Annotated in this window: 48 protein-coding genes and 2 pseudogenes (1 of these 50 running past the window's edge); 21 read left to right on the forward strand and 29 right to left on the reverse strand. The window is 74.6% G+C overall.

Annotated features, from left to right (window positions below; genetic code table 11):
* The first annotated feature begins 719 nt into the window (after window positions 1-719).
* Entirely contained in the window at window positions 720-4094 is a 3375-nt protein-coding gene (locus ABZ261_RS17585) for a pyruvate carboxylase (protein ID WP_356860023.1), read from the forward strand.
* A gap of 106 nt (window positions 4095-4200) precedes the next feature.
* Here ABZ261_RS17585 and ABZ261_RS17590 read toward each other — a convergent pair whose 3' ends face one another.
* Both ABZ261_RS17590 and ABZ261_RS17595 read right to left on the reverse strand, forming a co-directional pair.
* Window positions 4201-5175 (reverse strand): hypothetical protein, encoded by a 975-nt coding sequence (locus ABZ261_RS17590; protein ID WP_356860025.1) that lies wholly within the window; start codon window positions 5173-5175, stop codon window positions 4201-4203.
* A gap of 157 nt (window positions 5176-5332) precedes the next feature.
* Window positions 5333-5785 carry a hypothetical protein gene (locus ABZ261_RS17595; protein WP_356860027.1) on the reverse strand — a complete coding sequence of 151 codons (453 nt, stop codon included), beginning with the start codon at window positions 5783-5785 and terminating at the stop codon, window positions 5333-5335.
* 400 nt (window positions 5786-6185) lie between these two features.
* Here ABZ261_RS17595 and ABZ261_RS17600 point away from each other — a divergent pair, with 400 nt between their 5' ends.
* Complete coding sequence (locus tag ABZ261_RS17600; RefSeq protein ID WP_356860029.1) at window positions 6186-7310, forward strand: GNAT family N-acetyltransferase; 1125 nt, start codon at window positions 6186-6188, stop codon at window positions 7308-7310.
* Window positions 7311-7609: 299 nt separating this feature from the next.
* Here the strand turns inward: ABZ261_RS17600 and ABZ261_RS17605 are convergent, their stop codons facing one another.
* The 3 genes from ABZ261_RS17605 to ABZ261_RS17615 all read right to left on the reverse strand — a co-directional run bounded on the left by ABZ261_RS17605 (window position 7610) and on the right by ABZ261_RS17615 (window position 10709).
* Entirely contained in the window at window positions 7610-8593 is a 984-nt protein-coding gene (locus ABZ261_RS17605; protein WP_356860031.1) for a zinc-binding dehydrogenase, read from the reverse strand.
* 44 nt (window positions 8594-8637) lie between these two features.
* Window positions 8638-9504, reverse strand: a complete 867-nt coding sequence (locus tag ABZ261_RS17610) for a helix-turn-helix transcriptional regulator (protein ID WP_356860033.1) — start codon at window positions 9502-9504, stop codon at window positions 8638-8640.
* A 188-nt stretch (window positions 9505-9692) separates the two neighbouring features.
* Window positions 9693-10709, reverse strand: coding sequence for a Ppx/GppA family phosphatase (locus ABZ261_RS17615; protein WP_356860035.1), 1017 nt, complete (start codon window positions 10707-10709; stop codon window positions 9693-9695).
* Between the two features lie 328 nt (window positions 10710-11037).
* Between ABZ261_RS17615 and ABZ261_RS17620 the strand changes: the two genes are divergently transcribed.
* Window positions 11038-12255 carry an NAD(P)/FAD-dependent oxidoreductase gene (locus tag ABZ261_RS17620; RefSeq protein ID WP_356860037.1) on the forward strand — a complete coding sequence of 406 codons (1218 nt, stop codon included), beginning with the start codon at window positions 11038-11040 and terminating at the stop codon, window positions 12253-12255.
* Between the two features lie 569 nt (window positions 12256-12824).
* Complete coding sequence (locus ABZ261_RS17625; protein WP_356860039.1) at window positions 12825-15368, forward strand: discoidin domain-containing protein; 2544 nt, start codon at window positions 12825-12827, stop codon at window positions 15366-15368.
* Window positions 15369-15470: 102 nt separating this feature from the next.
* On the opposite strand, the gene ABZ261_RS17630 is transcribed toward ABZ261_RS17625, so the two are convergent.
* Window positions 15471-16637: an amidohydrolase gene (locus tag ABZ261_RS17630; protein WP_356860041.1), complete on the reverse strand. Its 1167-nt coding sequence runs from the start codon at window positions 16635-16637 to the stop codon at window positions 15471-15473.
* A 144-nt stretch (window positions 16638-16781) separates the two neighbouring features.
* Here ABZ261_RS17630 and ABZ261_RS17635 point away from each other — a divergent pair, with 144 nt between their 5' ends.
* Entirely contained in the window at window positions 16782-18245 is a 1464-nt protein-coding gene (locus tag ABZ261_RS17635; protein ID WP_356860043.1) for an ornithine decarboxylase, read from the forward strand.
* Window positions 18246-18691: 446 nt separating this feature from the next.
* Here the strand turns inward: ABZ261_RS17635 and ABZ261_RS17640 are convergent, their stop codons facing one another.
* From ABZ261_RS17640 to ABZ261_RS17670, 7 genes are all read right to left on the reverse strand, one after another.
* Window positions 18692-20359: a GAF domain-containing SpoIIE family protein phosphatase gene (locus ABZ261_RS17640; protein ID WP_356860045.1), complete on the reverse strand. Its 1668-nt coding sequence runs from the start codon at window positions 20357-20359 to the stop codon at window positions 18692-18694.
* Window positions 20343-21404 (reverse strand): ATP-binding SpoIIE family protein phosphatase, encoded by a 1062-nt coding sequence (locus ABZ261_RS17645; RefSeq protein WP_356860047.1) that lies wholly within the window; start codon window positions 21402-21404, stop codon window positions 20343-20345. Before ABZ261_RS17645 ends, ABZ261_RS17640 begins: the two co-directional genes overlap by 17 nt.
* Window positions 21401-21847 carry an anti-sigma regulatory factor gene (locus tag ABZ261_RS17650; protein ID WP_356860049.1) on the reverse strand — a complete coding sequence of 149 codons (447 nt, stop codon included), beginning with the start codon at window positions 21845-21847 and terminating at the stop codon, window positions 21401-21403. Before ABZ261_RS17650 ends, ABZ261_RS17645 begins: the two co-directional genes overlap by 4 nt.
* Entirely contained in the window at window positions 21847-22227 is a 381-nt protein-coding gene (locus ABZ261_RS17655) for an STAS domain-containing protein (protein ID WP_356860051.1), read from the reverse strand. The genes ABZ261_RS17650 and ABZ261_RS17655 overlap by 1 nt, the downstream gene beginning before the upstream one ends.
* Entirely contained in the window at window positions 22224-23117 is an 894-nt protein-coding gene (locus ABZ261_RS17660) for an STAS domain-containing protein (RefSeq protein WP_356860053.1), read from the reverse strand. Before ABZ261_RS17660 ends, ABZ261_RS17655 begins: the two co-directional genes overlap by 4 nt.
* Before the next feature lie 667 nt (window positions 23118-23784).
* Window positions 23785-24990 (reverse strand): acyltransferase, encoded by a 1206-nt coding sequence (locus ABZ261_RS17665; RefSeq protein ID WP_356860055.1) that lies wholly within the window; start codon window positions 24988-24990, stop codon window positions 23785-23787.
* 238 nt (window positions 24991-25228) lie between these two features.
* Window positions 25229-26131, reverse strand: a complete 903-nt coding sequence (locus ABZ261_RS17670; RefSeq protein WP_356860057.1) for a hypothetical protein — start codon at window positions 26129-26131, stop codon at window positions 25229-25231.
* Window positions 26132-26381: 250 nt separating this feature from the next.
* Between ABZ261_RS17670 and ABZ261_RS17675 the strand changes: the two genes are divergently transcribed.
* Window positions 26382-26819 carry a Fur family transcriptional regulator gene (locus ABZ261_RS17675; protein ID WP_356860059.1) on the forward strand — a complete coding sequence of 146 codons (438 nt, stop codon included), beginning with the start codon at window positions 26382-26384 and terminating at the stop codon, window positions 26817-26819.
* Window positions 26820-26852: 33 nt separating this feature from the next.
* Window positions 26853-29078 (forward strand): catalase/peroxidase HPI, encoded by a 2226-nt coding sequence (katG, locus tag ABZ261_RS17680; RefSeq protein WP_356860061.1) that lies wholly within the window; start codon window positions 26853-26855, stop codon window positions 29076-29078.
* Between the two features lie 157 nt (window positions 29079-29235).
* Here katG and ABZ261_RS17685 read toward each other — a convergent pair whose 3' ends face one another.
* Complete coding sequence (locus ABZ261_RS17685; RefSeq protein ID WP_356860063.1) at window positions 29236-30171, reverse strand: serine hydrolase; 936 nt, start codon at window positions 30169-30171, stop codon at window positions 29236-29238.
* Window positions 30168-31139: a LysR family transcriptional regulator gene (locus ABZ261_RS17690; protein WP_356860065.1), complete on the reverse strand. Its 972-nt coding sequence runs from the start codon at window positions 31137-31139 to the stop codon at window positions 30168-30170. The genes ABZ261_RS17685 and ABZ261_RS17690 overlap by 4 nt, the downstream gene beginning before the upstream one ends.
* Window positions 31140-31267: 128 nt before the next feature.
* Here ABZ261_RS17690 and bla point away from each other — a divergent pair, with 128 nt between their 5' ends.
* Complete coding sequence (gene bla / locus ABZ261_RS17695; RefSeq protein ID WP_356860067.1) at window positions 31268-32203, forward strand: class A beta-lactamase; 936 nt, start codon at window positions 31268-31270, stop codon at window positions 32201-32203.
* A gap of 128 nt (window positions 32204-32331) precedes the next feature.
* Here the strand turns inward: bla and ABZ261_RS17700 are convergent, their stop codons facing one another.
* The gene (locus ABZ261_RS17700; protein ID WP_356860069.1) at window positions 32332-33060 is read right to left on the reverse strand and encodes a hypothetical protein; all 729 of its coding nucleotides are present in this window, start codon (window positions 33058-33060) and stop codon (window positions 32332-32334) included.
* A gap of 325 nt (window positions 33061-33385) precedes the next feature.
* On the opposite strand from ABZ261_RS17700, the gene ABZ261_RS17705 reads away from it, so the two are divergent.
* The 3 genes from ABZ261_RS17705 to ABZ261_RS17715 all read left to right on the forward strand — a co-directional run bounded on the left by ABZ261_RS17705 (window position 33386) and on the right by ABZ261_RS17715 (window position 35336).
* Window positions 33386-33919 (forward strand): hypothetical protein, encoded by a 534-nt coding sequence (locus ABZ261_RS17705; RefSeq protein ID WP_356860071.1) that lies wholly within the window; start codon window positions 33386-33388, stop codon window positions 33917-33919.
* Between the two features lie 218 nt (window positions 33920-34137).
* A complete protein-coding gene (locus tag ABZ261_RS17710; protein WP_356860073.1) occupies window positions 34138-34320 on the forward strand; it encodes a hypothetical protein in 183 nt (60 codons plus the stop codon).
* Between the two features lie 125 nt (window positions 34321-34445).
* On the forward strand, window positions 34446-35336 hold the full coding sequence (locus ABZ261_RS17715) for an SDR family oxidoreductase (protein ID WP_356860075.1): 891 nt from the start codon (window positions 34446-34448) through the stop codon (window positions 35334-35336).
* A 28-nt stretch (window positions 35337-35364) separates the two neighbouring features.
* On the opposite strand, the pseudogene ABZ261_RS17720 reads toward ABZ261_RS17715, so the two are convergent.
* The 4 genes and pseudogenes from ABZ261_RS17720 to ABZ261_RS17735 all read right to left on the reverse strand — a co-directional run.
* Window positions 35365-35637: pseudogene (locus ABZ261_RS17720) on the reverse strand (aminoglycoside phosphotransferase family protein); the annotation flags it as partial.
* A gap of 95 nt (window positions 35638-35732) precedes the next feature.
* Window positions 35733-36506, reverse strand: coding sequence for a polysaccharide deacetylase family protein (locus ABZ261_RS17725; protein WP_356860076.1), 774 nt, complete (start codon window positions 36504-36506; stop codon window positions 35733-35735).
* A 331-nt stretch (window positions 36507-36837) separates the two neighbouring features.
* A complete protein-coding gene (locus tag ABZ261_RS17730; protein WP_356860078.1) occupies window positions 36838-36993 on the reverse strand; it encodes a DUF6131 family protein in 156 nt (51 codons plus the stop codon).
* 92 nt (window positions 36994-37085) lie between these two features.
* Window positions 37086-37475, reverse strand: a complete 390-nt coding sequence (locus tag ABZ261_RS17735) for an alpha-amylase (RefSeq protein ID WP_356860080.1) — start codon at window positions 37473-37475, stop codon at window positions 37086-37088.
* 481 nt (window positions 37476-37956) lie between these two features.
* On the opposite strand from ABZ261_RS17735, the gene ABZ261_RS17740 reads away from it, so the two are divergent.
* The 5 genes from ABZ261_RS17740 to ABZ261_RS17760 all read left to right on the forward strand — a co-directional run bounded on the left by ABZ261_RS17740 (window position 37957) and on the right by ABZ261_RS17760 (window position 46053).
* Window positions 37957-38385 carry an ATP-binding protein gene (locus ABZ261_RS17740; RefSeq protein WP_356860082.1) on the forward strand — a complete coding sequence of 143 codons (429 nt, stop codon included), beginning with the start codon at window positions 37957-37959 and terminating at the stop codon, window positions 38383-38385.
* A 647-nt stretch (window positions 38386-39032) separates the two neighbouring features.
* A complete protein-coding gene (locus tag ABZ261_RS17745; RefSeq protein ID WP_356860084.1) occupies window positions 39033-40958 on the forward strand; it encodes an NAD-binding lipoprotein in 1926 nt (641 codons plus the stop codon).
* 273 nt (window positions 40959-41231) lie between these two features.
* Entirely contained in the window at window positions 41232-43376 is a 2145-nt protein-coding gene (locus tag ABZ261_RS17750; protein ID WP_356860086.1) for a SpoIIE family protein phosphatase, read from the forward strand.
* 224 nt (window positions 43377-43600) lie between these two features.
* A complete protein-coding gene (locus ABZ261_RS17755; protein WP_356860088.1) occupies window positions 43601-45022 on the forward strand; it encodes a glutamate decarboxylase in 1422 nt (473 codons plus the stop codon).
* A gap of 161 nt (window positions 45023-45183) precedes the next feature.
* Entirely contained in the window at window positions 45184-46053 is an 870-nt protein-coding gene (locus ABZ261_RS17760; RefSeq protein WP_356860090.1) for a class II glutamine amidotransferase, read from the forward strand.
* Between the two features lie 38 nt (window positions 46054-46091).
* On the opposite strand, the gene ABZ261_RS17765 is transcribed toward ABZ261_RS17760, so the two are convergent.
* On the reverse strand, window positions 46092-46625 hold the full coding sequence (locus ABZ261_RS17765) for an STAS domain-containing protein (protein WP_356860092.1): 534 nt from the start codon (window positions 46623-46625) through the stop codon (window positions 46092-46094).
* 128 nt (window positions 46626-46753) lie between these two features.
* Between ABZ261_RS17765 and ABZ261_RS17770 the strand changes: the two genes are divergently transcribed.
* Entirely contained in the window at window positions 46754-47110 is a 357-nt protein-coding gene (locus ABZ261_RS17770; protein WP_356860094.1) for a helix-turn-helix domain-containing protein, read from the forward strand.
* Window positions 47111-47113: 3 nt separating this feature from the next.
* Window positions 47114-47443, forward strand: a pseudogene (locus tag ABZ261_RS17775) (Rid family hydrolase).
* 614 nt (window positions 47444-48057) lie between these two features.
* Here the strand turns inward: ABZ261_RS17775 and ABZ261_RS17780 are convergent.
* The 7 genes from ABZ261_RS17780 to ABZ261_RS17810 all read right to left on the reverse strand — a co-directional run bounded on the left by ABZ261_RS17780 (window position 48058) and on the right by ABZ261_RS17810 (window position 54025).
* The gene (locus ABZ261_RS17780) at window positions 48058-48768 is read right to left on the reverse strand and encodes a DUF2071 domain-containing protein (protein ID WP_356860144.1); all 711 of its coding nucleotides are present in this window, start codon (window positions 48766-48768) and stop codon (window positions 48058-48060) included.
* Between the two features lie 98 nt (window positions 48769-48866).
* Window positions 48867-49148, reverse strand: a complete 282-nt coding sequence (locus ABZ261_RS17785) for a hypothetical protein (RefSeq protein WP_356860096.1) — start codon at window positions 49146-49148, stop codon at window positions 48867-48869.
* A 105-nt stretch (window positions 49149-49253) separates the two neighbouring features.
* Entirely contained in the window at window positions 49254-49934 is a 681-nt protein-coding gene (locus tag ABZ261_RS17790; RefSeq protein WP_356860098.1) for a maleylpyruvate isomerase N-terminal domain-containing protein, read from the reverse strand.
* Window positions 49935-50016: 82 nt separating this feature from the next.
* Window positions 50017-50832 carry an ABC transporter permease gene (locus ABZ261_RS17795; protein ID WP_356860100.1) on the reverse strand — a complete coding sequence of 272 codons (816 nt, stop codon included), beginning with the start codon at window positions 50830-50832 and terminating at the stop codon, window positions 50017-50019.
* Window positions 50833-50873: 41 nt separating this feature from the next.
* Entirely contained in the window at window positions 50874-51767 is an 894-nt protein-coding gene (locus tag ABZ261_RS17800; RefSeq protein WP_356860102.1) for an ABC transporter permease, read from the reverse strand.
* Window positions 51768-51770: 3 nt separating this feature from the next.
* Window positions 51771-52979 (reverse strand): ABC transporter substrate-binding protein, encoded by a 1209-nt coding sequence (locus ABZ261_RS17805; RefSeq protein ID WP_356860104.1) that lies wholly within the window; start codon window positions 52977-52979, stop codon window positions 51771-51773.
* Between the two features lie 14 nt (window positions 52980-52993).
* A complete protein-coding gene (locus ABZ261_RS17810) occupies window positions 52994-54025 on the reverse strand; it encodes an ABC transporter ATP-binding protein (RefSeq protein ID WP_356860106.1) in 1032 nt (343 codons plus the stop codon).
* Window positions 54026-54135: 110 nt separating this feature from the next.
* Here ABZ261_RS17810 and ABZ261_RS17815 point away from each other — a divergent pair, with 110 nt between their 5' ends.
* Together ABZ261_RS17815 and ABZ261_RS17820 are read left to right on the forward strand one after the other, a co-directional pair.
* A complete protein-coding gene (locus ABZ261_RS17815) occupies window positions 54136-54876 on the forward strand; it encodes a GntR family transcriptional regulator (protein ID WP_356860108.1) in 741 nt (246 codons plus the stop codon).
* A 37-nt stretch (window positions 54877-54913) separates the two neighbouring features.
* A complete protein-coding gene (locus tag ABZ261_RS17820) occupies window positions 54914-55675 on the forward strand; it encodes a hypothetical protein (RefSeq protein ID WP_356860110.1) in 762 nt (253 codons plus the stop codon).
* A gap of 158 nt (window positions 55676-55833) precedes the next feature.
* Here ABZ261_RS17820 and ABZ261_RS17825 read toward each other — a convergent pair whose 3' ends face one another.
* Window positions 55834-56484: an NAD(P)H-dependent oxidoreductase gene (locus ABZ261_RS17825; protein WP_356860112.1), complete on the reverse strand. Its 651-nt coding sequence runs from the start codon at window positions 56482-56484 to the stop codon at window positions 55834-55836.
* A gap of 130 nt (window positions 56485-56614) precedes the next feature.
* Here ABZ261_RS17825 and ABZ261_RS17830 point away from each other — a divergent pair, with 130 nt between their 5' ends.
* A protein-coding gene (locus tag ABZ261_RS17830; RefSeq protein WP_356860114.1) for a helix-turn-helix domain-containing protein crosses the window boundary here: on the forward strand, window positions 56615-56929 show its 5' portion. The gene runs 78 nt beyond the window's last position; the window shows 315 of its 393 coding nt (coding positions 1-315); the start codon lies at window positions 56615-56617; the stop codon falls past the right edge of the window.

Consider the following 56929-nt stretch of genomic DNA (forward strand, 5'->3'; position numbering starts at 1 on the left):
CGCCCCTCCCCGCCCCGGCTGCCTCCGCCCCGGCATCGGCCCCGGACGGCTCCGCGTCGGCCCCTGATCCGGAGAACCCCACCCCGGCGGATCGCGCGCCCCTCCCCGCCCCGGCTGCCTCCGCCCCGGCATCGGCCCCGGACGGCTCCGCGTCGGCCCCTGATCCGGAGAACCCCACCCCGGCGGATCGCGTACCGGCTTCCGCCTCCACGGCCCCCGGCCCCGCTGCCACCCCCTCACCCGCGCCTCCGGGCGCCGCCCCGGCCGACGCGCCGCCGGCGGCCGCCGGACGCGACGGCGGCGACCCGCTGACCGCGTCGGTGCCGCCTCCGCCCGACCGCGACACCGACCCCGACCGCGACCGCCGGTCCGGTCCGGCGGGGCCGGCCGCCGAGCCCGGGGCCGACGGTGTCGCCGTCCTCCGCGACCGCGCCCCGCGCTGACTCGCCGCCGCGCCCCGCCCCGGCGCCGTACCGTCCGGGCACGCTCGCGCCCGGGCGCCGGCATCCGGTCCGCCCCGCCGCGAGCCGTACCGCCGCGAGCGCCGCCCCGCCGTACCGCCGCGAGCCGCAGCGCCGTGCCCGAGGCAGCGGACCGGCGCGCCCGTGTGGCGCCGGACACCCCGACGGTGTGATGGTTTTCGCACGTCCACCCGTCGGGGCGCCCCCTAGGGTGGCCGCGGGTACGGCTCGACGCCGGGCAGCTGAAGGGAATCCAGGATGTTCCGCAAGGTGCTGGTCGCCAACCGTGGGGAAATCGCGATCCGCGCGTTCCGGGCGGGCTACGAACTCGGCGCGCGCACCGTCGCCGTGTTCCCGCACGAGGACCGCAACTCGCTGCACCGGCTGAAGGCCGACGAGGCGTACGAGATCGGGGAGCCGGGGCACCCGGTGCGGGCCTACCTCTCCGTCGAGGAGATCGTGGCCGCCGCCCGCCGGGCGGGCGCCGACGCCGTCTACCCGGGTTACGGCTTCCTCTCCGAGAACCCGGAGCTGGCCCGCGCCTGCGAGGAGGCGGGCATCACCTTCGTCGGCCCGAGCGCCGCCACGCTGGAGCTGACCGGCAACAAGGCCCGTGCGGTGGCCGCGGCCCGCGCGGCCGGGGTGCCCGTGCTCGGCTCCTCCCAGCCGTCCACCGACGTGGACGAACTGGTGCGTGCCGCCGACGAGATCGGCTTCCCGGTCTTCGTCAAGGCCGTCGCGGGCGGCGGCGGGCGCGGCATGCGCCGCGTGATGGACCCGGCCCAGCTGCGCGAGTCCGTCGAGGCCGCCTCCCGCGAGGCCGCGTCCGCGTTCGGCGACCCGACCGTGTTCCTGGAGAAGGCCGTCGTGGACCCGCGCCACATCGAGGTGCAGATCCTCGCCGACGGCGAGGGGCACGTCATCCACCTCTTCGAGCGCGACTGCTCGCTCCAGCGCCGCCACCAGAAGGTCATCGAGCTGGCCCCCGCCCCCGACCTGGACCCACAGCTGCGCGACCGGATCTGCGGCGACGCCGTCCGCTTCGCCCGCGAGATCGGCTACCGCAACGCCGGCACCGTGGAGTTCCTGCTGGACCGGGACGGCAACCACGTGTTCATCGAGATGAACCCGCGCATCCAGGTCGAGCACACCGTCACCGAGGAGGTCACGGACGTCGACCTGGTCCAGGCCCAGCTCCGGATCGCCGCCGGCGAGACCCTCGCCGACCTCGGCCTGTCCCAGGACACCGTCACCCTGCGCGGCGCCGCCCTGCAGTGCCGGATCACCACCGAGGACCCCGCCAACGGCTTCCGCCCGGACACCGGCCGGATCAGCGCCTACCGCTCGCCGGGCGGCTCCGGCATCCGGCTGGACGGCGGCACCACCCACGCCGGTACGGAGATCAGCGCGCACTTCGACTCGATGCTGGTCAAGCTGACCTGCCGGGGCCGCGACTTCGAGGCCGCCATCGGCCGGGCCCGCCGGGCGGTCGCCGAGTTCCGCATCCGCGGCGTGGCCACCAACATCCCCTTCCTGCAGGCGGTCCTGGACGACCCGGACTTCCAGGCGGGCCGGGTCACCACGTCCTTCATCGAGCAGCGCCCCCACCTGCTCACCGCCCGCCACTCCGCCGACCGCGGCACCAAGCTGCTCACCTACCTCGCCGACGTCACCGTCAACAAGCCGCACGGCGAGCGGCCCGACCTGCCCGACCCGCTGACGAAGCTGCCGCCGCTGCCCGCCGGCGAGCCGCCCGCCGGATCGCGTCAGCGGCTGTCGGAACTCGGCCCGGAGGGCTTCGCCCGCCGGCTGCGCGAGTCGCCGGCGACCGGCGTCACCGACACCACGTTCCGCGACGCCCACCAGTCCCTGCTCGCCACCCGGGTGCGCACCAAGGACCTCCTGGCCGTCGCCCCGGTCGTCGCCCGCACCCTGCCGCAGCTGCTGTCCCTGGAGTGCTGGGGCGGCGCCACCTACGACGTCGCGCTCCGCTTCCTCGCCGAGGACCCCTGGGAGCGGCTGGCCGCCCTGCGCGAGGCCGTGCCCAACATCTGCCTGCAGATGCTGCTGCGCGGCCGCAACACCGTCGGCTACACCCCGTACCCCACCGAGGTGACCGACGCCTTCGTGCAGGAGGCCGCCGCCACCGGCATCGACGTCTTCCGCATCTTCGACGCCCTCAACGACGTCGGCCAGATGCGGCCCGCCATCGACGCCGTCCGCGGGACGGGCACGGCGGTCGCCGAGGTCGCCCTGTGCTACACCGCCGACCTCAGCGACCCCGCCGAGCGGCTCTACACCCTCGACTACTACCTGCGGCTGGCCGAGCAGATCGTCGAGGCCGGCGCCCACATCCTCGCGATCAAGGACATGGCCGGCCTGCTGCGCGCCCCGGCCGCCGCCAGGCTGGTCTCGGCGCTGCGCCGCGAGTTCGACCTGCCCGTGCACCTGCACACGCACGACACGGCGGGCGGCCAGCTCGCCACCTACCTCGCCGCGATCCAGGCCGGCGTCGACGCGGTGGACGGCGCGGTGGCCTCCATGGCCGGTACGACCTCGCAGCCGTCGCTGTCCGCGATCGTCGCCGCCACCGACCACTCCGACCGGCCCACCGGCCTGGACCTGCAGGCGGTCGGCGATCTGGAGCCGTACTGGGAGAGCGTGCGGAGGGTCTACGCCCCGTTCGAGGCGGGCCTCGCCTCGCCGACCGGCCGGGTCTACCACCACGAGATCCCCGGCGGCCAGCTGTCCAACCTGCGCACCCAGGCCGTCGCGCTGGGACTCGGCGACCGCTTCGAGGACATCGAGGCGATGTACGCAGCGGCCGACCGCATCCTCGGCCGCCTGGTCAAGGTCACCCCGTCCTCCAAGGTGGTCGGCGACCTCGCCCTGCACCTGGTCGGCGCCGGGGTCTCCCCGGACGCCTTCGAGGCCACCCCCGACCGGTTCGACATCCCGGACTCGGTGATCGGCTTCCTGCGCGGCGAGCTGGGCACCCCGCCCGGCGGCTGGCCGGAGCCGTTCCGCACCAAGGCGCTCCAGGGGCGGGCCGCGCCCAGGCCGGCGCCCGAGCTGTCCGCCGAGGACCGGGCGGGGCTGGCGAAGGACCGCAGGAGCACCCTCAACCGGCTGCTGTTCCCCGGCCCGGCGCGCGAGTTCGAGGCGCACCGGCGGGCCTTCGGCGACACCGGCGTGCTGGACAGCAAGGCGTTCTTCTACGGGCTGCGCCCGGGCAAGGAGTACGCCGTCGACCTGGAGCCCGGCGTGCGGCTGCTGATCGAGCTGCAGGCCGTCGGCGAGGCCGACGAGCGCGGTATGCGCACCGTGATGTCCACCCTCAACGGCCAGCTGCGGCCCATCCAGGTCCGCGACCGGTCCGCCGCCTCCGACGTCCCGGTGACCGAGAAGGCCGACCGCGCCGACCCCGGCCATGTCGCGGCGCCGTTCGCCGGTGTGGTCACCCTTTCCGTCGCCGAGGGCGACGAGGTGGCGGCGGGCGCCACGATCGCCACCATCGAGGCGATGAAGATGGAGGCCGCGATCACCGCTCCGAAGGCGGGCCGGGTGTCCCGCCTGGCCGTCAACCGCATCCAGCAGGTGGAAGGCGGCGATCTGCTCGCCGAACTGGCCTGACGCCACGGCCCGCCCGGCCCCCGAGCCGACACGGCTGCGGGGCCGGCGGCGCGCGCCGCACGGCGTCTCGCCGCCCCTGCCGGACCGCCTGCCCGCCCCGCGCCGCCTACCGGTGGTCGACGAGCTGACGCAGGCGGGCCAGCAGCAGGTTCGGGTCCCGGCCGGTGGAGTAGGCGGCGCTCGGCACGTACACGGTCCGGCCGCGCACCGCCACGGACGTCGGGTTCGACAGCCCGTCCCGCGCGGTCAGCACGGTGACGACGGCGCCGTCCGGGCGCACGAGGACGACCCTGCTGCCGGAGTTCAGCGCGGCCAGCACGCTGCGCCCCTGCCCGGGGAAGGCGAAGTCGTCGATGCCTTCCAGCCCGGTGGCGCGGGTCTCGACGGGTCCGGCGGCGCCGTCGGCGCCGACGGGGATGCGCAGCAGCGCGCCCCGGCCGGTGTGGGACACCCACACGGCGTCCCGGTGCACCTTGATCCCGTTGGCGCCGAAGCCGGAGGCGGACGGCGCCCGCAGCGGTTCGAGGGCCTCGCCGACCGCCCACGCGGTGGCCGTGCCACCCGCCCGGGGGACGCGCCAGACGGTGCCGCGGACCGAGTCGGCCGCGTACAGCACGCCCCGGCGCTCGTCGAGGGCCAGTCCGTTGGGCAGCCCGTCGGCGGGCAGCGCGGCGATCCGCTCCGGCGCGCCGCCGGTGGGGGAGAGGCGCCAGATGCCGGTCGCGGCGGTGCCGGTGGCGTAGTTGACGTACAGCGTGCCGTCCTGGGCGCGGGCGATGCCGGTGACGACGGCGCTGCCGACCAGCGGGGTGGCCGGGTCCGCGACGGCGGGCAGGGTCGCCAGGACGCGGGTGCGGCCGTCGGGGGCCACGCGCGCGACCTGCCGGGCGGAGGCGAACGTCAGGTCGGCGGAGCCGTCGCGTTCGAGCGCGATGTTCTCGGGGGTCCGCCCGGCGGCGAGGTCGAAGTGCGCGACGACGCGCGCGTCGGTGACGACCGGCTCGGAGCCGGGCGCGGGCGCGGCCGCGACCAGGCCGAACGCGAGCACGGCGGTGGCGGCCGCACGGGGGGATCGGGGCATGTGACCTCGTCTCGGTCGGCGCACGGGGCGTCGGCATGCTGGGTCACACCACCATGAGGGGGACGCGGCCGCCGGTGACGGGAGCCGGGCCGGGGAGTCGCCCGCGCGGCCCACCTGTCGGCGCCCGGACGGGGCGCCCGGGTGACGGCCGGCCGGGTCAGTCCCAGAGCGGGTAGGTCACGACCTGCTGGAAGCCCTCCGGGCGGGCGCCGGTGTAGGTGAGGCTCATCCGGGTGAAGTGCTGCACGCCGGGGTCCTTCTTCCACGGCTGCGGGCCGTCGAGCCGCACGGTGACCGGGTAGCTGCGGAAGGTGCCGGCCGCGCAGTACGGCTTGCAGTCGTTGACCATGTTCACGCCCACGGCGGTCGCGCTCGTCCCGCTCCACTGCGACCAGTGCAGTCCGGTGAGCCGGCTGTTGCCGTCGCCGCAGGCCAGGATGAAGTCGGTGGGCTGGACGGTGCGGTGCCACAGGCAGTCGACGAGGACGGGCCGCGGTGGAGCGGCCCGGTGGACCGCGGGCGGCGGACTCGCGGACGCCGTCGTCATGGCCGCTGTCAGCAGGGTGCCTGCCGCAAGGGTGATTGCCGTTCCCGTCACTGATCCACGCATGGCCGCTCCCACCCGTCGTGCCGTGTCCGAGCGCGTGCACTCGACGCTACGACCGTCCCGCCGTTTCCACCAGTCCCGCAGGTCGCGGCGGTGTCCGCTGTTCCCTGTTTCCGCGGTGCCGACCCGGACACGCCGAGCGGCCGGCAGGCGTTCCCGCCCCGCCGGGGCCGGGCGGCCGTCTGTCCGACTCGTCACCGATGTCCCCGAACCCGTGGCGGACCGTCCGTCGCCTGGGGCACCCTTGCGGGAGGGATCCGGGAATCACCGGCAGGACGCGCCCGGCGCGTCATTGGGGGGAGCGGTCGCATGCGGTCCACGAGCCACGATCCACACGACCCGCCGGCCCGTGCCGCCTCCGGCACGCCGCTCGGGGAGCCGGCCGAGGGGCGGTCGAGCTGACGTGGAGATCACCGTCCACAGACCCGGCGAGCTGACGTCCGAACTGCGCACGGCCTGGCACCGCGCGATGGACGAGTCACCCGAGTACGCCAACCCCTTCCTCGCCCCGGAGTTCGCGGAGGGCGTCGGCCGGTTCCGTGCCGGGGCGCGGGTCGCGGTGCTGCGGGAGGATGGGGAGCCGGTCGGCTTCCTGCCCTACGAACGGGGGCCGTTCGGCACCGGCCGGGCCATCGGGCTCGGCCTGTCCGACTGCCAGGCCCTCGTGCACCGGCCCGGCGTCTGTTGGAACGCGCAGGAGGTGCTGCGGGCCTGCGGGCTCAGCATCTTCGAGTTCGACCACCTGGTGCGGGAGCAGCGGCCGTTCGGGCCCTACGTCACCGGCACGTTCGCGTCGCCGGTGATCGACGTGAAGCCCGGCGACGGCACCTATGCGCAATGGCTGCGCGGGACCTACCCCGGGCTCGCGAAGACGACGCTGAAGAAGGAACGCCGGCTCGGCCGGGACGTCGGCGAGGTGCGGTTCGAGTTCGACGAGCGCGACCCCGGGATGCTGCGCACCCTCATGCGGTGGAAGTCCGCCCAGTACCGCCGGACCGGCCGCGCGGACCGGTTCTCCCGGCCCTGGATCGTCGGCCTGGTCGAGCATCTGTCGGGCGTCCGCGAGGAGCACCTCACCGGAGTGCTGTCCGTGCTGTACGCGGGCGACCGCCCGGTCGCCGCCCACTTCGGACCCCGGTCGAGCACCGTGCTGGCGGCCTGGTTCACCGCCTACGACCCCGAACTGCACTACTACTCGCCGGGCTTGATGATGCATCTGCGAACCGCCGAGGCGGCCGCCCGGCACGGGGTGACCCTGGTCGACCTCGGGCGCGGCGACAAGGAGTACAAGGACTGGCTGAAGACCCGCGAACTGCGCGTCGGCGAGGGGTTCGCCGCCCGCCCGCACCCGGTGGCGCTGGCCCGGCGCCTGTGGCGGCGGCCGGTGCGCGGCCTGCGGAACACGGTGCTGGCCCACCCGCGCCTGCGCGAGCCCGCCGACCGGCTGCTGAGAACGGTGGGCGCCCTGCGCACACGACCCGGGCGGGACGCCGCCACGCCCCCTCCCCGTCCCCCGCGGCCCCTCTGACACGCCCCGGCGCCCACCGTGCCCGTCCCCGGCGGCAGCCGGGCGCCGCGACCGCACCGCGACCCCCGAGCCGGGAGAACGGTCGTCCGGCCGGCCCGGATGCCGAAGGCTGCGCCGCCGGTACGAGCGGCAGGCCGAGCACTTCCGCTGCGGTCGCCCGGTCCTCCTCTCGCCGGTGGGTCTGCGCGGCGTGGTCGGTGACGACACCTGTGCCGGGTCCGGCGTGCCGGCAGGAGGGCGCCTTCTCGAGGCTGTCCTGGCCGATCGGGCGGCCAGGCAGGGCGTGGGACGGCCGTGGGTCAGGATGCCGCGACCTGGAGCACGAGCTTGCCCGTGGTCGTGCCCGACTCGATGCGGCGGTGGGCCTCGGCGGCCTGCTCCAGCGGCAGGGTCGCGACCTGCACCCGCAGCTCCCCCTTCGCTGCGGCCGCCACCGCGCGGCGCAGTGCCCGGCCCGTCTCCTCGGGGAAGGCGGCGGAGAAGGCGGCCAGGTTGAAGCCGGAGACGGTCTTGTTGGTGAACCACAGTTCGTTGGCCGGGATGCCGACGTCCTCGGCGTCCGAGGCGTTGCCCATCACCACCAGCCGTCCCATCGGGGCCAGCAGGTCCAGGCCGGCTCGGCGGGCCGGGCCGCCGATCATGTCGACCACGATGTCGAACTCGCCGGCGTCGGCGATCCGGTCCCGCAGGATCACCTCGTCGTAGCCGAAGCCTCGGGCGGTCTCGATCTTGGCTTCGCTGCCTACCGTGCCGACCACGCGGCCCGCGCCGAGCAGGCGGGCGGCCTGGCCGAGCTGGCTTCCCACGCCGCCGGCCGCCGCGTGGACGAGAACGCTCGCTCCGGGCTCGATCCGGGCCACCCGGTCGAGCACGAGGAACGCGGTGGTGCTGTTGGACGGCAGCGCCGCGGCGACGTCCATCCCGATGCCGAGGCCGTCCAGCGGCGCGACCAGGTCCGCGGAGGTGATCACCACCTCGGCGTAGCCACCACTGTCGACGATCGTGAGCGCGGCCACCGGCTGCCCGACGGCCAGACCCTCGACGCCCTCGCCGACCGCCCGTATCCGCCCGGCCACTTCGATGCCCGGCACGAAGGGCAGCGGCACGTCGACCACGCCGCGCCGGTAGAGGACCTCGGCGAAGTTGGCGCCCGCGTACGCCACGTCGATGGCGACCTGGCCCGGCCCGGGCTCGGGAACCGCCAGGGTGGCGACGCGGAGCACCTCGGCTTCGCCGAACGCGGGGATGGTCACTGCCTTCATCTGCGTGCTGCTGTTGTTCATGTCACCGATCCTGGGGGCACGGCGGCACGGCGGGCAGTGCCCCTTCATCCTGGGTGTGGCACCACCAGGTTGTGCCGGCGCATCAGCGTCTCCAACCGCTCCCGGGTGTCGGTGCCGGGCCGCGGGTTGTGCAGGATCAGGTGGTGCCCAGGGTGCTCGGGCAGCGGCAGCAGCGTGGCATCGAAGATCATCGTCCCGGCCTCGGGATGATCGACCGCCTTCACCGCGCTGGTGTGCTCGGCCACGTCGTGGCGCGCCCACAGCTCGGCGAACTCGGGGCTGACCGCGGCCAGGCCGGCGGCGATGCGGCCGAACTCCGGATCGTCCGGGTAGCGTGCCGCGTCGGCCCGGAAGGCAGCGGCCACATCGGGAGCGGTATCGGCCCAGTGCCGGTGCAGCACCCGGTAACGGGTGTTGGTGAAGAAGGAGACCAGGCAGTTGTGGTCGCTCTCGCGGTAGCCGAACACCAGGCGCGCCGCGTCGTTGACGGCGGTGAAGTTCCAGTGGCGGTCGCGGATGTAGCCGGGCCGCGGCGACCAGGCGTCCAGCAGCCGCTGCACCTCGGGCGAGGGCGCCGCAGAAGGCGCGGAGGGAGCCTGCGGCGGATTGAGCCCGGCCAGACGGTACAGATGGGCGTGCTCGGCGGAGTCCAGCAGCAGCGCCCGGGCGATCGCGTCGAGGACCTGTTCGGACACCTTGATGTCGCGGCCCTGCTCCAGCCACGTGTACCAGGACACTCCGACGCCTGCCAGCACCGCGACCTCCTCCCGCCGCAGGCCCGGCGTGCGCCGCCGGCCGCCGTCCGGCATGCCGACGTCGGTCGGCGAGACCCGGGCCCGGCGGCTGCGCAGGAACTGCCGCAGCTCGGCGCGGCGGTCGTCGCGGGACAGGGGCGAGAGAGCACTGGCCATGAGGCCAACCCTATTAGGGGCTCCGCGAGGTCGTGGAGGCACGGCGTCGCCGGCCCCGGCCCGGAGGCGTCGGGCGCCTGGCCTCCGGCGGCAGCGGTCCGCCGTGAGCGCCGGCGGGACCGTACGGACGCCGCACGGCCGGGCGGGACCGCGCGAGAGGGTCGTCCGCGGGGCAGGCGGGCGGTCGGTCAGGCGGACGGGCCGGCGATGCGCAGGGGCGCCGCCGGGGACGGCGCCGCGGTGTCGGCGGTGATGTCGGTGCCGGCGACGTCCGTCCACCAGTCGGCGCCGTCCTCCACGTACCGCAGCAGCACCCCCTCGCGGATCGCCCAGGGGCAGACGACGGCCCGGGGCACCCCCATGAGTTTCAGCGCCGTGTGCCCGACGACCGCGCCCGCGAGGCTCTGCGCGGCCCTCGGCGCGGAGATCCCGGGCAGCTGCGCGCGCTCCGCGGCGGGCAGCGCCGCGAGCGTGCGCACCGCCTCCCGCAGGTCCTTGCAGGCGAGCTCCCGGTCCGCGAACGGCCCGAACCGCCCCGGCGCCGCCCCGCACAGCCGGGCCAGCTGCTGGAAGGTGCGGGAGCTGACGGCGGCGGTGCGCGGACGCTCCCAGCGGATCCGCGCGGCGACGTCGCGCAGTTCGTGGCGGATGCGGCGGCGCAGCTGCTTCAGCTCACCGGGTCCCGGCGGGTCCTGGACCGCCAGGTACTCACGGGTGAGCCGGCTCGCGCCGAGCGGCAGCGACGCGGCGAAATCGGGCAGCCGCCCCCGGCCGAAGGCCACCTCCAGCGAGCCGCCGCCGATGTCGAGCAGCGCGAGCGGGCCCGCCTTCCAGCCCAGCCAGCGGCGGGCCGCCAGAAAGGTCAGCTCGGCCTCCGTCTCACCGGGCAGGGTGCACATCCGGACCCCGGTCCCGGACGCCACCCGCTGCAGCACCTCGGGACGGTTCGGGGCGTTGCGGACCACCGTCGTGGCGAAGGCCAGCGGGCCCGCCGCGTGCCACTTGCGGGCCGTGGCGCCCGCCGCGGCGACCGACTCGACCAGATGCCGCACCGCCTCCTCCGCGATGGTGCCGTCCGCGCCGACCTGCTCGGACATGCGCAGCTTCCACTTGACGGTGTGCACCGGCAGCGGAACGCCACCCTCCACATCCGCGATCACCAACCGGACCGCGTTCGACCCCGCATCGACCACGCTCACCCGCATGACCTGGGAGTACCCGCTACGCCGCCGGAAACCCCTCACGCGGGGGGCGTGCCGGGGCACGACGGGACCGGCGCGTGCCCCGGAGACCGGCTCCCGCGACGCCGGGGGCGGGCCGGGAGCGCGAGGCGCACGCGCCGGGGTCGCGGGGACGTGGGGGCAGCGGCCCGTACCGGGCGCTCCGGCGTGGCGCCCGCAGCGGCGACCGTCCTGCCCGGGCTGCGCCTGTCCGGATCTCGGCCCCGCACGTCCCGGCGAGCCCGCCGCTGTCCTTAGATGTACATGACCACTGTCGGCGCGCGGAAAGCGGTAGGTGACCGGAGCGAAGGTGATGAGGGTACTGGTGATCGGCGGCGGCGTCGCGGGCACCGCCACCGCCCTGGGCCTGCACAAGGCCGGACACGACGTCACCGTGTTCGAGGCCCACCCGGACACGGCCGAGGACATCGGCGCCTTCCTGACCCTGGCGAGCAACGGCATGCGCGCCCTCGCCGAGCTGGACGCCGCGGAGGCCGTCACGGCAGTCGGTTTTCCGCTGACTTCCCTGCGGCTGCTCGACTGCCGGGGCGCCGAGGTGACGCACGGACCGCTCGGCGAGGCCGACGACCCCGCGCTGCGCTACCGCTGCCTGCGCCGCGGCGAGCTGAACGCCGCCCTGCAGGGCGAGGCGGCCCGCCGCGGCATCCCGGTGCGGCACGGCGCCCGGCTGGTGTCCCTGACGGACGGCCCGGACGGCGTCACCGCGCGCTTCGCCGACGGCGCCACCGCCACGGGCGACCTGCTCATCGGCGCCGACGGACTGCACTCGACCGTACGCCGGCTGATCACGCCCGGCGTCCGCCCCACCTACGCGGGCCAGCGGGTCTACTACGGCTACACGCACACCGCACCGGCGTCCGACCGGGCCGGCGTCATCACGATGGTGCGGGGCAGCGAGACGGCCTTCGGGTACGCGGTGTCGCCCTCGGGGGAGACGTACTGGTTCGCCCGCACGGGCGGCGACCCGCTGCCCGCCCGCGCCCCGGCCGCCCCGACCGCGGTGCTGCGCGAGCAGCTGCTGCCGCTGCTGCGCCAGGACAGCACGCCCGCCGCCGCCCTGGTCGAGGCCGCCGACGGCGTCATCATGGTCACCAACGCCACCGAACTCCCCCTGGGCACCACCTGGCACGCCGGCCGTGTCCTGCTCGTCGGCGACGCGGCCCACGCGGCCTCGCCGGCGACCGGCCAGGGCGCCTCGATGGCCCTGGAGGACGCCGTCGTCCTCGCCAAGGCGCTGCGCGACCTGCCCGACCCGCACACCGCGTTCGCCGGCTACGAGCGGCACCGCCGGGCGCGCGTGGAGCACAACATCAGCGTCAGCGGCGGTCTCTCCCGCGGCAGGCGTCCCCCGTCCCGCCCGGCCGCCCCGGCGGCCCGGCCCGCGGAGCCGCACGCCCAGCTGATCCGCCAGCTCGCCTGGAACACACAGCTGTCCGCGGCGCCGCACGAGCCTCCGCCGCTGACGGAACTGCCGTTGGCGGCCGGCCGGTCGCCGCGCCCCCTCGGGTGACGGCGCCCACCCTGCCCGGGACCCGGTCGACCGCCGGGCCCGACCACCCGAGCACCCCCCGGACCGCCGCCCGCAGCGAGCGGGTGCCCCGCCGCGGGACCGCCGGCACCCGGCGAGCCCGACGCCCGCCCGGCGGTGCCGCCCGCCCGGCCGTGACGGCGGCCCCCGCGAGCTCCGCGGTCCCCGGAAGCACGGTGGCCCCCACGGGCGCGGCGGCGGCCGCGCCCGGTCCGAGGCTCGCGGGCGCCGGCCCGGACCGCCGCATCCAGTGAGCCGCACGGTGACCTGCGCGTACGGCGTCTCCCCGCGCGCCGGTGCAGGGGGCCCGGCCCGCGCGGCAGGCGCGGGGACGCACGCCGACCTGCTGCCGTCCCGTCAGGAAGCAGGCGGTGGGGGCGCGTTGCCCCGAGGGACCGCGTCGTTCCGCAGTGCCGGCGCCGCTTCGGCGTAGCAGTTGCAGTTGTTGACTCCCGAAGGCTTGTGGCCCGGTTGGTTCAGCCCTTAAATCAAAACATGAACTAAGCCGTGGGGCCGGAAGCTCGGCCCCCGAGCCGTCTGGAGCCGCCGAAATGAGACTGAGATCCCTGGGGATCGCGCTGGCCGCCACGGCAGCGCTGATCACCTTGCCCACCGCCCATCCATCGGCCGTCGCGGCCGAAGCCCCCCTGTCACAGGGGCGGACGGCCACCGCGTCGTCCGAGGAGAACTCCGCCACCGCCGCCGCCCTGGCCGTCGACGGCGACAACGGGACCCGCTGGTCCTCGGCCGCAGGCGACGACCAGTGGTACCAGGTCGACCTGGGCGGCACCGCCACCGTCACCCAGGTGGTGCTGAACTGGGAGGCCGCCTACGGCAAGGACTACAAGGTCCAGATATCCGGGGACGGGAACGCCTGGACCGACCTGAAGTCCGTCACCGGCTCCGACGGCGGCGTCGACACGCTCGACGTCTCCGGCCAGGGCCGCTACGTACGCATGCTCGGCGTGCACCGGGCCACCTCCTGGGGCTACTCGCTGTGGGAGTTCCAGGTGTTCGGCAGCGCGGCCGGCGGCAGCCAGTCCGGCTGCGGCACCGCCAACGCCGCCCAGGGCAGGCCCGCCTCCGCCTCCTCCACCGAGAACGCCGGCACCCCCGCCTCCGCCGCCTTCGACGGCAGCACCTCGACCCGCTGGTCCAGCCAGGCCGCCGACCCGCAGTGGCTCCAGGTCGACCTGGGTTCCGTCAAGGACCTGTGCAAGGTGGACCTGAACTGGGAAGCCGCCTACGGCAAGGACTTCCGGATCCAGGCCTCCACCGACGGGCAGACCTGGAACACCCTCAAGAGCGTCGCCGGCGCGACCGGCGGCACGGCCTCCTACGACATCAGCGGCTCCGGCCGGTACGTCCGCGTCTACGGCACCGCACGCGGCACCGGCTACGGCTACTCGCTGTGGGAGGTCGCGGTGCACACCGGCGACACCGGCGTCCCGCCCGTCCAGGGCGGCGGCGACCTCGGCCCGAACGTCATCGTGGTCGACCCCTCCACCCCGAACCTCCAGCAGAAGTTCGACGAGGTCTTCGCCCGCCAGGAGTCCGCCCAGTTCGGCTCCGGCCGCTACCAGTTCCTGCTCAAGCCGGGCACCTACAACGGCATCAACGCCCAGCTCGGCTTCTACACCTCCATCTCCGGTCTCGGCCTCAACCCCGACGACACGCAGATCAACGGTGACATCACCGTCGACGCGGGCTGGTTCAACGGCAACGCCACCCAGAACTTCTGGCGTTCGGCGGAGAACCTCGCCCTCAAGCCGGTCAACGGCACCGACCGGTGGGCCGTCGCCCAGGCCGCGCCCTTCCGCCGCATCCACGTCCAGGGCGGCCTCAACCTCGCCCCGAACGGCTACGGCTGGGCCTCCGGCGGCTACATCGCGGACTCGAAGATCGACGGCACCGTCGGCCCGTACTCCCAGCAGCAGTGGTACACCCGCGACAGCTCGGTCGGCGGCTGGACCAACGGCGTGTGGAACATGACGTTCTCGGGAGTCCAGGGCGCCCCGGCGACCAACTTCGACACCGGCCCGTACACCACGCTGGACACCACCCCCGTCTCCCGCGAGAAGCCGTTCCTGTACCTGGACGGCTCCGCCTACAAGGTGTTCGTCCCGGCCAAGCGCACCGCCGCCCGGGGCGTGTCCTGGCCCGCGAACGCGGGCACCTCCATCCCGCTCGACCAGTTCTACGTCGTCAAGCCCGGCGCCACGGCCGCCACCATCAACCAGGCCCTCGCCCAGGGCCTGAACCTCCTGTTCACCCCCGGCGTCTACCACCTCGACCGGACCATCGACGTCACCCGCGCGGGCACCGTCGTCCTCGGACTCGGCCTCGCCACCCTGGTCCCGGACAACGGCGTCGACGCGATGCACGTCGCCGACGTCGACGGCGTCAGGCTCGCGGGCTTCCTGATCGACGCGGGCCCCGTGAAGTCCGCCGCCCTGCTGCGGATCGGCGCCCCCGGCTCCACCGCCGACCACTCCGCCAACCCGACCAGCATGCAGGACGTGTTCATCCGCGTCGGCGGCGCCGGCCCCGGCCTCGCCACCGACTCCGTCGTGGTCAACAGCAACAACGTCATCATCGACCACACCTGGATCTGGCGCGCCGACCACGGCAGCGGCGTCGGCTGGGAGACCAACCGGGCCGACTACGGACTGCGCGTGAACGGCAACGACGTCCTGGCCACCGGCCTGTTCGTCGAACACTTCAACAAGTACGACGTCTACTGGAACGGGGAACGCGGCCGGACGATCTTCTTCCAGAACGAGAAGGCGTACGACGTCCCGAACGCCGCCGCCGTCACCCACGACGGCATCGTCGGCTACGCGGCCTACAAGGTCGCCGACTCCGTCGCCACCCACGAGGCCTGGGGACTGGGCAGCTACTGCAACTTCACGGCCGATCCGTCGATCGTCCAGGCCCACGGCTTCCAGGTGCCCGCCACCGCCGGCATCAAGATGCACGACCTGCTGGTGATCTCGCTCGGCGGCATGGGCCAGTACGCCCACGTCGTCAACAACACCGGCGCGCCCACCTCGGGGACCAGCACGGTCCCGTCCAAGGTGACGTCCTTCCCGTAGGCCGCCCGTCAGTCCCGGACGGAGCACCGCTCCGTCCGGGACGCCCGCCGTAAGGCGGGCCGACGCACCGCGACACCGCCGGCCCGCCGGGCGGCCGGGCGGTCAGGACGCCGACCGGCGCAGGCCCTCCCAGGCGCCGGTGCGCAGCTCCGCGTCGCCCAGGACGTCCGTCGCCGTGCAGGCCAGCGCCTCCACCACCGCGAGGAGCACCCGGCGGGCGCGGTCGGAGGCCGCCGCGGCGGCGAACCGCGGGGTGTGGTCGGAGCCGTCGGCGCCCATGATGGCGACGAACGGATGGATGGCGGGTACCCGGCCGCTGACGTTGCCGATGTCGGAGGACCCCAGGTAGACGCCGGGAGCAGGCGGCGTGAGGGTGATCCCGGCCCGCTCCAGATGGCCCGCGAACCGCTCGGACAGCACCGCGCTGTCCCGGAAGTGCTCGTACCGTACGCTCGCGCGTTCCACCGCGACGGACGTGCCGGTCGCCAGCGCCACCCCCTCGGCGGCGGTGCGCAGTCGCGCCGCCAGGTCGTCCAGGGCGGCGGTGGTGAGGGCCCGGAGCCCGAAACGGCCCTCGGCGTAGTCCGGGACGATGTTCGTGGCCGTACCGCCGTGCGTGACGATCCCCTGCACGTGCGAGCCCTCCGGCAGCCGCCGGCCGAGTCCCGTGAGCACGTTGAACAACTCGATCAGCGCCGCCAGCGCGTCGACGCCCTCGGTGGGGTTGCCCGTCGGATGCGCCGCCCGGCCCCGGAAGGCGACGGTGTACTGCTCCTGCGCGGTCAGCGGCGCCCGCACCCAGTCGTACACGCCGGGATGGAACATCAGCGCGGCGTCCACACCGTCGAAGACACCGGCCTCCACCTCCAGCGCCTTCCCGCCGCCGCCCTCCTCCGCGGGCGTGCCCACCGCGAGGACCGTGCCGCCGGCGCCGTCCCGTACGGCGTCCGCGACCAGGGCGGCCCCGAGACCGGCCGCCGCGATCAGGTTGTGCCCGCAAGCGTGCCCCAGACCGGGCAGGGCGTCGTACTCCAGAGGGAACGCCACCGCCGGCCGCCCCTCGCCCGAGCGGGCCGTGAAGGCCGTCGGCAGACCCGCGACCCCCCGCCGCACCTGGAAACCGGCGTCCTCCAGTTCGCCGGTGAGCAGCGCCGCCGCCCGGTGCTCGGCGAACGCGGTCTCCGGGTCGGCGTGCAGGGCCGACGCAACCGCCCACAGTGCGTCGGCCCTTCGGGCGACCTCCTCCCGGACACGGTCGTACAGCGCCACAACTCCTCCTCGCGATGGGTCCGGACGTACTCCGTGCCGGGGACGGGTTCCACCGGACGGCCCCCCGACACGGCCCCGCGGGTTTGCCGGGCGCGGCCGGTGCAACACGGTGTGTGCGGCACCGAGCACGTCTGGAGGACAGCCATGGATCACTCGCGTGTACCCGTCCTGGAGGCTCTGCAGGAGTTCCGGCGACGAGGGGACGTGGCGTATGGGCCACCCGGGCACAAGCAGGGCCGCGGAACGGACCCCCGCGTGGCCGAGATCCTCGGCATCGACGTCTTCCGCTCGGACGTGCTCAGCCTCAACGGGCTGGACGACCGCCGCCAGTCCCAGGGCGTGCTGGAACAGGCGCAGGAGCTGATGGCGGACGCGGTCGGCGCCGAGCACGCGTTCTTCTCCACCTGCGGCAGCTCCCTGTCCGTCAAGACCGCCATGCTGTCGGTCGCCGGGCCCGGCGAGAAGCTGCTGCTGTCCCGCAACGCGCACAAGTCGGTCATCGCCGCGGTCATCATCAACGGTGTGGAACCGGTCTGGGTGCACCCGAAGTTCGACGCCGAACGGCACCTGGCCCATCCGCCCGAGCCCGACGACGTGCGCAAGGCGCTGCGCGAACACCCGGACGCCAAGGGCATGCTGCTCATCACGCCCACCGACTGGGGCACCTGCGCCGACGTCCGGGGCGTGGCGGACGCCTGCCACGCCTTCGACGTGCCGCTCATCGTGGACGAGGCGTGGGGCGCCCACCTGCCCTTCCACCCGGACCTGCCCGTCTGGGGCATGGACGCGGACGCCGACCTCGTCGTCACCAGCGTCCACAAGATGGGCGGCGCCGTCGAACAGAGCTCGGTCTTCCACCTCCAGCACGACCGGGTCTCGCCCGACGTGCTCAAGCAGCGCGAGGACCTGCTCGGCACCACCAGTGCGTCCAGCCTGGTGTACGCCTCCCTCGACGGCTGGCGGCGGCAGATGGTCGAACAGGGCCGCGACCTGCTCGACACGGCACTGCACCGCGCCGAACGCATCCGCGCGCAGCTGCGCGAGCTGCCCGGGCTGCGGGTGATGGGCGGCGAGATCGTCGAGGCGGGCCTGGCCGCCGAGTTCGACCCCATGAAAATCGTCATCGACGTGCGGGAACTCGGCATCAGCGGCATGCAGGCGTCCGAGTGGCTGCGCACCAACTGCCACATCGACGTGGGCGGTTCGGACACCTGCCGGATCAGCGCCTCCATCACCTGCGCCGACGACGACGAGACCGAGAAGCTCCTCGTGGAGTCCGTGCGCTCGCTGGTCGAGCACGCCGACTCCATCGAGCGGCAGCCCTACGTGCGTCTGCCCGAGCCCGGCACCCTCGAACTGGAGCAGGCTCTCCTGCCCCGTGACGCGTTCTTCGGCCCCGCCGAGCAGGTGCCCGCGGAGCGGGCCGTGGGCCGGATCGCCGCCGAGATGATCTGCCCGTACCCGCCGGGCGTGCCGGTCGTCGCGCCCGGCGAGGTGATCACCGCGGAGGTCCTGGACCACCTGCGCAGCGGGGTCGCCCACGGCTTCCTCATCGCGGGCGCGGCGGACCCCTCCCTGGAGATGCTGCGGGTCGTGGCGCGCCCCTGACCCGGCCGCCCCGCGCATCGGCGCCCGCGCCCACGGCACCGGCACCGCCGCGTCCGGCCCGAGCCGACCTGCGCGGGCCGCCGGCAGCGCCTAGGGTGGCGAGTGCGGGCGGCCGGCGCGGCCCGCCGCGGGTACGCGACCGGCCCTCCTGACGAGCGCCGTCTCGGCAGGAGGACACGCGCCCGCCGACGGTCCCCGGGTCCGGGCCAGCGCGTCCGGCGGGCCCACTGTCCCGGCAACGCGACATGGAGGCGGTCCGACTTCACCCCGACCGGAAGTCCCCGTGGCTCCCGGTTCCGGACGCTCCGGCCCGGGGACCCCGGCACGCACGCGCACGGCCGGGCCGCCCGGCAGCCGTCCCGGCCGTCCCGCCCCCCGCGGCGACCGCCCCGCGCCGGGCACCGGACGCGGCGACCGCCTCCGGACCGGGCACCGGACGCGACCGGTCACCGAGGGCCGGTGCGGCACAGCAGCAGGCAGATGTCGTCGTCGTGCTCGGAGTCGTGCAGCATCGGCTTCAGCAGCGAGTCGGCCGCCGTGTCCAGGTCCTCCAGGTCCGCCGCGCCGAGAGCCCCCATCGCCTGCGCGAGCCGGTCGATGCCCGCGTCGATCCCCGCCGACCGTCGCTCCACCAGCCCGTCCGTGTACAGCGCGAGGGTGGAGCCCACCGGCAGCTCGACGGTGTGCTCCTCGTACTCGTACGGCACCGGGACCCCCAGCATGATGCCCGGCTTCGCGTCCAGCACCCGCACCTCGCCGAGCGGCCCGCGCGCGACGGCCGGCGGATGCCCGGCCCCCGCCCACACCACCCCGGCCTCGCCGGGTGTGAACCGGGCGATCGCACAGGTCGCGTACAGCTCCGGCAACTGGTGGCGGAGCATCCGGTGCAGCAGCGTCAGGATCCGCGCCGGCCCGTTGCCCTCGACGGCGTAGGCGCGCAGGGCGGTGCGCAACTGGCCCATGATGACCGCCGCGCGCAGCCCGTGCCCCGTGACGTCCCCTATCACCGCCAGCACACTGCCGTCGGGCTGCGGGAAGGCGTCGTACCAGTCGCCGCCGATGTTCAGGCCGTGCGTCGCCGGGAGGTAGCGCGCGGCCAGGTCGAGCCCCGGTGTGGCGGGCAGCTCGGTGAGCTGGGCCCGCTGGAGCGCCTCGGCGACCTCCCGGTGCTGCTCGTACCGGCGCGCGTTGTCCAGGGCGATACCCGCCCGCCGGGCCAGTTCCAGCAGCATCACCGTGGTGTCCGGGTCGAAGCGGTCCCCCGGCGCGGCCAGCGTCAGCACGCCCTGCACGGTGCGCGCGCCGAGCGGCAGGCACAGCAGCGGCCGGTCCGGGGACAGCGCCGAGGCCGGCAGGTCGTCCACGCCCGGCAGCTCACCGGGGCGCGGGCCCGCGTACTGGGGGCGGCCGGTGCGGGCGGCCGCCACCGTGGCCGCCGCCCGCGTGCCCGGCGGGGTCCGCTCGTCGTCCATCAGCCAGACGTCCACGTGCCCGGCGTACTCCGGCACCAGCAGTTCGGGCAGCCGGCGCAGGATGTCCTCGTGGTCCAGGGAGGCGTGGAGGACCGCGCTCGCGTTGGCCAGGAAGGTCAGCAGCCGGCGCGCCTTCTCCGCCTCCGCGCGCGCCGCCCGCTCCGCCTCCAGCAGCTCGCGCTGCGCCAGCGCCGCGGCCTCCAGCTCGGCGTGCAGCGCCAGCACGCCCTGGTTGGTCTGGTGCAGCTCCTCCCGGTGGAACCGGACCAGCTCCTCCGTCTCGTCCAGGGCGGCCAGCAGGGCGGCGGCGTCCTCGTCGGCGTCCAGCAGCGCCTCGGCGAGCCCCGGTTCGTCCAGGGCGGGCAGCGGCCCCGCGACGGGGGAGGGGCAGGCCAGGGAGTGCTGCCAGGGCTCCGGACCGCCCAGGGCGACCCGCAGTTCGCCGTCCGCGCCGGCGGTCACGGTCAGCGCCGTGCCGCCCGCGCCGAGGCTCCCGCGCAGCCGGGCGGCGAGCGCGGTCAGGAAACGGGCGCGGTCGAGCGCGCTCACGCCGGCGGCCGCGGTGAGCCGCGCCAGCACGGCGCGGGCGCGGGCCGCGTCGGCGGCGGAGGCGATGGTCCAGGTCTCAGAGGCGGCTGTCATCGGCGCTGGTCCGGCGGTCGGGGGCCAGTACGGCCACGCTGGTGTCGTCGCGTACGGGGCGGGCGGGGCTGCCTGCGTCGCGCAGGATCGCCGCGGCCACCACCGACGGGTCGTGGGCGAGCAGCCGGAGGTCCTCCGGCGGCGTCCAGCGGCTGGGCAGTCCGTCACTGTGCACAACGAGCAGACTGTCCCGGCGCCACGGCACCCGGCGCAAGGGGACGTGCGCCGGGAAGTAGGCCCCGACGATCCCCGGATGGGACACGAGGGACGTCCAGCCGTCCCCGGTGCGCACCCGGGCCCCGACGTTGCCGACGCCGGCGAAGCTCAGCTCCGCACGCTCGGAGTCCACCTGGGCCACCATGACCGCGGCGCCCCGGGTCCGCCGCAGCACGGTGTGCAGCCGGCGCAGGATGTCCACCGGCGGCAGGTGCGCGGTGCGGCGCAGCTCCGCCACCGCCGTGGCGGACGCGTGCGCCGCCTTCGGGCCGTGCCCGAGACCGTCGGCGAGCAGCAGGGTCAGCAGGCCGTCGGAGCGCACACAGCCCCAGGCGTCACCGCACTGCTCGGCCTGCCCGAGCGAGACGGTGATCCCGCCCACGGGCAGCCGCGTCTGCGGGGCTCCCCGCCCGCCGGGCTCCGGATCGATCCGGGCCGCCGCCACCGTCCCCCGGCCCGGCAGGCTGTGCAGATCGAAGGCGTTCGCGCTGCGCAGGCAACTGCCCAGACCCGCGCCGAGCGAGCCGTCGGCGGTGGAGTGGCCGTCGCGCAGCGCGGCGGCCACGTCGGCGATGCCCGGCCCGTGGTCGAGCGAGAACACCTGCACGGAGGTGCGCGCGGCGTCGTCCGGCGGTGCCACGAGGTTCACCACCATGCGGCCCCCGCCCGCGTGTTTCAGCAGGTTGGTGGCCAGCTCGGTGGCGACCAGCTCGGCGTCCGCCGTGCGCTGCGGGACGAATCCCGCCTCCACGCACGCCTCTCGGGCCGCCATCCGGGCGTCCCGGACCCGCGTGGAGTCGTGCACCGGGATCTCCCAGACCCGGCTCATTCCACCCCCGCACGTGACGCGGGCACCGGGGTCACCCAGGCGACGGCCGTGACGGTCGTGCCCCGGCCGGGCCGGGTGTCCACGCTGAACTCCTGCACCAGCCGCTTCGCTCCGCTCAGCCCCAGCCCGAGGCCCCCGCCGGAGGTGTACCCGTCGGTCATGGCCAGTTCCAGGTCGCGGATGCCGGGACCGCTGTCGATGAAGCGCATCCGCAGCCCGCGGCGGCGGCCGTTGTCCAGCGGCGAGATCTCCACCCGTCCGCCGCCGCCGTGCACCAGTGTGTTACGGGCCAGCTCGCTGGCGGCCGTGACCAGTTTGGTCTGCTGCACCAGGCCGAAGCCGAGCTGCGCCGCGCACTGCCGCACCTGCTGCCGGACCCAGGCGAGATCCGCGTCCGAGCCGATGGGCAGGCTCGTCGCGGACGCCTGGCCGGACGCCTGCATCAGCTCCCCCTCTGGGACAGCAGTTCCATGGCGCGGTCGACGTCCAGGGCGGTGACCAGGCCGGGCAGCGTGAGCCCCAGCTCCACCAGGGTGATCGCCACCGCGGGCCGCATCCCGGCCAGGACGGTACGGGCCGCCAGCAGCCGGGCCGTGGAGGCGATCTCCGCGAGCACCCGGCCGAGGAACGAGTCCACCATGTCCACACCGGAGATGTCGATCACCACACCGGTCACCCGGCTGGTGGCGATGCGGCTGGTGATGTCGTGCTGCAGCTGCTCGGCCAGGCCGTCGTGCAGCTCGCCCTGCAGGGAGACGAGCAGGACGTCGCCCAGGGCGAGCACCGGCACCTGGGCGGGCTGACCGGGAGTGGACTGGTTCACCGGGCACTCGCACCCGCGTCCGCACGGGACACCTCGATGCCCTGCTTGCCCAGGGCGTAGGCCAGCGCGTCGGACAGCGAGGCGCGGGTGAGCACCGAGCCCAGGTCGATGCCGAGCTGCACGATGGTCTGCGCGATGGCCGGGCGGATCCCGGAGACGATGCACTCGGCGCCCATCAGCCGGGCGGCGGCCACCGTCTTCATCAGGTGCTGCGCGACGAGCGAGTCCACCGTCGGCACCCCGGTGATGTCCAGGATGGCGTACCGGGCGCGCTGGTCGACGATGGCCTCCAGCAGCGACTCCATCACGACCTGGCTGCGCGCGCTGTCCAGGGTTCCGATCAGCGGTACGGCGACCGTGCCCTCCCACAGCTTGATGACCGGGGTGGCCACCTCGAGCAGCTGCTGCCGCTGCCGTTCGATCAGCTCCGCGTTCGCGTCCAGCGCCGTCTCCATCACCACCAGGCGCAGCGTGCCCATCAGCAGGGTGAGCACCAGCACGCACTCCTGGGCCAGGGCGGCGGACGGGTCGTCGAACTCCTCGCGCAGCAGGTCGGTCACGGGTGCGCGCAGTGCCGCCACCTCGTCGGCGATCTGCGCCGGGGTGTACCCGGTGCGGGCACGGGTCGCGGACATGCGGCCCAGCTGGTCGCGCACGGTGTCGAAACCGGGGGCCCCGACGTCCTCCAGCCGCCCGGTGACGGCCACTTCGGACAGCGCGTCCACCACGGCCTTGCACGCCTCGACCGCCTCGTCGCGGGAGACGGTGAAGACCGTGCGGAACATGGGGGCGTCGGCCCATCTCTGGGCGATCTGCTCGCGGCGCTGTTCCAGGAAGGAACTCACCACCTGCGCCGCCGATTCGGCCGCGTCCTGCTCCGGCACTCTCATCCTCTCCTCTCACACGACCAGGTGCCGCCGCGGTCGGCCGGCTGCCCGGAGCCGATCAATGCCGACCGCCCACCGTAGCCCCCGGCCTCCGGCCTGGCCAAACCCTTGTCCCACGTCACCCCCTGTCCGCCGAGCCCACCGGCGGACAGGGGGTGTGGGCGTACCCGCCGGCGGGTATCCGGCCGGTGCGGCTCCCCGCCCGGGCGCCGGGGACCGCGCAGGGAGCGCGACCGGTCCCGTCCGGTTCCGGCGGAGACGGCTGCCGGCTTCCGGGCAGGGGCGGTGGAGGCGGTGGACGGGCCGGCTGCCGGCCGCCGGTTCACCGCGGTCTGTCTCCCGCGCACGTCGACACGGCTCCTTCGGTGTGTACGAGCAGGACCGGCCCGCCGGTGTGCGCCGCCGGGCCGGTGTCGGTGAGCCGCCTACCCCGAAACCCGTCGGGCTCTCCCGGCTGTTGCGGACATCACTCGCGCGCGCGATCCACGGCGCCCCGCCGGACCGGTCCGGCACGGGACGAACCGGGTGATCCGGGGGAACACCGGCGCAGGCGCCCAGGAGGGGAGCCGCACGGCTCGGTGACGCCCTCGTGCTCTCGTGCCCCCTTGCCCCCTTGCCCTGTGCTTCCGTGCGTCGCGCGGACGGCGCCGTGTGCGGGGGCGGGGCGCTGTCAGTCCCGGACCGGCGCCGGGACCTCCCGGCGGGCGGGGACCCCCTCCGACTGCGGCGCCGGGACCGGCTGCGGCCGCGCGGCCGGCCGGCGGGAGCGGGAGCGCAGCAGCAGGCGTCGGGCCGGGCGCTCCACCCCCTCGTACAGCGCCCAGGACAGGGCGAGCGACACGGTGAACACGGCGGCCGTGACGGCGAGCCCCGCGACGGCCCCGTAGTGCGGTCGGGCGCCCAGCAGGGGCGCGGCGGCGCGCAGCACCAGCAGGTGGATCATGTAGAAGGCGAACGACAGCTCCCCGAGCCGCACCGTCCGCCGGTGCCGCCACAGGGAGGGCAGCCCGCGCAGATCCGCGACGGCCGCCGCGGGGATGAGCAGGGCGAACCCGGCGATGGTGCAGACGGTCGCGGAGTAGCCGGGCGTGACCTGCGGCACGAGGAAGTAACCGATGATCGCCAAGGCGAGCGAGGCCTCCAGGCCGGGCCCGCGCCAGCGGCCGAGCAGCACCAGCCGCGCGGCGATCGCGCCGAGTACGAATTCGGGCAGCCGCGCGGCCGGGAACGAGTAGATCGACCGGGTCCACCAGTGGTGCGCGTCGGCCCAGGCGAGCACCACGACCGCCGCCACCGCCAGTCCGCCGAGCGCGGTCGAGCCGCGGACGCCGAGCCGGCGCAGCACCAGGAACAGCAGCGGGAAGGCGGCGTAGAAGAACGCCTCGCAGGCGAGGGACCAGCTGACGGGGTTCAGCGTCTGCCACCACGGGCGCCACCAGGAGTGCAGCAGCAGCGCGTTCGCCAGCGCCTGCTTCACCGTGGGCCGGCCCTGGTGCGTCAGCGTGCACGCCATGACGAACGCCACGGCGAGCGTGACCAGGTGCACCGGGTAGATCCGCGCCGCGCGCCGCCGCCAGAAGGCGAGGACGCGGTCGCGGGGCCGCGCCGACCAGGTCAGCACGAATCCGGAGAGCACGAAGAAGAACGACACCCCGGTGGCGCCGGAGCCGAACCCCCACGACATCAGGCGGCCACCGGTGCCGCCGAAGTAGCCGAAGTTGTGCACGTGCAGGCCGAAGACCAGCAGCGCCGCCGCCCAGCGCAGTCCGGTCAGCGACGGCAGGGACGGCACGGCGCCGGGCGGAGAGAGCCTGGCGGTCGCCGCGTCGCCTCTCGCGGGCGGAGTCCGGAGCGCGCGGGTCGTCGCCGTGGTCATGGCATCACCTGCCGCAGGAGGTACGCGTGGGGCATGAAGGGGTACGTTGCCCGTCCGCCCCCGGTCCCTCACACCGCGGCGGCAACTTCACACGGCTGCCGAACGACCGACCACCGCGCATGCCACGGACGGCGGGACCGCCTGCCCCCGAACAGGTGAGGACGCCACCGGCTGCCGCGGCGTCAGGCGCGCTGCGGGGCGGCGCGTCAGCCGGTCAAGTGCGCTGCGGGGCGGCACGTCAGCCGGAGGTCAGCCGCCGGAGCTGAGCCGCGGCCTCGGCCGCGCGGCGCCGGGCCTCGCGCGCCTCCCGGTCGGCCCGTCGGGCCCTTTGCCGGGCCGCCTGCTCGTCGGCCCGGGCCTGCCGCTGGTCGTCCTGGACGCGGCGCAGCTCCTCGCGCAGCTCACCGGCGCGCCGCTCCAGCCGGGCCGGCCTGGAGCCGGCCTCCTCCGCCTCCCGCTGTGCGGCCTGCGCCTCCTTCTCCCGGACGCGCAGCTCCCGCTCGGCGTCCCGGGCCTGCCTGCGGGCCTCGGCGAGGAGCCGGCGCCGCTCCGCGTCCCCGGCACGGTCCGTGCGGCTGGGGGGTCGCTCGTCGCGAGCCCGTTCCGGCGCGGCCGCCGGCGTGGCCGCCGTCGTGGCGGGCCGGTGTCCGAGCGCGGTCTCGTCGGACGCCGGGAAGCCGACCGCCGGGGCGAGCGGCCTCACCAGGCGGCCCGCCGCCCACTCGCGCGCGGCGTCCGGGTCGGCGAGCACGGCGTGCAGGGTCCCCTCGACCTCGCGCCGGACGCCCTCGCCCACCGGGTGCCCGGCCTGCGCGGCCAGCTGCCCGGCCCGGCGGCCCAGCGCGCCGATCACCTCGTTCTGCCGGCGGGCCAGCGTCCTCAGGCCCGGCCCGTTCAGCTCGCGGTGCGCGCGGCGCAGCTGCTCGCCGAGTGCCAGCAGCGACTGGACCTCCTCCGGCAGGCGGTGCACCAGCAGATTGCTGACCCAGGCGGCCAGACTCGGCCGCCGCAGCGCGCCGATCCGCCGGGCGAGGTCCTTGTCGCCGCAGGTGCGGGCCTCCAGGGCGTACCGGGCGCGGGCGGCCACGAACTCCTCCGGCCGCAGCGCGTACAGCTCGTCGGCGACGGCGTCCAGCTCCACCGGGGTCCCTCTCGACTGGCCTCGCGATGACGGAGGCCGGGTTCACCACTTTATAGAGGGTGTGTGCCTTTTGTGGGCATTCGCTCTCACCCGGCCGGACCTGGACGCCCCGACGACCCGACGCCCCGACGACTGGACGACCGGACGACCGGACGACGACAGACTCGGCGGCTCGGCGGCTCGGCGTGGGTCCTTGAATTGCATCGTTCGTTTCCTTGAACCCCTCGTGTTTGTCACGTAGGTTCGGCGCGTGACCGCCTCCCCGAGTCCGACCACCGCCGAGGAGCTCCGCGGTGCCGGTCTGCGCGTGACGGCAGCCCGGGTCGCGCTGCTGGAGACCGTCCGGGACGGCGACCACCTGGGCGTCGAGGCGATCGCCGCCGAAGTGCGCGATCGCGTGGGCCACATCTCCCTGCAAGCCGTCTACGAGGCGCTGCACGCGCTGACCGCGGCGGGTCTCGTGCGCCGGATCGAGCCGGCCGGCCATCCGGCCCGGTTCGAGGGACGTGTGGGCGACAACCACCACCACCTCGTGTGCCGTTCGTGCGGTGTCGTCGCCGACGTCGACTGCGCCGTCGGCGACGCGCCCTGCCTGACCGCATTCGACGACCGCGGCTTCGCCGTCGACGAGGCGGAGATCGTGTACTGGGGCACCTGCCCCGCCTGTTCCACCGGCCGCAGTTCCTGAGCACCACGTTCCGCACCGTTCGGAAGGATTGCCATGACTGAGAACCACGACGCGATCGTCACAGACGCGAAGGCGGAGGAAGCGACCGGCGGCTGCCCCGTCGCCCATGACCGTGCCCTGCACCCGACCCAGGGCGGCGGCAACCGCCAGTGGTGGCCGGAACGGCTCAACCTGAAGATCCTCGCCAAGAACCCGGCCGTGGCGAACCCGCTCGGCGAGGACTTCGACTACGCCGAGGCCTTCAAGAGCCTGGACCTTCCGGCGGTGAAACGGGACATCGAGGAGGTGCTGACCACCTCCCAGGACTGGTGGCCGGCCGACTTCGGCCACTACGGCCCGTTCATGGTCCGCATGGCCTGGCACAGCGCGGGCACCTACCGCATCAGCGACGGCCGCGGCGGCGCCGGGGCCGGCCAGCAGCGCTTCGCCCCGCTCAACAGCTGGCCCGACAACGCCAACCTGGACAAGGCCCGCCGTCTGCTGTGGCCGGTGAAGAAGAAGTACGGGCAGAGGCTCTCCTGGGCCGACCTGATGATCCTCGCCGGCAACGTGGCCCTGGAGTCGATGGGCTTGCAGACGTTCGGGTTCGGCGGCGGCCGCGAGGACGTGTGGGAGCCGGAGGAGGACGTCTACTGGGGTCCCGAGACCACCTGGCTCGACGACAAGCGCTACAGCGGCGACCGCGAGCTGGAGAACCCGCTCGGCGCCGTCCAGATGGGCCTCATCTACGTCAACCCGGAGGGCCCCAACGGCAACCCGGACCCGCTGGCCGCCGCCCGTGACATCCGGGAGACGTTCCGCCGCATGGCGATGAACGACGAGGAGACCGTCGCCCTGATCGCCGGCGGCCACACCTTCGGCAAGACCCACGGAGCGGGCCCCGCCGACCACGTCGGCCCCGACCCCGAGGCCGCCTCGCTGGAGGAGCAGGGCCTCGGCTGGAGAAGCACCTACGGCACCGGCAAGGGCGCCGACACCATCACCTCCGGCCTTGAGGTCACCTGGACCTCGACCCCGACCCGGTGGAGCGACGGGTTCTTCAAGAACCTCTTCGCGTACGAGTACGAGCTCACCCGGAGCCCGGCCGGCGCCCACCAGTGGGTGGCGAAGGACGCCCCGGAGATCATCCCCGACGCGCACGACCCGTCGAAGAAGCACCGCCCGACGATGCTCACCACCGACCTGGCGCTGCGCTTCGACCCGGTGTACGAGCAGATCTCCCGCCGCTTCCTGGAGAACCCGCAGGAGTTCGCGGACGCCTTCGCCCGCGCCTGGTACAAGCTCACCCACCGCGACATGGGCCCGAAGTCGCTGTACCTCGGCCCGGAGGTCCCGGAGGAGACCCTGCTGTGGCAGGACCCGCTGCCGGAGCGCGACGGCGAGCTGATCGACGACGCCGACGTCGCGGCCCTGAAGACGAAGCTGCTCGACTCGGGCCTGTCCGTGTCCCAGCTCGTCACCACCGCCTGGGCGTCCGCGTCGACGTTCCGCGGCAGCGACAAGCGCGGCGGCGCCAACGGCGCCCGCATCCGCCTCGCCCCGCAGCGCGGCTGGGAGGTCAACGAGCCCGACGAGCTGGCCCAGGTGCTGCGCACCCTCGAAAGGATCCAGCAGGAGTTCAACGCCGCCTCCGCCCCCCGCAAGGTCTCCCTCGCCGACCTCATCGTCCTCGGGGGCGTCGCCGCGGTGGAGAAGGCCGCCAAGGAGGGCGGCTTCCAGGTGGAGGTGCCCTTCACCCCGGGCCGCGTGGACGCGACCGAGGAGCACACCGACGCGGAGTCCTTCGAGGCGCTGGAGCCGACCGCGGACGGCTTCCGCAACTACCTCGGCAAGGGCAACCGTCTGCCGGGCGAGTACCTGCTGCTCGACAAGGCGAACCTGCTCACCCTGAGCGCCCCGGAGATGACCGTGCTCGTCGGCGGTCTGCGCGTCCTCGGCGCCAACCACGGGCGGTCGCAGCTCGGCGTCCTCACCAGGACGCCCGGTGTCCTCACCAACGACTTCTTCGTCAACCTGCTGGACCTGGGGACGACGTGGAAGGCGACCTCGGAGGACGGGACCACGTTCGAGGGCCGTGACGCGAGCACGGGCGAGGTGAAGTGGGCCGGCAGCCGGGCCGACCTCGTCTTCGGCTCCAACTCCGAACTGCGCGCGCTCGCCGAGGTGTACGCGGCCGACGACGCGAAGGAGAAGTTCGTGCGGGACTTCGTCGCCGCGTGGGACAAGGTCATGAACCTGGACCGGTTCGACCTGGTCTGAGGCGCCGACCGGGCCGTCCGCGTCCGCCCCGCCGAGCGGGCACGGACGGCCCCCTCCTGCCCCGGCCGCCGGGCCGCCGTCCGGCCGCCGGGCCGCCGTCCGTCGGTGGGATGCCGGCGCCCACGGTCCGGTCGACGGTTTTCGGACGACGGGCGCCTCAGCGGCGCAGGGCCTCGAACGCCTCGCGGCCCGCGGCCCCGATCGCCAGGTCGATGTCCGGGGCATGACCGGCCCGTCGGTCCGCGCGCGTGAGCGCGGCGATCGCCACCCGGTCCCCGAGTTCCGCCTCGACCACGCCGATCTCATGCCTGAGGTGCAGGAACGTACCGGTCTTGCCGCTCCAGCGCAGCGAGTCCGTGCGCAGTTCGCTCGCCAGCCGGTGCGTGAAGGCCTGCAGACCCATCAGCCGGCGCAGCTCCGCCGTGGCCGCGGGCGTGGAGATCTCGTCGCACCACACGCGCTGCAGCAGGTCCACGAGGGCCGCGGCGGACCCGGCGTTGGTGTACGCCGGGTCCAGCGTCTCGATGGTGTGCCGGCCCGCCCGCTCGTCCCGCACGGCCAGTTCCAGAGCCAGGGAGAAGTCGTCGCCGGCGGCGCCGGCGGCGCACTCGTACAGGTGGTTCATCCGGTGCCGCAGGTGGATGTCCCCGCACCCCCAGGCCCGCAGCCGCGCGTCGGCTTCCGCCGCCGGCACCAGACCGAACAGCGCGTCGGCGGCGGCGTTGTCGCTGATCGACAGCATCAGCAGGAGCAGGTCGCCGACGGCCACGGCGGCCGGGTGCCGGAAGGCCGCGAGCCCGGTGGGACCGACGCTGCTGGTGCCCGGGTCGACGGTCACCCGCTGTGCCGACGCGAGGTCCCCGGCGGCGATCCGGTCCAGCACCACCAGGGCCAGCGGGACCTTCGCCACCGACGCGAGCGCCGTTGTCTCCTCGACGTCGAAGCCCAGTTGCTCGCCGGTGTCGATGTTGCGGGCGAGGAAGGAGCCGCGGACGCCGAGGGCCGCCCAGTCCGCGGCGATCGCCTCGGCGACGTCGAGGAGGGCGCCGTCGCCGCCGACGTACACCGGGTGGTGCACCTGCGCGGCGCTCATCCGCGTGCCGCCAGCCGCGAGGAGTCGCCCGCGGTCCGGGGCCCGTGCCCGGCGGACCGTGCGGGCACGGCCTCCACCGCCGACGCCAGCAGCGCGGCCAGCCAGCCCGGCGCCCTCGCCGGGCCGGACCGGCCGGCGGCGGCGCTCACGTCGTACCCCCGGTGCAGCGACCGGTCGGCCAGGGGCGCCCAACGGGCCCCGTGCTGCCGGGCGAACGGCTCGGCGCACAGCAGCAGTGTCCGCCCCGCCAGCGTCTCGGCGAACGCGGTGGCGGCCGGCCCGGCCGGGCGGATCCGCGACTCGGGCAGTCCAGCCCGTGCGGCCGCCCGCGTCAGCCTCTCCTCGAAGTACGGCACCTCATCCTCCGTCAGCAGCAGCAGGGGTGGCGGTGCGGCGGTCCGGGCGGTGCGTCCGCGCCGCGGCCGCAGCGCCTCCAGGTGGACCGTGCCGCGCGAGGCCGCGCCCCCGTCGCCGTCCGGCCCCGGGGCGGACGCCACTCCCAACGGCACCCGGAACGACGCCCGTTCCGGCGCCACCCGCACCAGAGCGTAGGCGAGCGAACCGTCGGCGAGGCCGGAAGCCCGCTGCGTCGGCGGCAGTTCCCGCACCGCGAGGGTGATCCCGCGTTCGCTGCCGGCGCGGATGACGCGGGCCAGCGCGGCCGGGGCGCAGTCCGCGGGCACGCCGACGGCCTGCCCCTGGGACCGCCGGGCCGACCGGGCGACCTGCCGCAGCCGCTGCGCCCGGTCCAGCACGTCCCGCGCGTACGGCAGGAGCAGCACGCCCAGTTCCGTGGTCGCGATCTGCCGCCGGGAACGGTCGAACAACAGGCCGCCGAAGTGTTCCTCCAGCGTCTTGATTCGGCGGCTGAGCAGCGGCTGGGCGATACCGAGCCGATCGGCCGCCCGCGAGAAGCTCGCTTCGTCGGCCGTCGCCACATACGCCTCGAGGTGCGCCAGGAGATCCACCCAGCACTCATATCAATGAGGCATGGGATCTTCAAAGTTCACTCTTGGACATGAGTGGGCCGCTGCTGTTTCGCTGTCCCCTCGAAGATCCGTCAGCCCATGACGGACGATCCGGGAGGACTTCACCCATGACCAGCTCCGACCGCACCACCCCGCTGCCGCGCCGCTCCCTGCTCAGGGCCGGCCTCGCGGCCACCGGCGCCGCGGTGACCGCCACGGCGTTCACCGCCTCCGCCGCCTCCGCCGCGCCGTCCGCCCGGCGGGCGCGGCAGGCCGGGACGGAGGAGCTGGCCGAGCTGGAGCAGCGCCACGACGCCCGGCTCGGTGTGTACGCGCGCAACGTCCGCACCGGCCGGACCGTGACCCACCGGGCCGAGGAACGGTTCGCGATGTGTTCGACGTTCAAGGCGTTCGCCGCGGCGGCGGTGCTGCGCGACCAGGCGGGCTGCGCGCCCCTGGACAAGGTGATCCACTATCCGCCGCGCGACATCATCGACAACTCGGACCGGACGAAGGAACACCTGGAGACCGGCATGACGGTGGCCGACCTGTGCGCGGCGGCGATCCAGAACAGCGACAACGCGGCCGGCAACCTGCTGCTCCGGCAGATCGGCGGTCCGGCCGGGCTCACCCGCTTCTTCCGGTCCCTCGGCGACGACGTGAGCCGGCTGGACCGGTGGGAGACGGACCTGAACACCGCGGTCCCCGGGGACCTGCGCGACACCACGACCCCGCTGGCCCTGGCCGGCAGCCTGGAGAGCCTGATGCTGGGCCCGGCGCTGCGCGACGCCGACCGTGAGCAGCTCGTCACCTGGATGAAGGGCACCCTCACCAGCGGCGAGCGGTTCCGTGCCCGGCTGCCGCGGGAGTGGGTCGTGGCGGACAAGACCGGCACCGGCTCCTACGCCAGCGCCAACGACATCGGCGTGGTCTGGACGACCCGGCAGACACCGCTGGTGCTGGTGGTGCTGTCCTGCAAGTCCACCCAGGACGCCCCGGTGGACAACGAGCTCGTCGCCGAGGCGGCGCGCATCGCGGCGGACGTCCTCGCCCCCGGCGAGTAGCTCGGCGCGCCACCCGCCCATCTCCCCGCCGCCCCGTCGTCCGGACCGGGACCAGCCGTCGGGGCGGCGAGCCGCTCCTCGCGGGGGCCGTGCCGGCTGCCCCCGCGAGGGGCCCGGCCCGAGCGGGCTCAGCCGACGGGGTCGCCCGGGGCCGCGGGACACGCCTCCAGCCCCGGCGCGGCCAGCAGGTCGTCGATCAGCTCGCGGGAACCGCCGACGTAGGTGCTGACCAGGTCCACGTCGCCGCCCACGCACCAGGCGCGGTCCTGCGGCCACCACAGGTCGGGGAGGTGGGCGAACGGGTCCAGCGACGTCGGGGAGACGGCGTCGGCCAGCCGGCCGGCCAGCAGGACCTCGTCACGGCCCGGCGTCCCGAACGTCGGGAACCGGCCGAAGTCCCACTGGCCGTACCCGCACCACAGCCCGAACCAGCAGTGTTCCGCGGTCGCGGTGTGCCGTTCCAGGACGGGCAGCAGCGACCGCGCCACGTCCGGTGGGGTCGGCCCCTCCTCCGGGTGCTCGTCCCACACTCCCGGCAGGCCGTACTCGGAGACGTCCAGGCAGTCCTGGTCCATCCCGACGACCTCGTGCCAGCGCGAGGTGGGCGCCACCCGCGTCCCGTGCGCGGCGGCCGCCGTCGACCAGCGCACCGGCCGCTCGTCGAGCGCTGCGGGGTGCAGGATGCGCGCGTAGGCGGCGAAACCCGGCGCGGCCACGGCCGCCACCGTGCCGAAGGCGCCCTGCCCCGGCCCGAGTTCGGTGAGCCAGTCGGCGGGGGAGAGGTCGCGGGACTGCACCCGCAGGCGCCCGTACCGCTCGGGGGCGGGGCTCTGCTGGACCGGACGGAAGTCGTTCACCCGCACAGTGTGCCGGGTCCCCGGCCGGGAACGGCCGAGCGGGGCGGGCCGGGCCCCGGCCCGCCCGCAGCAGGACGTGAACGGCTACGAGGGGCTGCCCTCGGGCCGTGTCCTTCGGCCCCGACCCGCACAACGTCCCGAGCCCGGTGCGGCGTGAGCGCTCCGACTGGCGTGCGGCTGCTACGTCCACGGTCTGACTCCGTCTTCGGGCGCATGCGCCCGAAGGCGCACGCGCTCCCGCCCTGGGGACGGATGTGGCCGCGCGAGGGTGCGTGACAGTCTCCGGGATGTCGCAACCAGCCCTCGAACAGGGAGCCCCGGCCTCATGACCAGCAGCGCGCTGCCACCTACCCCTGCACGTCCTGGGACCACGGCACCTGTGCCCCTGTGGGCCCGGCGCGCGGCAGCCGCGGTCCTGTGGACCTCCCTGCCGTCGGCGCTGTGGCGGTTCGCCGTGGTGCTCGGTGTCCCGCTGGGGCTCGCCGCGTCCGAGTACGACGCGATGCTCGTTCCCGGCTGGGGGTACCTCATGGTGCCGTTGCTGTCCGTTCTGCAGGAGGCACTGGCCTTCCTGACGTTGGGACTGGTGCGGCCGTGGGGCGAAGTATGGCCGCGGTGGGTGCCACGCCTGCGCGGGCGTCGCATCCCCGTGCTCGCCGCGGCCGTACCCGCGGCGCTCGGCGCACTCGCCTGCACGGTCTACGGCGTGCTCTTCGTGTGGACGACGCTGCACGCCGACATGGCGATCACACCGTGGGGGGAGTGGGTGATGACCCTCTGCTACGTGCCGATGGTGGCGTGGGGGCCGCTGCTGGCCGTCGTCACCACCCACTACTACCGGCGCCGCACACGCCGTTGACCGGTATGACCGGCTGTCCCACCCCGGCCGGTCCACACGTCTTGACCAGCGCCCCACCTGACCTTCGCGGGGGGCGTTGACGTATTCGGGATCGCCCGCCGGCGGGTCAGGCAGGACGGGTTTCCCAGTACCGCCAGTAACATGATCACCTTTCTCTGGAGCTGTACCAGTCAGTCAACTCGACACCGTCGCGGGACGGTGTCTGCCCGGAGATGCCCATGTCCAGCAGTAACGACGCGTTGGAAGACGCGCGCCTCACGTACGAGCAGCACATGCGGACCTGCCGTCAGTGCCACGCCGACGGCACGCACTGTGCCGTGGCGAAGCACCTCCTGCGGATCTACAACCTCGCCCGCAGGGACCGGATGCGCGACACCGGCCGGGGCCCCACGACGGCCTGACCGCGGGGGCGCACCGCCCCCGCCCGCGCAAGAGGGGTGCGCCGGTCGGGTGGGAGCGCTTTTCACCCGCCCTGAGCCGGGAACCCGGTTGCCTGTCCCGTCGATCCGAGACGCAGGAGACCACTGTGACCGACCAGCACGGTGACCGGCCGAACCCGGTCACCCAGCACCCCCGCCCCGACTTCCCCTCCCAGGATCAGCCGCACCCGGGCCACACCGCCCGGATGGACCCGCAGCCCGACCACGGCGAGGAGTCCTACCGCGGTTCCGGCCGTCTCGACGGCCGCAAGACCGTGATCACGGGAGGGGACTCCGGCATCGGACGCGCCGTGGCGCTGGCCTTCGCCCGCGAGGGCGCCGACGTGCTCTTCACGTATCTCGCCGAGGAGGAGGAAGACGCCCGCGAGACGGCCCGCCTGGTGGAGGAGGCGGGACGCAAGGCGGTCGCCGTGTCCTGCGACATCCGCGAGGAGGACAACTGCCGGTCGCTGATCGAGCGGGCGGTCGCCGAGTTCGGCCGGATCGACGTCCTCGTCAACAACGCCGCCTACCAGATGTCCCAGCCCGACGGCATCGAGGCCATCAGCACCGAGCAGTTCGACCGGGTGATGCGGACCAACCTCTACGGGATGTTCTGGCTCACCAAGTTCGCCCTCCCGCACATCCCGGCCGGCGGCTGCGTCATCAACTCCACCTCCGTGCAGGCGTACCAGCCGAGCCCGCACCTGCTGGACTACGCCATGACCAAGGGCGCGATCGTCACCTTCACGCACGGGCTGGCCCAGATGGTCGCCGAGCGCGGCATCCGGGTCAACGCGGTCGCGCCGGGCCCGGTGTGGACCCCGCTCATCCCCGCGACCATGCCCGACACGTCGGAGTTCGGCAAGCAGAGCCCGCTCGGGCGTCCGGCCCAGCCCGCCGAGCTGGCCCCCGCCTACGTCTATCTGGCCTCGCCCGAGTCGAGCTTCATCACCGCGGAGATCCTCAACGCGACGGGCGGCACGCCCCTGCCGTGACCGGCGCACCGGCGCGGGGAGCGCACCGTCAGCCGGCCCGGAACGGCGGCTCGTCCAGCAGCTCCGGCAGGCACCGGGCGCTCTCCGCGGCCCCCGGCCCCGCGCCGGACGCGCCGGATACGCCGGGGAACATCCGCCGCCAGGAGGCGGCCCGGCCCAGTGCGCTCAGCCGCCAGGCGAGCCCGGCCGCGCGCCGCAGCTCCCGGGCCGTGCGCCCGTCCCCCGTCCACGGCTCCAGGCAGGCGCCGAGCAGCCGGGGCAGCACCTGCGGCCCGCGGCGGCCGCAGGCCCGTTCCGGCACGCCCGGCGCGCGGTGCGGCCGGTTCCGCGCCGGGCGCTCACCCGGCCGCGTGCGCGGGGGCCGAGGCCCGGAACGCGCCCCCGGATCCGTCCCGGTCAGCGGACCGGGAAACCGAACGCGTAGCCCTGCTCCTTCAGCCACGGCAGCAGGACGCGCAGTGCGGCCACGGTCTGGGCGCGGTCGCCGCCGGCGTCGTGGAAGAGGAGCGTCGGCCCGTTGGCGAGCTGGCTCTTGACGGTCGCGACGATGGCGTCCGTGCCCGGCCGCTCGAAGTCCTTGGAGTCGACGTTCCAGCCCAGCGGGCGCATTCCGTGCGAGGCGGCCAGCTGACGGCTGTAGGGGGTGAACGCGCCGCCCGGCGCCCGGTAGTACAGCGGCCGCACACCCCCGGACGCCTTGGTGATCTGCCGCTCGGCCTCCACGACCTGCTGCGACTGGTAGGCCCGGGACTTGCCGTCCATCCCGGTGTCGTGCGACACCGTGTGGTCGCACAGCCGGTGCCCGGCGGCCACGACCTTCCTGACCAGGTCCGGGTGCGCCTGCGCCTGCGTGCCGACCATGCAGAAGGTCGCCTTCACGCCGTGGTCCCGCAGCAAGCGGAGCACCTGCGGCGTCCAGACCGGGTCCGGGCCGTCGTCGATGGTGATGTTGACCGCGTGCGCGCCCCGGTCCGAGGAGTGGGCGATGACGGCGGACACGGGCGCCGCCTTCGGCGCGGCCGCCCGGGCCGAGGCACCCGGCGTGGCAGGCTGGCCGTGCGTCTGGCCGGCCTCGGCGCTCCACACCGAGGTCGCGGCGGCCAGCGCCGTGACCCCGAGTGCCGCCGCGATCATCCGGCCGTACCATCCCCGCCCGCCGTGCCGCGCCATGTCCGTCCGCCCCCTGCCGTGTCGATGGGTTCCGTGCACATGGCAGGACGGCGGGGACGGGACGCGGGATCCCTCTGTTACGGATCAAGGACAATGCCGGGCCGCGTCTGCGACAGTCCCGGCAGGGGCCGCCTCAGGGCGGGGGCGGGGGGAGACACGGGCTTCGGCGGGTGCGGCGCAGCGTGACGAGGATCAGGGTTGGGAGCGCGGCCTGCTGTGCCCGGGGGGGGCGAGCGGATGACGCGGTGACCCGGGCCGTCTGCCGGCACACGGGAACGGCCGGCAGCGCAGGCGCTGCCGGCCGTCGGGGTCCCGGCGACGAGATCGCCGCTCACCAATAATGGCGCCGGCCGGCGACCGCGTGCCCCATGGAACCCATGATCCAGAGGATGGCTCCGATCACCAAGAGGATGATCCCGATGGTCCACAGGATGGATATTCCTGTGAGGAAGCCGATGATGAGGAGGATGACACCCAGGGCGATCATGACGTGCCTCCGGTGGATAGCAGTGCCCTTGTCTCTCTAGTGCCCCGGATGCGGGCTTCCTTGCACGCGCACCGCGAGAAATTAGGGCCGGGTCAGGACGGCGGACACAGGGCGGCGTGGTCGGCCCGGCCGTGCCGGCCGAGGTAGCCCTCGCCGAGGGTGGTGAACGCGCCGGGCGGAACGGTGGAGCACGGTCCCGTCGCGCCGTCCTGGTAGACGACCGCCAGGCCCAGCGCCTCGGGGCAGGTGTTCTCGACGGTCGTGTAGCGCCAGCTCTCGTGGAGGGCCACGCACTCGGGGGCCGGCTCGGCCGCGAGGGGGGCGGCCTCCGCCGTGGCCTCCGCCGTGGTCCCCGCCGTGAGGGGGGCGGCGGCGACCGGAGCCCCCGCGGTGAGGGGCAGGACGGCGGCGGCGACGCGGCCGAGCCAGACGAGGGCACGGTCCCCTCTGCTCCGTGGGACCGCTTTTCTCCGTACGACCACTGCTTGACTCCTTGATGGCATGAACGCGCGAGCTTCTCGAACCGGGCAAGCGGCGCATACGAGCGCGGCATGTGTTCAAGAGTCGAAGGTTGCAGTGTCGGAGGCCAGGCGCAACGGACGGGGAGGGAATCGGGACAGCTCCGTCGTTGCACCGTGCCGGGCGGCCTCACCAGGACGGACGCCGGAACGGCGGTGACCACGCAGTGGATGAAGGGTGAAGCGTTCCGCCGTCCCGGAGGCGATGCGAACGCTCGCGGCAGGTGGGCGGCCCGGCCGGCGATCAGGGCGGCGGACGGTGTGCAAGACGCGTCCGGTCCGGCCCGACCGGCTTCCGCCTCCCTGATGTGCGGAGAACGGCCGCGGAAGTGACCGGCATGCTCGGATGAGCCCGGGGTAGACGGCGCCCGTGAACACAGTGAAGGCGGCATCCACCGGGCTGGGTGCCGGAGGAGACGACGCCACCGCCCCCGGGACCGGACCGATGAGCACCGCCGTGGCGCTGGACGGGGAAGGCGGCTGCATCGCCGAGGCCCGGGGCCATGCCGCGCGGTTCCTGACCCGCGTGCAGGCGGAGCACGGCCTGCCGGTCTCGGCCCGGGCCATGGACCTCACCCAGCTGGTGGTCAGCGAGCTGGTCACCAACGCCTGCAAGTACGCCCCCGGACCGGTGCTGGTCGACCTGCGGATCGTCGGCGCGCTGGTCGAGGTGGCGGTGTGGGACTCGGACCCGGCGCTCCCGGTGGCCCGCGCCGCGGACCCGGGCCGCGTCGGTCAGCACGGTCTGGAGATCGTCATGGCCGTCGTCCAGGCCTTCGAGGCGCGGCGCGAGCCGGTCGGCAAGCGCATCACCGCCCGCATCGCCCTCGCGGACGATCCGGGCGGCAGCGTCTCGGGACGCACGCCCCTGTAGGCACGGGCCGGGAAGGCGCTCGCCGGGCCGTGCGGTGCGACGGCCGCCGGCACGCGGGCGCCGGGTCCGCAGCGGGCCTCCGCGGCGCACCTCACCCGCTGAGCGGGTGCCAGAAGGTGCCCCAGGACGTCCACCTCCCACGGCGACGTGCCCCCCGACGTCCCGACGTCCCGGCACGCCGACGGGCCTGACCGAACGCTGCGGCGGGAGTCCTGGCGTCGGCCCTGCGGCGCGCCTCCAGCAGTCCGCGCGCCTCCAGCAGTCCGCCCGCCCGGCAGTCCGCCGGGTCCGCTGCCGAATCCGCCGCTGCCGAATGCGCCGCCCCACGACGCCCGCGCGCCCGCCCCTCCGGCAGCCGGACACCGGACCGACGGACCACCATCCCCTCCTGGTCCGCCTCCAGGAGGCAGGACGCCGGCCCGTGCGATCGCCCGGCCGGCACGCGCGGCCGGCACGGCACCGCTTCCGCCGCCCCGCCGTCGCACGGCCCGACCGGGATCGCCCGGCCGTGCTCCCGGTCCGGGCCGACCTCGCGGACGCGGCGTCGCATTGCCCCGATCGAGGGAACGAAGCGGCGAACCCTCCTGCTCAGCGCCCTGCTGCGGCACAGTGGCGAACCGGGACGCGGCGCGGCGAGGGGGAGAGGCGTGGCACAGCAGGGGCCTCGGTGGGGCGCCAGGGCACGGTACCGGTTCGACAGCACCTTGGCGCGCGGCACGTCCGCCCTCGTCGGCTGGCTGGCCCTGGTGTGTCTGGCCGTCGTCGTACCCGCCAGCGCGGTGCTGGTGTGGACGGACCCGGCCGCACCGGACTCCCTGCCGGCGAAACTGGCCGCGGTGTGGCGCCGGACCGGCGACACGCTCCGGCTGGGCGGCGTCACGGGCCCCCCGCTGCGCGTGGTGACGTCGCTCCTGCTCGCGCTCGTGGCACTGCTGTACGTCTCCACGCTCGTCGGTCTCATCACCACCGGGCTCACCGAGCGGCTCATCGCCCTGCGACGCGGCCGCTCCACGGTGCTGGAACACGGGCACGCGGTGGTGCTGGGCTGGTCGGAGCAGGTGTTCACCGTGGTCGCCGAGCTGATCGCGGCCAACGCGAACCAGCGGCGGGCGGCCGTGGTGGTCCTGGCCGACCGGGACAAGACCGCCATGGAGGAGGCCCTGTGCGGCACGGTGGGGCGCACCCGCCGTACCCGGCTGATCTGCCGCAGCGGGCCCACCACCGACCCCGCAGTGCTGGCGCTGGCCGGCCCCGGCACGGCGGACTCGGTACTGGTGCTGCCGCCCGACGAACCGCACGCCGACGCCGAGGTGGTGCGGACGCTGCTGGCCCTGCGCGCAGCCCGCTCCGGGCACCGCGGCGAACCGTCCGTCGTCGCCGCGGTCCGGGACGAACGCCATCTGCTGGCGGCCCGCCTGGCCGCGGGAGCACACGGCGTCGTCCTGCAGAGCGATGCGGTCACGGCCCGGCTGATCGTCCAGGCCGCCCGCCGCCCCGGCCTCTCCCTCGTCCACCGCGAACTCCTCGACTTCGCCGGCGACGAGTTCTACGTCACCTCGGCCGCGTCGCTGACCGGCCGGACCTTCGGCGACGCGCTGCTGTCCTACGCCACCGCGAGCGTCGTCGGCCTGATCCGTGACGGCAGGCCGTGGCTCAACCCGCCCGCGCGGACGCGGATCGAGCCCGCGGACCGGCTCGTCGTCATCACGGCCGACGACGACACCGCCGAGTGCGCCGACTGCTCCCAGTCGGTCGAGGAGGCGGCGATGGGCACCCGGCGGCCCGTGCCCGAACGGCCCGGTCGGGCACTTGTGCTGGGCTGGAACCGCCGCGCCCCGCTGGTCCTGCGGGAATGGGGCCGCCACGCCGCGCCCGGCTCGGTCGTCGACGTCGTGGCCGGCGGGGACCGCACCGCGGCGCCCGAGGGGCGCGGAGCGGAGACGTCCGCCCCGACCGGTCTCACGACGGTCTTCCGGGCGGGCGATCCCACCCGCCCCCGGACCCTGCGCGCACTGGACCTCACCCGCTACGACAGCATCATCGTGCTCGGCCAGGACCCGGTCGCGGGGGAGCGGGCGCAGGAGGCCGACACCCGGACGCTCGTCACCCTGCTCGTGCTGCGCCACCTGGAACGGGAGACCGGCCGCGAACTACCGGTGGTCACCGAGCTCACCGACGACAGCAACCGGCCCTTGGCCCCGATCGGCCCCGGAGCCGACGTCATCATCAGCGGGAAACTCATCGGCCTGCTCATGGCGCAGATCTCCCAGAACCGTCACCTGGCGGCCGTGTTCGAGGAACTGTTCTCCGCCCAGGGCACACAGGTCCACCTGCGCCCGGCCGCGGAGTACGTCCTGCCCGGCCGTGAGGCGTCCTTCGCCACGGTCGTCGCGGCGGCACGCGACCACGGCGAGTGCGCCATCGGCTATCGCAGCGGCGCCGAGGCCAGCTCGGTGCCCGACCACGGGATACGGATCAACCCGGCCAAGACAGCCCGCCGACGCTGGACGGACGGCGACGAGATCGTCGTCCTGGCCGGCGGGCGGGGCCCGGCGCCGGGCCCCGCCCGCTGACCCCGCACCGGACGGCGACCGGCTGAGGACCCGCGCACGCCGCAGACGTGCCGGCCCCGCCGGCGTGGCCCTGCGCGCGCTCCCGGCAGCGGGCCCCGGCTCACCCGGAAAGGAATGCCGGGCCGGACGGCGTGCCGACCTGCGCCGGGGGGCGTACCGTCCCCCTAGGAGCGGGCCGCGGCGACCGGGCCGGCGCCGCACGCCGGCGCCGGTCCGCAGGGGCTTCTCCGTACGACGTTCCGGGAGGCGGCGCTGCCGGGTTGGAGGCGCCTCGTGACCACTGCGGGTGGTGGGGCAACGGACGCGGAGGCGCTGGATGCCGCGTTCGGGGACACCGTGCGCCGGGCGGGCGCGTCCATCGGCGCCCTGTACCTGCTCACCCCGGACGAGCAGCAGCTCTTCCTGGCCCTGCTGCACGGGGTGCCGGCCGACCTCGCGGAGCCGTGGACGAGGATCCCGATGACCGCACCGGCGCCGGTGGCCGAGGCGCTGCGCGAGGACCGCATGGTGTGGGTGGGCAGCCAGGACGAGATGGCCCGCAGCTACCCGCGCACCGCGATGGCGCTGCCGTACCCGCTCGCACTGGCCGCCGCACCGGTCGGCGGCGCCGGCCGGTGGGGGACGCTGCTGCTGATGTGGCCGGCCGCCCGTCCCGCGTACATGACCCAGCGGGAGCGGGGGCTCATCACCGCCAGCTGCGGACGTCTGGGCCGGCTGCTGGAGGAAGCCGCGCAGCACGGACGGCTCCCCGCACCCGGCGGCCGGCCGCGCGTGCCGCCCACCGCAGCGGTCCGCCGGGCCCAGGCGCCGGAGCTGGCCGCCGCCGACTTCGTCGAACGGCTGCCCGGCGGCAGCTGCGCCCTCGACCTGGAGGGGCGCTTCACCTATCTCAGCTCGGGCGCCTGCGCGCTGCTGGGGCACGAGGCGGGCGAGCTGCTCGGCACCCTGCCGTGGCAGTCCCTGCGCTGGCTCGACGAACCGACCTACGAGGACCGCTACCGGGCCGCGGTCATCAGCCGCGAGCCCGTCGTCTTCACCGCGTGCCGCCCGCCGGACGGCTGGCTCGACTTCCACCTGTACCCGGACGCCAGCGGCATCAGCGTCCGTATCGTGCCCAGCGGCGCGAAGCCCCCGCCGTACCCGGCGTCTCCCCTGACCGCGCGCACCGCCACCCCGGCCCCCGCCGGGCGCCTCTACCAGCTGATGCACCTGGCCGCCGGGCTGACGGAGGTCGTCGGAGTGCAGGACGTCATCGACCTGGTGGCCGACCAGGTCATGCCCGCCTTCGGCGCCCAGGGCCTGGTCCTGTCCACCGCCGACGCCGGGCGGCTGCGGATCACCGGCTACCGGGGCTACGACCCGCGCGCCATCGAGCGTCTCGACGGCCTTCCCCTGGGCACCGCCTTCACCCCGGCCGGGCGGGTCCTCACCACCGGCATCCCCGCGTTCTTCTCCGACCTGCCGGAGATGCAGCGCGTCTACCCCGAGGCGTCGGCGGTCAGCGGCAAGCAGGCCTGGGCCTTCCTGCCGCTGATCGTCTCCGGCCGGCCCGTCGGCTGCTGCATCCTCTCCTACGACCGGCCCCGCCCGTTCCCGGCCGAGGACCGCGCCGTCCTGACCTCCCTCGCCGGTCTCGTCGCCCAGGCCCTCGACCGCGCCCGCCTCTACGACACCAAGCACGACCTCGCCCACAACCTCCAGCAGGCGCTGCTGCCGCGCACCCTGCCCGCGGTCGCCGGCGTGAGCGTCGCCGCCCGGTACCTGCCCGCCACCCGGGGCATGGAGATCGGCGGGGACTTCTACGACTTCGTCCCGCTCGGGGACACCGCCGCCGCGGCCGTCATCGGAGACGTCCAGGGCCACGATGCGGCCGCCGCCGCTCTCATGGGGCAGGTCCGGACCGCCGTGCACGCCCACTCCGCCCTCGGCGCGGAACCGGACCAGGTGCTCTCGGCGACCAACCGGCTCCTCACCGACCTCGGCGCGGACCTGTTCACCAGCTGCCTCTACGCCCGTCTCGACTTCGCCGCCCGCCGCGTGACGCTGGCCAGCGCCGGCCACCCGCCGCCGATCACGCGTGCCCCCGGCCGCGGAGCCCGGTGCCTCGACGTGCCGCCCGGACCGCTCCTGGGCATCGATCCCGGCGCCGTGTTCCCTGTGACCGAGGTTCCGCTCACGCCGGGGCTGCTGCTCCTCCTCTACACCGACGGCCTCGTCGAGAGGCCGGGAGTGGACCTCGACGACGCCATCGCCGGTCTGGCACGCCACGTCGCCCTCGCCGACACCCGGGACCTGGACGCGTTCATCGACACCCTCGTCAGCAGGGCGGGCACCAGCTGGCAGCGCACCGACGACATCGCCCTGCTCGTGCTGCACCACACGGGCACCGCGCGGCCGGCCGCCGGCCGCACGCGCTGACACCGGCCGCGAGCCGGACCGGATGCGGCTGCGGTGCGTGACGGCTGCGGTACGTGACGGCGGCGGTGCGTGACGCGGTACGCGACGGCAGCGGAGCGCCACCCAGTGGCGCTCGGGCGAGCGGACTCGGCGGGTGGGCGGTTCTTCCCGGTATGCCGTGTTCGTGGCGTGGTCGAGGGGAACTACCGACAGAGCCACACCCGCAGCGAGAGGGGCGAGCGCGTATGACGGTGCAGCACGACGACCGAGGGGGCAGCCGCGACCTGGAGATCAATCCGATCTTCAGCCGCGAGCCCCTCCAGGTGCCCCGGTACGCGCTGCCCGAGGCGGAGCTGGGGCCGGACATCGCCTACCAGGTGGTGCACGACGAGCTGATGCTCGACGGCAACGCCCGGCAGAACCTCGCGACGTTCGTGTCCACCTGGGCGGAACCGCAGGCCCGGCGCCTGATGGCCGAGTGCGCCGAGAAGAACATGATCGACAAGGACGAGTACCCGCAGACCGCGGAACTGGAGACCCGCTGCGTCCACATGCTCGCCCGGCTCTGGCACGCCGCCGACCCCCGCCACGCGGTGGGATGCTCGACCACCGGTTCCAGCGAGGCGGCCATGCTCGGCGGACTCGCGCTGAAACGACGCTGGCAGCACCGGCGCCGCGCCGAGGGCCGACCCGCCGGCCGGCCCAACCTGGTCATGGGTGTCAACGTGCAGATCTGCTGGGAGAAGTTCGCCGACTACTTCGAGGTCGAACCGCGTTACGTCCCGATGGAGGGCGACCGCTACCACCTCACTCCCGACACGGCGGTCGAGCTGTGCGACGAGGACACCATCGGCGTCGTGGCCGTCCTGGGATCCACCTTCGACGGCAGCTACGAGCCCGTCGCCGGCATCGCCGCGGCCTTGGACGACCTGCAGTCCCGCACCGGCCTGGACGTCCCCGTCCACGTCGACGGCGCGTCCGGGGCGATGATCGCCCCCTTCCTCGACCCCGACCTGGAGTGGGACTTCCGGCTGCCGCGGGTCGCCTCCATCAACACCTCCGGCCACAAGTACGGCCTCGTCATGCCCGGGGTCGGCTGGGCGCTGTGGCGTGACGCGGACGCCCTCCCCGACGACCTGGTCTTCCACGTCAACTACCTCGGCGGCGACATGCCGACGTTCGCGCTCAACTTCTCCCGCCCCGGCGCCCAGGTCGTTGCCCAGTACTACAACTTCCTCCGCCTGGGGTTCGACGGGTACCGGCGGGTCCAGCAGACCTGCCGCGACGTCGCCACCCGGCTGGCCCGGGAGATCGCGGGCCTCGGTCCGTTCGAGCTCATCACCGACGGCGGCGACATCCCGGTGTTCGCCTTCCGGCTCCGTGACGGCATCGACCGCTTCAGCGTCTTCGACGTGTCGGCCGCGCTGCGCGAACGCGGCTGGCTGGTTCCGGCCTACACCTTCCCGGAGAACCGCACCGACCTCGCCGTCCTGCGCGTCGTGGTCCGCAACGGCTTCAGCCACGACCTGGCCGACCTGCTCCTGGAGGATCTGCGGCGCGTCCTGCCCCGGCTGGACAAGCAGCACGAACCGCAGCGCGACGCCGCGGAGGGCGGCTTCGCCCACGGCGCGGAGACCAAGAACTCCGGCCGCCCGGGCCGCCGCTGACCGCAGGCGCACCGGGCCGCCGGCCACCCTGCCGCCCTCACACCGCCCCGCCGTCCGGCCACCCTGCCGCCCTCACACCGCGACCGGCCCACCGCCCCGCCGTCCGACCGCCCCGCCGTCCGACCGCCCCGCCGTCCGGCCGACCGTCATGGAGGACTCCCGTGTGCCGTCTGTTCGGGCTGAGCAGTGCGCCGCGGCGCACCCGCGCCACCTTCTGGCTCCTCGACGCGCCCGACAGCCTCCGCCGGCAGAGCCACCGCGACCCCGACGGCACCGGCCTCGGGTACTTCACCGCCGCCGGCGCCCCGCACGTCGACAAGTCGCCGATCGCCGCCTACCGGGACCGCGCCTTCGCCCAGGACGCCCGGCAGGTGGAGTCCGCCACCTTCCTCGCCCACGTGCGCTTCGCCTCCACCGGCGGCCTCGACCCCCGCAACACCCACCCCTTCCAGCAGGACGGGCGCCTGTTCGCGCACAACGGGGTCGTCGAGGGCCTCGGCCGGCTCGACGACCGGCTGGGCGAGGACCGGGCGCTGGTCCAGGGCGACACCGACTCCGAGCGGTTCTTCGCCCTCATCACCCGGCAGACCCGCGAGCACGGCGGCGACGTCACCGCCGGCATCGAGCACGCCGCTCGCTGGATCGCCCGCAACCTGCCCCTGTACGCCCTCAACCTGATCCTCGTCACCCCCGGCGAGCTGTGGGCGCTGCGCTATCCGGACACCCACGCGCTGTACGTCCTGGAGCGGCCCGCCGGCGGCCCGCACGGCACCCGGCACCTGGACCACAGCGGCAGTCACGGCCGCATGCGCATCCATTCCGCCGGCCTGGCCGACCACCCCGCCGTCGTCGTCGCCAGCGAACGCATGGACGACAACCCGCACTGGCGCCCCCTGGAGCCCGGCGAACTCCTCCACGTCGGCCCCGGCCTGCACACCACCCGGCGGATCGTGCTGCCCGACGCTCCCGCGCACCCGCTCACCCTCGACGACCTGCACCCCGACGCCGCCGCCTCCCAGCAGGCCGTCTGAAGGGTGGCTGCGCCCGTACCCGAGGCCCGGACCGGCGCTCAGGACCGGCAGGCCTCGCGCCTCCCGGCGCGGTGCGGCCGGGTCGGCGCAGACCCGGCGCCCGGTGACGCTGGGGCGCCCGACGCTCCGGCCTCCGGGGAAGCGGCGGCCACCGGACGGGGTGACCGCGTCTCCTGCTCCTGCGGGGAGGCGAACAGCTCATCGGCCCCGACCAGACGCAGGAGCCTGTCGACGGCGGGGGCGCCGGCGCGGACGACCAGGGTCTTGCCCTGGCCGAGCGCTCGGTGCCGGAGCTCCAGCAGCACGTTGAGGCCGGCGCAGTCGCAGAAGCCGACGCCGCTCAGGTCCAGGTCCAGGCCGCCGGTCGCATGGGCGAGCGCTTCGTCGAGGCCCTGGCGGAGCCGGCGGCCGGAGTCCAGGTCGAGGTCGCCCCGGACGCGCACGCGGACGCGGCTGCCGTCCGGCGCCCAGGAGACCGACAGCCCGCCGGCCAGGCCCTCGCGTCCCGGCGTTGCGAGCCGCGGGAAGTCCGGCGCCGGCAGGGACGGTGCGGTGCGGGCAGGCTCGTACACGGCTGACTCCCTCATCGATCGCCGAGGTGCTCCTCCACGTTGCCCCGGAAGCCGGAAACACGTCAACGGATGCATGAAATGTAGTACGTGTTTTTGGATGCGTGAAAGCCGGGACGTAGACTCGGGGCATGGATGGAGTGCCCGAGCCACACAGGGGATGGACGTTCCTGACGAACCACGCCCGCGTACTGGCGGCCATCGCGGACGACCACAACGCGCGTATCCGTGACATCGCCGCGCACTGCCGGCTCACCGAGCGCGCGGTGCAGAAGATCATCGCCGACCTGGAGCAGGACGGATACCTCTCCCACACCCGGGAGGGGCGGACCAACACCTACCGGATCGACCCGAGCAAGGTGCTGCGCCACCCCGCGGAGGCCGGCATGGGTCTGACGGTGGCCGCGCTCCTCTCCCTGCTCGTCCAGGACGAGGCCCTCCGCTCCGAACCGTCCCCCCGGCAGAGCGGGCAGCGCGCGACGGCCTAGCAGATCGGTTACGCCCGTGCCGTGGTCGACGGGGACTCGGTGCCTGTGTCCCCTACGACCGGTTTCGACTACGCCACCATGACGATCTCGGGCAGTGCCTGCGCACCATCGCGGCGGCGCTGGCCGAGGCGGGGTGCACCTTCGCCGATCGCCGACGAGGTGCGCGTGCGCTACCTGCTGCCCGACCGCGCCGACTTCGAGTCCTGCAGACCGGTGCTGCGCCGCTGTTTCGGTGACGTCCGGCCGGCCGCCACCATGCTGGAGTGCGGCCCGGCCGACCCCCGCATGAAGATCACGACAGAGGCGTACGCCCGCCGCCGCGCCACCGGCTGAACCGGTCACCGGCTCGGGGGCGGCCCGGGCGGGCCGGGGCGGCGGAATCACTTCCGGGCCGCCGGGCATGTTCGCGGCGGCGCCGAGGGGGTACCCCGCTGGAGGCCGTGGGCCGGCGTCAGGAAGCGGCGGCGGACCACGGCCGTGGACCTCCGGCACCGGGGAGCGCCCTCGCGCTATCTCCTCGCCGGTCACCCCCGTCCTTCCTCGGTGCCGTCGCGTGCGCGGTGGCCTCCGGCCGGGTGCCGGCCGGGCGCGCCGACGGCCGTGATCACCGGCTGGCCCGCACAAATGTCCGCGCTCGCCCCGCGCCCGTCCGGCGGCGGTCCGCCTGTGCGCAGGACGCGGCCCGCGAGGACGCACCCGCACCGGTGTGGACCTCCGCCCGGCTGGCGACGGCGAGGCGGCCTCCCGGCCGGCCGTGCTCTCCGCGTGACTGATCGGCCTCGCCCGCGGAGCCGCGGTCCTCCTCCCGGCCTTGTCGCTCTGCGGCCTGTTCCGGCGGGCGGACACGGCGGGACCGCACCGGGCAGGGGGCCGGACACCGCGCTGACCGGGCCGGTCTCCCGCCGGTCGTCCGCGCCGCCCGGGCGCGGTGCGCGTGCGCGAAGTCGTCATCGCGGCGGGCCGTCTTCCCCTCCCCGGCCGCGTCCCGGCCGCAGCGGGCGCGGTACGCCCAGCCGGACTCCGCGCACCCCGTCCGAGAAGTGCACGACCGGCTCCGCGTCCGGCGGCGGCAGGCCCGCCGCCCGGGTGAGCGTCTCCTCGGCACGGTCGAGGCGCGCCCCGCGCAGCCGCCAGGGTTCGTGCTCGACAGGTGTCTCCCACAGGACGCCGAACCGCCTGCTGTAGGCCCGCCACCGGGACGTCAGCCACACGTCCAGGGGGCCGGGCCGCAGAGGTCCGCCCGGCCGGACGGACACCTGGTACCCGGGCCCGCCGCGCCGCCGGACGCCCGTGTAGAGGACGGAGGCCTCGTGCCGGGACACGGCCAGGCGGCCCAGGCGGTACGGCACCCCCAGCCCGCGGGCCGCGAGCATCGCGGGGCACGCCACCTCCAGGGACAGGAACCACAGCCCGTCCCGGCCGTCCCGGTCACGGACGTAGGTCCGCAGGTTGGTCTCCGCGAAGGACGGCAGGGCGGCGGGGGACCCGGGCGGGCGCACACCGGCCATGACGAACGGGGTGAGGCTCACCCACGCCGCCCCGTCCAGCGTGTCCACGGCGAGGCCCTCCGGCAGCAGGCGCTGCACCCGCTCCGGGGGGTACGCCCAGTGCAGGAACGTCTGGGTCAGCCAGCCGGCGCGCAGTGCGGGCACGCGCACACGCTGCTCCGGCTCGTACGCCACCACGCGCACCGGTTTCCCCGGCGGCCCGCGCCGAAACTCCCGGTGCGGGCGGTGCGCGCGCCGTGGCCGCCCGGTCAGGTGGCGCGGGTGCCGCCGCCGCGGCGGATCCGGCCCAGCAGGTCCCGGTGGTAGGCCGCGAGTTGCCCGTCGGGCACGGGGGCGGGGCTGCCGGCGAGCGTGTACCAGGTGTCGCTGCCGGACTGCTGGACGGCGACGCGCACGCTGTGCCCGTCGGACCCCAGGATGGTCGCGACGGTGAGATCGCCCGTGATGACGCCGACCTCGTCGGTCATGGCGCCGCCCGGGCCGGCGGTGACCCGGTCGACATAACTGGAGACGCTGGGAGGGTTGTTCATGGGCGCAGGGTTCCATCGACCCGGGCGCCCGGCCCCGCACCGCGCTGGTGGCGCCGCCCTGTGTCCCCGTGTTGGCGGTGCGGCCGGGAGCCGGGCGACACCCCGTCAGCCGAACAGAGGGAACCGCTCCGCCGCGGCGCCGAGGGCGGCGCGCTCGGCGCCGGTGAGCGCGGCGCGCCCGGTGGCCACGCGTGCGTAGTGCAGGTCGTTCCACTGCGGGAGGGCGGGCCGGCCGAGCAGGGCGTCCAGGGTGGCGCGCACCGCGGCCAGACCCTCGCGCGAGGGGCCGGGCGCATGCGGGAGGTGGACGGTCAGGTCGAGATGGTGGACGGTCGCCTCGACCGCGAGGGTGGTGATCAGGTCGCCGGCCGTCAGCACGTGCCCCTGCGTGGCCACACGCAGCCCGGGCCGGGCGGCGGCCGCCGCGTGCGCGGCCGCCGCGAGCGTCTCCAGGTACAGCGCGCGCAACTGGCCGAAGTCGAGGAACATGCTGCCGTTGACCCGCGCCCAGCGCCGGCCGTTCGCCGCCCCGGCGGTGCCGGGCCGCCAGTCCTGCCAGTACGTCACCGCGTCCCGGTCGGCGGGCCCGTCCGCGGGCGTGTGCAGGGCCACCAGACCGCGCTGGGCGTCCTGGAGGCAGTGGAAGACGAGGTCGCGCACCGCCCAGCCGGTGCAGCCGGTCGGCAGCCACGACTCGTCGTCGCCGAGACCGGCGACCACCGCCGACGCGGCTTCGTAGGCCGCCCGCAGTGTCGCCGCCGGGCCGGCGGTCGGCTGTGTGCTCATGTGCTCCCCCCTGTCCGGGTACGGGTGGTGTCCGGGTGCGGCTGCCCGGGTGCGGTCGCAGGAAACGGACGGCGCCCGCCGTTCAGACGCGGCTGGAGGTCGCCGTGTCCGCGGAGAGCCGCTGGGCGGCGTAAATCGGGATCACCGACAGCAGGACCAGGACGGCGGCGACGACGTTCACCACGGGGGCCTGCTGGGGACGGGTCATGTTGTCGTAGATCCAGAGCGGGAGCGTCTGGATGCCGGGCCCCGCCGTGAATGTGGTGACCACGATCTCGTCGAAGGACAGGGCGAAGGCGAGCAGGGCGCCGGCCAGCAGCGCTGAGCGGACCAGCGGGAAGGTGACGTCGGCGAACGCGCGGAAGGCGGTCGCGCCGAGGTCCATGGCCGCCTCCTCGTACGAGGCGGCCGTACGGCGCAGCCGGGCCGCCACGTTGTTGAAGACCACGACGATGCAGAACGTGGCGTGCCCGACGATCACGGTGAACAGTCCGAGGCCCACGCCGAGCGGTGCCAGCACCGTGCCGAAGGCCGAGTTGAGGGCGATGCCCGTGACGATGCCGGGCAGCGCGATCGGCAGGACGACGACGAACGACACCGCGTCCCGGCCGAAGAAGCGGTGCCGGGCCACCGCGAACGCGATGAGCGTGCCGAGCACCAGGGCGACGGCGGTGGCCCCGAGCCCCGCCTTCACCGAGACCCACAGCGCCTCGCGGGCACCGGGGTTGCGGACGGCCACCGACCACCAGTGCCCGGTCAGCCCCGGTGGCGGCCAGCCCGCGCTGCGGTCGGGGTTCAGGGAGTTGACGAGGACGAGCAGCAGCGGGGCGTAGATCACCGCGAAACCGAGCCCTGCGCCGGTGCGCAGGGCGATGCGCGCGGTACGGCTGAGATGCATGGCGCTCCTCCCGAAGGCGTACGGGGCCGTCACGGCCGGGGCTACAGGCTGTTCAGGGCGCCGGTGCGGCGGATCGCCAGCAGGTACAGGACGATCACGGCCACGGGCACGGTGCCGAGGGCGGCGGCCATGGGCAGGTTCAGTTCGATGTTGAAGTACACGAGGTTGCCGATGAGCTGGGTCTTCCCGCCGACGATCTGCACGGTGATGTAGTCGCCGAGGCTGAGCGAGAAGGTGAACACGGACCCGGCGGCGAGCGACGGCAGCACCATCGGCAGCACCACCGAGCGGAAGGTCCGGCCGGCCCGCGCGCCCAGGTCGGCCGACGCGTCGAGCAGGCCGTCCGGAAGCTGTTCGAGGGCCGTGTGGACCGGCAGGATCATGTACGGCAGCCACAGGTATGTGAGGGTGAGGACGGTGGCCGGCAGCCCGTAGCCGGGACCGCTCAGACCGAACGGCGCGAGCATCCAGTCGGCGAGGCCGCCCTCGGACAGGATGAGCCGCCAGGCGTAGACCTTCACCAGGTAACTCGCCCACAGCGGGGTGAGGATGGCCACGACGAGCAGCGGACGCAGGCGCGGCCGGGCCACGCGCGCGGTGCAGAAGGCGACCGGGAAGGCGATCACCGCGCACAGCACGGTCACCGTGAGGGCCACCCCGACGCTGCGCAGGACGACCTGCCGGAACACCGGTGTGGTGAACAGCTGGTGGAAGTTGTCCGTCGACCAGACCTTCACCACCCGGGAGGTGAAGGAGTCCGTCGTCCAGAAGGCGGAGAGGAACAGCACGGCCAGCGAGCCGAGGTAGACGACGGCCAGCCACAGCATGGGGGCGGTGAGCAGGAGGGCGAGGCGCAGCCGGGGCCTGCGGTGCAGGGTTCCCGCGAGCCGCCGGACGGTTCCCCGGCCGGCGGCGGTCGTCGCTTCGGTCGTCACGGTTCAGCCCTTGATCTCGGTCCAGGCCTGCACCCACTGGGCGTACGGCACGCACCGCACGTCCCGGCGGCCGTCCAGGCACTGCTCGATGGGCGTGTTCCAGAACGCGATCTTCTTCCAGTACTCCTCGTCGGCGGCGTGGTAGACCGTGCAGAAGTTCTTGTCGCTGGTCTCGGCGCACGCCCGGGAGTTGGCCGGGGCCTCGCCGAAGTACTCGGCGACCTGGGCGTTGACCTCGGGCGAGACGATCCAGTCCAGCCACTTGTAGGTGCAGTTGGGGTGTGCGGCCTTCGCCGAGACCATCCAGGTGTCGGACCAGCCGGTCGACCCCTCCTTCGGGACCAGCGCCCTGACCTTCGCGCCCTCGGAGGCGGCGAGGTTGGCGATCACCTGCCAGGTGGTGCCGATCACCGAGTCGCCGCTCTTGAAGGCGGAGACCTCCTTCAGGTAGTCGCTCCAGTACTCGCCGACGTTCGCGTTCTGCCGCTTCAGCAGTGCGACGGCCGCGTCGAACTGCTTCCGGTCGAGCGCGTACGGGTCCTCGATCTTCAGCTCGGGCCGGGTGGCCTTCAGGTACAGGGCGGCGTCGGCGATGTAGATCGGCGAGTCGTAGGCGGTGACGTGCCCCTTGTGGGCCGGTGCCTCGTCGAAGACGGCCGACCAGGAGGTGGGCGCGGGCTTCACCTTCTGCGTGTTGTACATCAGCAGGTTGGCGCCCCGGCCGTGGGGGATGCCGTACATCTGTCCCCGGACGGAGTTCCAGGCGCCGTTCTTCAGCCCGCTGAAGACCTCCTTGTAGTGGGGGACGAGTGCGGTGTTGACGGGGGCCGCGTCACCGGAGGCGATCAGACGCAGGGAGGCGTCGCCGGAGGCGGAGACGGCGTCGTACTCCCCGGTCTTCATCAGTTTGACCATCTCGTCCGAGCTGGCGGCGACTTTGGCGTGGACCTGGCACCCCGTGCGCTTCTCGAAGCCGCTGACCCAGTCCGCCTTCGGGTCGTTGGAGCCGTCCTCGACGTAGCCGGCCCAGGCGATCAGATTGACCTGGCCCTCCGGCTTGCCGAGTTTCGCCGGCGGTTTCAGTGAGGGCGGATTGAGGCCGGCGGGGGACGAGTCGGAGGAGCCGGAGGAGCCGCAGGCGGCGGCGAGCAGCAGGGCGGCGGCGCAGACGGCGGCGCGCAGGGGACGGGTGAGGCGCACGGCGTACTCCATGGGGAGGGGGCTGGTCAGGAGGGGAGCCGGACGGCGTGCCGGCGGTGCCACCGGAGGCGGACCCGGGCGCCGCGGTAGGCGGCGACGTCCGCGGAGGAGGTGGCGAGGTTCTGCTGCAGGGCGGTGAGCCGGCCGCCGCCGTCCAGGTCGACCAGGAAGCGGGTGGCGTCGCCGAGGTAGACGACCTCGGCGACGGTACCGGTGGCGGTGGCGTGCTCCGGCTCGTCCGCCTCGGCCGACTCCTTCAGGACCCGGATCTTCTCCGGGCGGATGTTGTACGTGCCCGGCGAGCCGGTCATCCGGTGGGCCGTCTCGCCGTCGAGGAGGTTGGAGGCGCCGACGAAGGACGCGACGAAGGCGGACGCCGGCCGTTCGTAGATCTCCGCGGGAGTGCCGGCCTGCGCGATGCGGCCCCGGTCGAACACGGCGATGCGGTCGCTCATCGTCAGGGCCTCCTCCTGGTCGTGGGTGACGAGGACGAAGGTGATGCCCACCTCCCGCTGCAGCGCCTTGAGTTCGACCTGCATCTGCTGGCGCAGCTTGAGGTCGAGGGCGCCGAGCGGCTCGTCCAGCAGCAGCACCCGGGGGCGGCCGACCAGCGCGCGGGCGAGGGCGACGCGCTGGCGCTGCCCGCCCGAGAGCTGGGCGGGGCGCCGCTGGCCGTAGCCTTCGAGGCGGACCTCGGCGAGCGCCTTGCGGGCGCGGACGAGCCGTTCGGCCTTCGGCACCTTGCGGACCTTCAGGCCGTAGGCGACGTTCTGCTCGACCGTCATGTGCGGGAAGAGGGCGTAGTCCTGGAAGACGGTGTGCACGTCCCGCTGATACGGCGGGAGGCCGGTGACCTCCTGCCCGGCGAGTTCGATCCGGCCCCGGTCGGGTGTCTCGAACCCCGCGACGAGCCGCAGGACGGTCGTCTTCCCGGAGCCGGACGGGCCGAGCACCGAGAAGAACTCCCCGTCCCGTATCTCCAGGTCGATCCCGTCCACGGCGGTCGTCTCGCCGAACGACTTGCTCAGGTTCTGCAGCCGGATCGCAATTCCCTCCATAGGGGAACCTTTCTGGCGGGCTGGACGTTGACCGCAAACATATGAAGTCATAGTTCAAAGCTCAAGAGGCCCTTAGGGTAAAGCTTCAGTCAACGCACGAGGTGGTGACCGTGAGGCAGCACGAGAGCGGCGGAGGCGCCCGCAGGGCCGTCTTCAGCCCGGTGGACAACCGGGCCCGCGTGGACGCCGTCGTCCGCCGCATCGGCGACGCCATAGAGCTCGGTCTCCTCGCGGAGGGGGAGCAGCTCCCCGGCGAGAGCGAACTCGCCGGCCAGCTCGGCGTCTCCACCGTCACCCTGCGCGAGGCGCTCATGGCCCTGCGGCAGCAAGGACTGGTCGTCACCCGCCGGGGCCGCGGAGGCGGCAGTTTCGTCTCCCTGCCCGAGGTCCCCGCCGACGACCGCCTCCGTACGCGGCTGCGCGGCTGGAGCACCGAGGAACTGCGCGACCTCGGCGACCACTGGGCCGCCCTGTCCGGGGCCGCCGCCCGCCTCGCCGCCCAGCGCACCGAGCCCGCGGACCTCCACCCGCTGCGCAGGACCGCCGGGGAGCTGGCCGCCGCCGAGGAGGCCCCGGCCCGCAGCCGGCTGTACGGCCGCTTCCACGTCGAGCTCGCCGCCGCCGCCCAGTCCGCCCGCCTCACCCGCGAGCAGGTCGCCCTGCAGAGCGAGGTCGGAGCCCTGCTGTGCCTCGTCCTCGCCGACGACCCATATCGTGAAGAAGTTGCGGAGCGTCACCGCTCCCTCGTCTCGGCGGTGCAGGATGGGGCCCGTGAAACGGCCGGCACGCTGGCCGAGCGGTGCGTCACGGAATCGGCGGCGCGGCTCGTCGCCGTCCGTCTCACGCTCTGACCGCGCCGCGTCCGGTCGCCGTCCGCTGGAGGACATCATGGGCTGGAGCCCCGGACTGGCCGCGCCGGCCACGGACACGGAGACGTGGGTGGCGGCACAGGTGGGCGGCGCGCTGGAGGCCGTCTTCGAGACGGTGGCCGCCACCCGCGCCGAGACGGCCGCCCTGCTGCACCGGGTGGCCGCCGAGGGCCGCCCGCCCGTCAGCGCCGACCTCGCCGCCCTGCGCCCCGGACTGCATCTCCGGCTGGGCCGCGGGGAACTCGTCTCCGGCGCCGGCTTCGTCGCGGCCCCCGGCCTGCTGACCGACGTACCGGTCTGCCTGGAATGGTGGCAGCGGGGCGCCCGCGGTGACGTACGCCCGCTCCTGCTCGACCTCGACCCCGGGCGCTCGGCGTACTGCGACTACACGCACTGGGACTGGTTCGCGCTGCCCCGCGACACCGGCCGCCGGGCCGTCGCCGGGCCGTACGTGGACTACCTGTGCTCCGACGAGTACAGCCTCACCCTGTCCGAACCGGTCGTTGTCCAGGGGCGGTTCGCCGGGGTGGCCGCCGCCGACGTGTACCTGCGGCACTTCGAGGCGGCCGTGCTGCCGCTGCTGCGGCGGCTGGCCCGCCCCGCCCGCCTGGTCAACGCCCGGGGCCGGGTCGCCGCCTCCACCGACCCCGCCCACCTGGCCGGTTCCCTCACCAGGGGCCCGGACTTCGGGAGGCTCCTCGCCGAGGGGCGCCCCGCGACGCACGGCGGCCTGCGGCTGGTGCCGTGCCGGGGTGTTCCGCTGGTCATCGCCCTGACCTGAGCCCGGGGGCACGCGGTCCCGCCGGCCGCCCGTCGGCCCGGGCTGCCGCGCCCGCTCGGCCGGTGCCGGTCCGGCGGCCTGGGCGCGGCACGGCGCTCGAGGGTCCGGGGCCGGCCGGCCGGGCGGGCGGTCCTCCGGCGCCCGGACCGGGGGGCCGCTCAGGCCGCGAGGCGCTCCGCGAGCTGCTTCGCCCGGGCGGCGGCGTCCTCGAAGGCCCGGTCCCGGGAGGCCTCGTACAGCGGGACCAGCTCGGCCATCGCCGGGTTCTTCGGGGCCATCGTCAGCTCCGGGACGATGAAGTGCACGTCCAGGCCGAGGCCGTCGGCGAGGACGGCCTGGAGGTAGGTCTGCACGTACTCGTACGGCTCGCGCGGGGTGCCCGGCGCGTAGGAGCCGCCCCGGCTGGCGACGACGGTCACCGGGGTGCCCTTGGCCGAGGGGTTCTCGCCCGCGGTGCGGCCCATGAGGATCACGTTGTCCAGCCAGGCCTTGAGGGTCGACGGGATCGAGTAGTTGTACATCGGGGCGCCGATCAGGACGGCGTCGGCCCGCTCCAGCTCCTCGATCAGTTCCAGCCGCTCGGCGAAGGCGGCGGCCTGCGCGGGGGTGTGGCCGGCCGGGTCGGTGAAGCCGGCGAGGTGCGCCTCGGCGGTGATGTGCGCGACGGGCTGCGCCGCCAGGTCGCGGTAGATCACCGTGCCGTGCGGGTGCTGCTCCTCCCAGTGCCTGCGGAAGGTCTCCGTCACGGCGCGGGAGGCCGACGCCTCGGTCGGGAACACGGACGAGTCGATGTGCAGCAGGGTCGCCATGGGTGTCTCCAGGAGAGTTCGGGGCGGCAGGACGCGACGGCACGTCCGGCTCATGTTTCGTATGGAGCTATTTCTAGCACAGGGACTTACTTTTTCTCACCCCCCTACGTCGGGGTAGTACTCTGGGATCATGGCGGCGTACGAGAACCACGACAGCGCGGCGTGCAAGCGGGTGGACGACGGGATCACCCGCGTCTTCCAGCTGCTCGGCAAACGCTGGAGCGGTCCGATCGTGTCCGTCCTGGTGGAGCAGCCGGCCTACTTCGCCGACCTGCGGCGGGCCATCCCCGGCATCAGCGAACGCATGCTGTCCGACCGGCTCGCGGAACTCGGCGCGGCCGGTCTCGTCCTGCGCGAGGTGGACGAGGGGCCGCCCCTGCGCGTGTCCTACCGGCTGACCGAGGCCGGCGCGGCCCTGGAGCCCGCACTGCGGGAACTGGCGGGG

Source organism: Streptomyces sp. NPDC006193 (assembly GCF_040613915.1).
Taxonomy (GTDB): Bacteria; Actinomycetota; Actinomycetes; order Streptomycetales; family Streptomycetaceae; genus Streptomyces.

Excerpts from the sequence above, each read along its gene's own strand:
- ABZ261_RS17585 (WP_356860023.1), top strand. The coding sequence starts at position 720 with ATGTTCCGCAAGGTGCTGGTCGCCAACCGTGGGGAAATCGCGATCCGC.
- ABZ261_RS17590 (WP_356860025.1), bottom strand. The coding sequence starts at position 5,175 with ATGCCCCGATCCCCCCGTGCGGCCGCCACCGCCGTGCTCGCGTTCGGC.
- ABZ261_RS17595 (WP_356860027.1), bottom strand. The coding sequence starts at position 5,785 with ATGCGTGGATCAGTGACGGGAACGGCAATCACCCTTGCGGCAGGCACC.
- ABZ261_RS17605 (WP_356860031.1), bottom strand. The coding sequence starts at position 8,593 with ATGAACAACAGCAGCACGCAGATGAAGGCAGTGACCATCCCCGCGTTC.
- ABZ261_RS17610 (WP_356860033.1), bottom strand. The coding sequence starts at position 9,504 with ATGGCCAGTGCTCTCTCGCCCCTGTCCCGCGACGACCGCCGCGCCGAG.
- ABZ261_RS17615 (WP_356860035.1), bottom strand. The coding sequence starts at position 10,709 with ATGCGGGTGAGCGTGGTCGATGCGGGGTCGAACGCGGTCCGGTTGGTG.
- ABZ261_RS17620 (WP_356860037.1), top strand. The coding sequence starts at position 11,038 with ATGAGGGTACTGGTGATCGGCGGCGGCGTCGCGGGCACCGCCACCGCC.
- ABZ261_RS17625 (WP_356860039.1), top strand. The coding sequence starts at position 12,825 with ATGAGACTGAGATCCCTGGGGATCGCGCTGGCCGCCACGGCAGCGCTG.
- ABZ261_RS17635 (WP_356860043.1), top strand. The coding sequence starts at position 16,782 with ATGGATCACTCGCGTGTACCCGTCCTGGAGGCTCTGCAGGAGTTCCGG.
- ABZ261_RS17640 (WP_356860045.1), bottom strand. The coding sequence starts at position 20,359 with ATGACAGCCGCCTCTGAGACCTGGACCATCGCCTCCGCCGCCGACGCG.
- ABZ261_RS17645 (WP_356860047.1), bottom strand. The coding sequence starts at position 21,404 with ATGAGCCGGGTCTGGGAGATCCCGGTGCACGACTCCACGCGGGTCCGG.
- ABZ261_RS17650 (WP_356860049.1), bottom strand. The coding sequence starts at position 21,847 with ATGCAGGCGTCCGGCCAGGCGTCCGCGACGAGCCTGCCCATCGGCTCG.
- ABZ261_RS17660 (WP_356860053.1), bottom strand. The coding sequence starts at position 23,117 with ATGAGAGTGCCGGAGCAGGACGCGGCCGAATCGGCGGCGCAGGTGGTG.
- ABZ261_RS17665 (WP_356860055.1), bottom strand. The coding sequence starts at position 24,990 with ATGACCACGGCGACGACCCGCGCGCTCCGGACTCCGCCCGCGAGAGGC.
- katG (WP_356860061.1), top strand. The coding sequence starts at position 26,853 with ATGACTGAGAACCACGACGCGATCGTCACAGACGCGAAGGCGGAGGAA.
- ABZ261_RS17685 (WP_356860063.1), bottom strand. The coding sequence starts at position 30,171 with ATGAGCGCCGCGCAGGTGCACCACCCGGTGTACGTCGGCGGCGACGGC.
- bla (WP_356860067.1), top strand. The coding sequence starts at position 31,268 with ATGACCAGCTCCGACCGCACCACCCCGCTGCCGCGCCGCTCCCTGCTC.
- ABZ261_RS17705 (WP_356860071.1), top strand. The coding sequence starts at position 33,386 with ATGACCAGCAGCGCGCTGCCACCTACCCCTGCACGTCCTGGGACCACG.
- ABZ261_RS17710 (WP_356860073.1), top strand. The coding sequence starts at position 34,138 with ATGTCCAGCAGTAACGACGCGTTGGAAGACGCGCGCCTCACGTACGAG.
- ABZ261_RS17725 (WP_356860076.1), bottom strand. The coding sequence starts at position 36,506 with ATGGCGCGGCACGGCGGGCGGGGATGGTACGGCCGGATGATCGCGGCG.
- ABZ261_RS17730 (WP_356860078.1), bottom strand. The coding sequence starts at position 36,993 with ATGATCGCCCTGGGTGTCATCCTCCTCATCATCGGCTTCCTCACAGGA.
- ABZ261_RS17740 (WP_356860082.1), top strand. The coding sequence starts at position 37,957 with ATGAGCACCGCCGTGGCGCTGGACGGGGAAGGCGGCTGCATCGCCGAG.
- ABZ261_RS17755 (WP_356860088.1), top strand. The coding sequence starts at position 43,601 with ATGACGGTGCAGCACGACGACCGAGGGGGCAGCCGCGACCTGGAGATC.
- ABZ261_RS17770 (WP_356860094.1), top strand. The coding sequence starts at position 46,754 with ATGGATGGAGTGCCCGAGCCACACAGGGGATGGACGTTCCTGACGAAC.
- ABZ261_RS17785 (WP_356860096.1), bottom strand. The coding sequence starts at position 49,148 with ATGAACAACCCTCCCAGCGTCTCCAGTTATGTCGACCGGGTCACCGCC.
- ABZ261_RS17790 (WP_356860098.1), bottom strand. The coding sequence starts at position 49,934 with ATGAGCACACAGCCGACCGCCGGCCCGGCGGCGACACTGCGGGCGGCC.
- ABZ261_RS17795 (WP_356860100.1), bottom strand. The coding sequence starts at position 50,832 with ATGCATCTCAGCCGTACCGCGCGCATCGCCCTGCGCACCGGCGCAGGG.
- ABZ261_RS17805 (WP_356860104.1), bottom strand. The coding sequence starts at position 52,979 with ATGGAGTACGCCGTGCGCCTCACCCGTCCCCTGCGCGCCGCCGTCTGC.
- ABZ261_RS17810 (WP_356860106.1), bottom strand. The coding sequence starts at position 54,025 with ATGGAGGGAATTGCGATCCGGCTGCAGAACCTGAGCAAGTCGTTCGGC.
- ABZ261_RS17820 (WP_356860110.1), top strand. The coding sequence starts at position 54,914 with ATGGGCTGGAGCCCCGGACTGGCCGCGCCGGCCACGGACACGGAGACG.
- ABZ261_RS17825 (WP_356860112.1), bottom strand. The coding sequence starts at position 56,484 with ATGGCGACCCTGCTGCACATCGACTCGTCCGTGTTCCCGACCGAGGCG.